This window comes from Candidatus Eisenbacteria bacterium (assembly GCA_035577985.1).
Taxonomy (GTDB): domain Bacteria; phylum Desulfobacterota; class Binatia; order DP-6; family DP-6; genus DATJZY01.
On sequence record DATJZY010000107.1, the window covers coordinates 1 to 56,539 of the forward strand.

Sequence of the window (56,539 nt, forward strand, 5' to 3'; positions counted from 1 at the left end):
GTCGTCACGGCCCCGACGTTTCGTCGCGCCGCTTCGCAGGCGCCTCCGCCCGGCCCCCGACCTCGCGACTCGACTTCGCGCGTGCCACTGTCGCCTCGCTCCGCGTCGGCGACGCGGGCCATCGCTACTTCGCCCGCTTGCGGCGTTCTTCTTCGTAGTATTGGCGGTAGCGGATTTCCCAGTCGCGGCCGCCGGGCATGACGTGCTTGGGCATGCGGGCGCGCGCGAGGCGATCGAGCTCGTCGTCAATCGAGAACTCCTCGGTGAGGGCCTTCTTCGCTTCGGAAAGGAAGCGGTGATCATTGCGCACCGTGCCGAGCTTGCCGTCGACGACGATCTTCAGCAGCTGTTGCGAGAGGTACGAGAGCCGGCCCTCCGAGAGATTCACAGCACGAACCCTCGCTCCTTCGCGATTCGTTGCTTCATGAGCTGCTCCACGCGCCGCAGATCGAGGTCTTCGCGCTTGATGCCCGGGGCACCCTGCCGCACGACCTTCTCGGCCTGGACCGTCGCCTCGCGCTCGATCGCGGCTTCCTCGTCGAAATTCTTGCTCAGGAGCTCGACGAACCGCGCCTTCACGGCCGCCTCGGGCGCGGTGAGGGTCACCACGTCCTTTTCGAGCAGACGACGTACGAGGATGCCGGCCACCCGGTCGATCTGCGCCGGCGACGTTCGCATGCATCGTTGCTTAGAGAGGCGTGCGCGCCTTTGCAAGGTGTGAACAGTTGCGGGATACAAAGAGCGTGGCTGGGGGCGCGGTGATTCGAAGGCCCCGGCGGATCGGGCCGGGTGACGTCGTGGGGGTGGTGGCACCGTCCAGCCCGATCGAAGAGGAGCGGCTGCGGTCCGGGCTCCGCGTCCTCGAGGGCTGGGGCCTCGTTCCGCGCCTCGGCGAATCGGTCCTCGCGCGCAAGGCCTTTCTCGCGGGCGCCGACTCGGCCCGGCGGCGGGACCTCGCCGCGATGCTGGTCGACCGGGACGTGCGTGCGATCTTCTGCGCGCGCGGCGGCTATGGAAGCCAGCGCATCGTGCCGTCGCTCGACCTGCGCGCGCTCCACGACGACCCGAAGCCCATCGTCGGCTGCAGCGACGTCACGGCGCTGCTGGCGGCCGTCGTGCAGGAGGGCGTCGCGGCGTTCCACGGCCCGATGGTGGCCACCGACGTGGCGCGCGGTCTCACGGCACGGTCGGCGGCGCACCTTTGGTCGACGCTCAGCGATCCCGGCTTCCAGTTCCAGGCGGAGGTGCCGACCCCGATCCGTCCCGGTCGTGCGACGGGTCGTCTCGTCGGCGGCTGCCTCTCGGTGATCGCGACGACGCTCGGCACGCCGTGGGCGCTCGACACCGACGGCGCCATCCTCTTCCTCGAGGACGTGCACGAGTGGCCGTATCGTATCGATCGGCTGCTGCTCCAGCTCCACCAGGCGGGCTTGCTCGATCGGGTGGCGGGGGTCGTCTTCGGCACCATGGCGGCGTGTCGCAGCACCGACGACGCGACGGCGCTGGACGTCGTGCGCGAGGCGTTCGCGGACGCGCCGTTCCCGGTGGGCTTCGGCATGCCGTCCGGCCACGACCCGGCCGAGACCGGCGTCGAGAACCTGACCCTGCCGCTCGGTCTCACGGTCGAGCTCGACGTCGACGCCGGCGCCCTCGTCGCGCTCGACCCCGCCGTCGTGTAGATCGTCGGCGTGGATTTCTCGCGCGCAGCCGCCGTGATCGAGCAGGCGGTCACGAACGGCGCGTTCCCGGGCGCGGTGCTCCTGGTCGGTCGGGGCGACGAGATCGTCTACCACGAGGCGTTCGGACACCGGAGCCTCGAGCCGGCGCGCACCCCGATGCGTCCCGACACGGTGTTCGACCTCTCGTCGCTGACCAAGGCGCTCGCGACCACCACCGCGATCATGCTGCTCGTGCGCGAGGGCAAGATCCGGCTCGACGATCGCGTCTCGCGCTTCGTCCCGAACTTCGGCGTCCACGGCAAGATCCACGTCTCGATCCATCACCTCCTCGGGCATTGCTCGGGGCTGCCGGCCTGGAAGCCGTTCTTCAAGGACGTGCAGCGCGCCGAGCGCCAGGGAAAGTTCAAGTTCTCGGGGCGCGGTGGCGCGCGCGCGATGGTGCTCGACGAGATCCATCGCATGCGGCCCGAGTACGAAACGGGCACCAAGGCCGTGTACAGCGACCTCGGGTTCATGCTGCTCGGCGAGCTGGTGGAGCTGGTGAGCCATCACCCGCTCGATCGCTTCTGCCAGGAGCGGATCTTCCGGCCGATGGAGCTGCGCTCGACGGCGTTCATCGACCTCGATCGCATGCACGCGCAGAAGCTGACGCCGGTGACCGACATGATTGCGCCCACCGATCGCTGCGCGTGGCGCCAGAAGATCCTGTGCGGCGAGGTCGAGGACGACAACGCCTGGGCGATCGGCGGCGTGGCCGGGCACGCGGGCCTCTTCGCGAGCGCCGAAGACGTTCACCGCATAGTGGCCCGGCTCCAGGCCTGCGCGAACGATCGCGCCGACTTCCTGCCGGGTGCGCTCGTGCGTGAGTTCTGGCGGAAGGAGGGCAGCGTGGCCGATTCGACGTGGGCGCTCGGTTGGGACACACCGTCGGCCCAGGGCTCGATGGCCGGCTCGCGCGCGTCGGCATCCACGGTCGGCCACCTGGGCTTCACCGGCACGTCGGTGTGGATCGATCGGGATCGCGGCGCGCACGTCGTGTTCCTCACCAACCGCGTCCACCCGCGCCGCGACAACGAACGCATCAAAGGTGTGCGGCCGCTGGTCCACGATGCCGTCTGGGAGGCGCTCGACGCGTGAGGATCCACCTGATCGCGGCCTGTGGCGTGGGGATGAGCGCGCTCGCGGCGCTCTTGAAGGAGGCGGGCCACGACGTCACCGGCTCGGACGAGGGTGTCTATCCGCCGGCCTCGACGCTGCTCGAGCAGCTCGGCGTCCGGGTGAACGAGGGGTGGGACGCGGGACGGCTCGACGGCGCGGACCTCGTCGTGTGCGGCAATGCCGTGCGCCGCACGAACGTCGAGGCCGCGGCGGCGCGCGAGCGGGGCCTTCGCACCATGTCGTTCCCCCAGGCGCTCGAGGAGCTCTTTCTCGTCACGCGCCGACCGCTCGTCGTCGCCGGAACGCACGGTAAGACGACCTCGTCGTCGATGCTGGCGTGGGTGTTGCACCGGGCGGGGGCGGGTCCCGGCTATCTCATCGGCGGTGCGCCGCGCGATCTCGGCTCGAACGCGGCGCTCGGCTCCGGGCCCTGGTTCGTCGTCGAGGGCGACGAATACGACTCGGCCTACTTCGACAAGGAGGCGAAGTTCCTCCACTACCGCCCGTGGGCGGTGCTGCTGAACGCGATCGAGTTCGATCACGCCGACATCTACCGCGACCTCGACCACGTGAAGAGCGCCTTCCGGAAGCTCCTCGCGCTGCTCGGGCCCGGCGCGCCGCTCGTCGTGTGCGGCGACTTCCCGCACGTGCTCGACGTGATCGACGGGACGCGGGCCAAGGTCGTGCGGTTCGGGATCGGCGCCGGGAACGCCTGGCGCGTCACGGACCTCGTCGACGACGGCCGCGTGCGCTTCACGGTGCGCGAGGGCGATCGGGCCGTGTGCGAGGTGACGCTCCGGGTGCCGGGCGACATCAACGCCCGCAACGCGCTCGGCGTCATGCTGGTCGCTCGCGAGTGCGGCGTGCGGTTGGAAGACGCGGCGGCGGCGCTGGCGGAGTTCCACGGCGTCGCGCGCCGCCAGGAGGTCGTCGGCGAAGCGCGCGGCGTCACGGTGATCGACGACTTCGCGCACCATCCGACCGCCGTGGCCGGAACGATCGCCGCGCTCCGCTTGCGCTACCCCGACCGCCGCCTGCGCGCCGTGTTCGAGCCGCGCTCGAACACGAGCCGGCGGCGCGTCTTCCAGCGCGAGTTCGCCGACGCCCTCGCGCGCGCCGATGAGACCATCCTGGCGGCCGTGTTCGCGAAGGCCGGCGACCCGATCCCGCCCGAGGAACGGCTCGACCCGGCCGAGATCGTGGCCGACGTCGCCGCGCGCGGCACGCCGGCGCGGCTCATCGACGGCGTGTCGGCGATCCGCGACTATCTGGTCGCCACGAGCGCACCGGGCGACGTTGTCGTCATCATGTCGAACGGCGCATTCGGCGGGTTGCCGCGGCTGGTAGCGGGCGGGCTCGCGCCGTAGAGCTGCCGGTAGATCTGCAGGTTCTGCAGCACGAGCTTCACGTAGTCGCGCGTCTCGCGGTAGCTGATCAGCTCGGTGAACTCGTCGTCGGGCCGCGCGCCGTAGCGCCGCTCCCACTTGGCGACCGCGTCCTCGCCAGCGTTGTAGGCCGCCAGCGCCTTCACGCGCGAGCCGTCGTAGCGATCGAGCAGGCGGCGAAGCAGCGTCGTGCCGAGGCGTACGTTCGTCGGCACGACGTCGAGCGCCTTGACCTCGGCCGGCGTGACGCCGGCCTCGTCGGCGACGACGCGTGCCGTGCGCGGCAGGAGCTGCATCAGCCCCTGCGCGTCGGCGGGTGAGATCGCCTCGGGAAGGAAGAGGCTCTCCTGGCGGATCAGCGCCGTCACGAGCAGCGGGTCGAGCCCGTGCGCCTGCGCCTCGTGCTCGACGACCGGCCAGAAGCCGAGCGGATAGAGGTAGCGCCGGGCGGAGTCGTCGACGTCCGAGCCGAGGCCGCGCGCCGTCATGATCGCGGCGCCCGGCGCGCCGACCGCGGTGTACGCCTGCGCGAGCACGAGCCGCGGCACGTCGTCGGGGACGGCGTCGAGCTCGCGCTCGGCGAGCCGGTAGAGCCCGAGCGACGCCAGCACGCGCGCGCGCTCGGCATGCGGACCCGGGAGATCCTCGGGTAGCACGGCGGACGGCGGCGCGATCACGCTCGTCGGCGCGTCGGTGGCGATGCCGAGGCGCTCGGCGGCGAGCCCCGCGTAGTACGACGTCGGATGCTCGGTGACGACCGCCGAGAGATCGGCGTCCGCCTCCGGGTCCTGGAGCATGGCGCGGATCCGCCCCTCCCAGTAGGCGGCGGCGGGACGGATGCTCGGTGGTCCGTCGACGACGACGGCGGCGAAGTATGCGGTCGCGCCCGGGAGATCGCCCGCGAGATACCGGACCCACCCCGCGCGGAAGCGGGCTTCGCTCGCGACCTGCGCGCGTGGCTCGTCGCGCGCGAGACGATCGTAGACGTCGAATGCCTCGTCGTAGCGTCCCGCCTCCTGATGGATGCGTCCCATGGCGTAGCGGGCTTCGGCGGCTTCGGGCGCAGCCGGGAAACGCGTCGTCAGCTGGCGGTAGAGACGCAGCGCGGCCGCATCGTCGTCGGTGTTCCAGCGCCACCGCGCGGCGGCGGCGATCGCCTTGGGGCCGAGCGCCGACGAGAGGTCGGCGACCTCGAGACACGTCGCTTCCGCCTGGCTTCGCTCGCCGAGCGCGTGCTCCGCGCGTGCGCGGATCCAGAGCGCCTGCGCGCGATCCTCGGACGTCGCGTGGCCGTCCAGGACCGACTGTGCCTCGACGGCGGCCGACGCCGCGTCGTCCTCGTCGAGCAGCAGCTCCGCGTCGGCCAGACGCGACGTGGGGCTCGACCACAGCTCCGGATGCGCGCGCCGGATGCGATCGGAGAGGCGCTTCGCGCGACGGGCCGCGATGCCGCTCGGCTTCGTCGCGCGCACGGCGCGGGCGAGCGCGAGCGCCGCGGCGTCGTCGCCGCGCAAATGCTCGACGTCGCCCAGGGCCAGCGTGCTCGTGACCCACCGCTCGCTGCCGGTCGGAAGGCCTTCGCGCGCCGCCTGGAACCACCCGCGTGCGCCGTCGAGATCGCCTGCCTTGCGCCGGAGCTGTCCGGCGATGATCCGCGCGCCCGGCAGCCAGATCGAGTCGGGGTGTTGCTCGGCGAGCGTGGTGACGGACTGGATCGCGCTCGCATCGTCGCCCGCGCGGGCGGCGTCGCGGGCCTGCAGATACAGCGTCAGGTCGGCCAGCTCGGGCCGCGGGCGCACCAGGGCGAGCAGCGGCGTCGTACGTCGGGGACGTGCCACCCACACGGACTCGCGGGTCCCCGCGCTTCCCGCGGCGATCTGGCCCCGACCGGTCGTCGAGCACGACGCCGCCACCATCGCGAGCGCCGCGATCCACCCCGCAAGTGCGCCCCGCATCGCTGCTCCGATTTCGGGCTACCACGCGTCTCCCTGACCGGCAACCTGCGGCGCGGCAATGGCCGTCGTGCTATGGTCACGGGAGAATGGGAATCGAGCTGCGGCGCCGGCTGGGCGCGCGCGACGACGACGCGTCGTGAACGGTGATGCGTGCGCACTCGCCGAGCGACTGGCCGACGTGCGAGCTGCAATCGCGGACGCAGCGCGACGCGCGGGACGGGATGCCGCGCGGGTCCGCATCGTCGCCGTGACGAAGACGTTTCCGCCGGCGGTGGCGGCTGCCGCACTCGCGGCCGGCCTCTCCGACATCGGCGAGAACTACGTTCAGGAGGCGAAGGCGAAGCGGACCCACGTCGCCGGCGGAACCTGGCATCTCATCGGCGGACTCCAGCGCAACAAGGTGCGCGCCGCGGTCGCGGTCTTCGATCGCGTGCACACGGTGGACTCCCCCGACCTCGCGTCGGCGCTCGCGACGGCCGCCGCGAGCGCGGGTCGGCGCCTCCCCGTGCTGGTGCAGGTGAACGTCGCCCATGAGGCGACGAAGCGCGGGGCCGACCCCGCGGCGACCGGGGCGCTCTGCGAAGCCATCCTGCGCCTGGCCCCCCTCGCCCTGGACGGCCTCATGACGATCGGTCCCCTGGCACCCGACCCCGAGGCGATGCGCCCGTGTTTTCGTGCCCTCCGGGAGCTGCGCGACGACCTCGCCGCGCGGCTGGGAGTTGAACTCCCCCAGCTCTCCATGGGAATGAGCGACGACTTCGCCGTCGCCGTAGAAGAAGGTGCGACGCTCGTGCGGCTCGGCCGAGCGCTCTTCGGGGCGCGGCAGGCCGGCGCATGGCGGGAGGGGTGATGAAGAAGATCGGTTTCATCGGCGCGGGAAACATGGCCGGGGCGCTCGTGAAGGGCCTCATCGTCGCCGGGCGGTACAAGGCCACCGACATCTGGGTGAGCGACGCCGCCGAGAGCCAGGTACGGCGCTTGAAACGCGCCTACAAGGTCGAGGGGACGCGCAACAACCGCGACCTGGTGCGCGGCTCGCAGACGATCGTGCTGGCGGTGAAGCCGCAGGTGATGGCGCAGGTCCTGGACGAGATTCGCCCGGAGGCGACGCCGAAGAAGCTCTTCGTGTCGATCGCGGCAGGGTTCCCGCTCCGCCGGATCGAGCTCGGCCTCGGCGGCGGCGCGCGCGCCGTCCGCGTCATGCCGAACACGCCCTGTCTGGTGGGAAAAGGAATGTCGGTGGCGGTCGCGGGCGCCCACGCGACGCCGGCCGATCTGAAGCAGACGCTGCGCCTGTTCAGCGCCTGCGGCGAGGCGGTGTCGATCACGGGCGAGGACCTGCTCGACGCGGTCACCGCGCTCTCCGGAAGCGGACCCGCCTTCATCTACGCCTTCGCCGAGGCGCTGATCGAGGGCGGCGTTCGCGGCGGGCTCTCGCAGCAGCTCGCGACCAAGCTCTGCTTCCAGACGATCGTCGGCGCGGCGGCGATGCTGGTCGAGAGCGGGATGTCGGCGAAGGAGCTGCGCGAGATGGTGACGTCGCCGGGCGGCACGACGCTCGCGGGGCTGAACGCGCTCGATCAGCATCAATTCCGCGACACGGTGATCGCGGCGGTCGACGCCGCGAATCGCCGCGCGCGCGAGCTGGCGTCGTCGTAGGGAGGGCGCGGAATGTTCGTCCTGCAGAACCTGGTCTTCTCGCTGGCGTGGCTGGTGAGCAACCTCCTGGGCCTGTACTGGTGGCTCGTCGTCGCCGCCGTGGTCCTCTCATGGGTGAGCCCGGATCCCTACAACCCGATCGTGCGCTTCATCCGCAGCGTCACCGAGCCCGTGCTCTCACGCGTCCGTCGCGCGCTGCCGTTCCTGTACGTGTCGGGGATCGACCTCTCGCCCATCGTCGTCCTGCTCGGTGTCGAGTTCCTTCGCCTGTTCCTCGCGGGGAGCCTCTACCAGCTCGCCGGGCGCCTGCCGGGGAGCGGCTACGGCTTCAACTGACGCGCCCCAGCGCGTCGGCTGGCTCGGTCCCTGCGCCGGCGGCATCGTGCTGCGGATCCACGCCCAGCCCGGTGCGTCGCGGTCCCGCATCGCGGGCGTGCACGGGGAGGCGCTCAAGGTGCAGGTGCGCGCGCGGCCGGTCGGCGGCGCCGCGAATCGCGAGCTGGTCGGAGTCCTCGCCGAGGCACTCGCCGTACGCCCTGCTGCGGTGTCCGTCGAGGCGGGCGCGACCGGCCGGGGGAAACGCGTCGTCGTCACGGGCATCGACGTCGCGACCGCGCTCGCGCGGCTCGGCCCGTTCATTGACAAGGGTGGGGGCCCTGATTAGAGCCCCCGCATGCCGATCTACGAGTACGAGTGCGGCAAATGCGGGGTTTTCGAGCACTCGCAACGCATCACCGACGCCGCCCTCACGAAGTGTCCGACCTGCCGCCGGAAGGTTCGCCGCATCATCTCGAACACGAGCTTTCAGCTGAAGGGCTCCGGCTGGTACGTGACCGACTACGCTCGTAGCGGTGACGCGAAGAAGGGCGACGGAGCGGCGGACGGCGGCGCGTCCAAGTCCGAGTCGAAGTCCGAGACGACATCGGAGTCGAAGTCCGAGTCCAAGCCCGAGGCCAAGTCCGATACGAAGCCCTCCTCGAAGGCGAAGTCGGGCTCCGGCACGACCGCCAAGGCTTCCTGAGCCGCGCCACGATGCTCGCCGGCGTCGACACCGGCGGTACGTTCACGGATCTGGTCGCGGTCGTCGGACGGCGGCTCGTCGTGCACAAGGTCCGCTCGACGCCGCGTGACCCGAGTCGCGCCGTCGGGCTCGCGCTCGCCGCCGTCGGCAGCGATCGCCGCACGCGCCTCCACTACGGCTCCACGGTGGCGACCAACGCGCTCCTCGAGCGACGGGGCGCGCGCGTCGTGCTGGTGACGACCCAGGGCTTCGAGGACGTGCTCGCGATCGGCCGGCAGACGCGGCCTCGGCTCTACGATCTCATGCCGAAGGTGCGGGCGCCGCTCGTTCCGGCGGCGCGCCGGCTCGGCGTCGCCGAGCGCGTGCTCGTCGACGGGCGCGTGGAGACGCCGCTCGATCCCCGCGCCGTACGGCGCCTGGTCGGGGCCGTACGCCGCTCGGGAGCCGAGGCCGTCGCAATCTGTTTCCTCCACAGCTACCTCGATCCGCGGCACGAAGAGCGGGTGCGCCGGGCCCTCGCTGCGACAGATCTCCACGTGACGGCATCCCACCGCCTTCTACGCGAGTATCGTGAATACGAGCGCGTCGCGACCACGGTCGTGAACGCATACGTGGGGCCGCTCATGAGCGAGCACCTGGGGAAGCTCGGCGCCGCCGTGCCCGGCGGCGTGCGCGTCATGCAGTCGAACGGCGGGCTCGTCGGCGCGGCGACGGCGGCCGGCGAGCCGGTGCGCACGGTGCTCTCGGGTCCGGCCGGCGGGCTCGTCGGCGCGTCGGATCGCGCGCGGCGGGCGGGCTTCGAGCGCATCCTCACGCTCGACATGGGCGGCACGTCGACCGACGTCAGCCTGCTCGAGAGTCGGCTCGCCTATCGGACCGAGACGACGATCGACGGCCTTCCGATCCGCGTGCCCGCCCTCGACATCCACACCGTCGGCGCCGGCGGCGGGTCGCTCGCGAGCGTCGACGCGGGCGGGGCGCTGCGCGTCGGCCCGGAGAGTGCCGGCGCCGACCCCGGCCCCGCGTGCTACGGCACGGGCACGCAGGCGACCGTCACGGACGCGAACCTGGTCTTGGGTCGTCTGGTCGAAACCGAGTTTCTGGGCGGCGCGATGACGCTCGACGCGAAGCGCGCGCGGCGGGCGGTGGACGAGGTCGCGCGGCGGCTCGGGCGCTCGCTCGAGCGCACCGCCGCAGGCATCGTGTCGGTCGCAGCCGCCGCGATGGAGCGCGCGTTGCGCGTGATCAGCGTGGAGCACGGCTACGACCCGCGCGAGTTCACGCTCGTCGCCTTCGGCGGTGCGGGCGGCCTGCACGCCGCGGATCTCGCCGACGCGCTCGGCATGCGGCGCGTCTACGTGCCGCGCCATCCGGGACTCCTCTCGGCCTGGGGCATGCTCGTCGCCGAGGTGGTGCGCGACTTCGGACGGACGCTGCGCGCGATCGCCCCGACCGACGACGTGCTCGCGCGCGGGTTTCGCGAGCTCGAGACGCGCGCGCGCCGGGAGCTCGCGCGCGAGGGTGTTCGCGGCGTCGCCGTGGAACGCGCGCTCGACGTCCGCTATGCGGGGCAGTCCTACGAGCTCACGGTGCCGATGTGGCGCGTCTGGCGGCGGGCATTCCACGCCCTCCATCGCGAGCGTTTCGGACATGCGGACGAGGCGCGGCCGATCGAGGTCGTGACGCTGCGTCTTCGGGCGCGCGGCGGGGGATCGCGCGTGCCGGACGATCCGCCGCCGCGCTCGGGACGTGGCGCACCGGTCGCCCGGCGGTCGGTGTGGTTCGACGGTCGTCCGGCGACCGTACCGGTCTTCCGTCGCGACGATCTCCGCGTGGGCTGGGCGCGCCGCGGCCCCGCGATCGTGTGCGAGTACAGCGCAACCACGGTCGTGCCGCCTGCCTGGCGCGTCCGCGTCGATCGCCTCGGCGGTCTGGTGCTCCAACGATGACGGTGCGCGACCCGATCGGGCTCGAGCTCGCGAACCATCGCCTGGCCGCGATCGCGGAAGAGATGGGTGTCGTGCTCGGGCGCACGGCGCTCTCGCCCAACATCAAGGAGCGACGCGACTATTCGTGCGCGGTCTTCGACGGTACCGGCCGCCTGGTCGCGCAGGCGGCGCACATCCCCGTCCATCTGGGCTCGACGCCGATGTCGGTGCGGGCGGCGATCGACGCCGTCGACATGAGGCCTGGCGACGTCGTCGTCCTGAACGATCCGTTCGCCGGCGGGACGCACCTGCCGGACGTCACGGTGGTGGCTCCGGTCTTCATGGCACGGGCACGGCGGCCGTTCGCATACGTCGCGAATCGTGCCCACCACGCCGACATCGGCGGCATGGAACCGGGCTCGATGCCGGTCGGGACCGACATCTTCCAGGAGGGCGTGCGCATCCCGCCCATCCGGCTCGTCTGCGCCGGGCGCATCGCGCGCGACGTCCTCGATCTGTTCCTCGCGAACACCCGTGTGCCGTACGAGCGGGAAGGCGACTTGCAGGCCCAATGGGCGGCGCTTCGCGTCGGCGCGGGACGGCTGATCGAGCTCGCGCGACGCACGGGCGGCGTCACCCGGCTCGCGCGCGACATGCGCGCGCTCGAGGACTATGCCGACGCGATGATGCGGGCAGTCCTGCGCGGGCTGCCGGCGGGTACCTACCGCGCGACCGACGTGCTCGACGACGACGGCCTCGGTGCGATGCGCATTGCGCTGCGCGTGGCCGTGACGCTCGGACGCGGCCGGGCCCGGATCGATTTCACCGGCAGCGCGGCGCAGGTACGCGGGCCCGTCAACGCAAACCTCGCCGTCACCCGATCGGCGGTGCTGTACGTCTTCGCCGCGTTGGCAGGCGATCGCCTCCCGACCAACGACGGGATCGCGCGACCGCTCGAGATCGTCGCGCCCGAGGGGACGATCGTGAACGCGCTCGCCCCGGCGGCGGTCGCGGGTGGAAACGTCGAGACCTCGCAACGGATCGTCGACGTGCTCCTGCGCGCGCTCGCGAAGGCCGCGCCCGACCGGATTCCGGCTGCGAGCTGCGGCTCGATGAACAACGTGGCGCTGGGCGGCGTCGTGGGTGGGCGGGCGTTCGCGTACTACGAAACGCTGGCCGGGGGAGCCGGCGGCGGCCCCGGCGTAGCGGGCGCGTCGGGCGTGCACACGCACATGACGAACACGATGAACACGCCCGTCGAAGCCCTCGAGGCGTACTATCCGATCCGCGTGCGGCGCTATGCGCAGCGGTCGCGATCGGGTGGACGCGGCGCGTATCCGGGCGGCGACGGCCTCGTGCGTGAGATCGAGTTCCTGTCGGATGCGCGCGTGACGCTCCTGACCGAGCGGCGAACGGTGCCGCCGTACGGGCTCGCCGGGGGATCGCCCGGAGCCTGCGGGCGCAACCTGCTTCGGCGCGCAGGGCGATCGAGGGTGCTGCCGGGAAAGACGACGCTCGACGTGGGGCCGGGCGATCGTCTGTGCATCGAGACGCCCGGGGGCGGCGGCTTCGGCCGCAGCCCCCGGAAGCGTTAGACGCCGAACGTCAGGCCGCTTGCTCTTTGGGGAGCGACGAGACGCGCTGCTCGAGGTTCGCGATGCGGGTTTCGAGCTTGGCGACGCGGTCGGCCGTGGCGAAGCCGAGCAGGTTGATCACCTGCGTGGCGAGCTTGGTCAGGAGTTCCGTGCGACGCGCGCGGAGATCCTGCACCGTCTTCACCGCCTCCTCGGCGCGCTTGCGGGCCTCGTCGATCGAGACCACCTTGGGCGCACGCGCGATCAGGTCCTTCGCGTCGCTGCGGAGGCGGTCGACGAGCTTCTCGCCCTCGCTGCGGATGCGCTCCACCTGGGCCCGGACGTCGTCCAACGACCTCGGGAACGTGATTGGGTCTGCCATAGAAAGATCCTCCCTCCTTGTTCTTCGCTCTTACGCGCTGCGTCAAGCTAGGGCAGGGGGAGGTTTCCGTCAAGGCCCTTCCCGCGGATTTTTTCCTACTCCGCGGGGTAGTGGACCTGACCGTCGGTCAGCACGACCATGTCGGCGATCTGGTCGGCCGGGATTCCGTGGACGAGCCGGAGGTGGGCGATGAACTCCTGCTGGCGGCTGAAGCGGCGGTCGTCGATGTCGCAGACGTAGCCGGCCTTGTTGATCGTGACGGTCCCGGGAAGCACGACCCGGCGCTCGGGGTGGGCGAACCAGTACACGCGCTCGTGCTCGTGCGGGTCGATCGGGACGAAGATCTCGAGATCGTTGTCGAAGCGGCGGCGGTCCCCGGCGTGCGCGACGGCGATCGCGAGACCCAAGAGCAGCGCGGCGAGAGCTCGCACCAACGTCGAGCGTACGGCGCGCGGTCGTGAGTCACAAGCCGTTGACGGCGCAGGGGGTGTCGGCTACGACCGGCCCTCCGCGCGGTCGCATAGCTCAGTTGGTTAGAGCGCCTGCTTCACACGCAGGAGGTCCAAGGTTCGAGTCCTTGTGCGACCACTCCGGACCCATGATCTCCCTGCGCCACGTCACCAAGACGTACCGGCAAGGCGACGTCGACGTGAAGGCGCTCGCGGGCGTTTCGCTCGATCTCGAAGCGGGGGCGTTCGTCACCATCGTGGGGCCGTCCGGGTCCGGCAAGAGCACCCTGCTGCACCTGATGGGCGGGCTCGATCTTCCGACCTCGGGCGAGGTCATCATCGAGGGGACCCCCATTTCGCGCATGACCGACGACGAGGTCACGATCTTTCGGCGGCGCTCGATCGGCTTCGTCTTCCAGTTCTTCAACCTGATGCCGACGCTGAGCGCGGAAGAGAACGTCTCGCTGCCCCTGCTGCTGGACGGCAAGCGCGCGCGCGACGTGCAGGCGCGCGTGGTCGCGGCGCTGGATGCCGTCGGGCTGTCGCACCGCCGTACGCATCGACCCGACGAGCTGTCCGGCGGCGAGATGCAGCGGGTGGCGATCGCCCGCGCCCTCGTGATCGAGCCCAAGCTGATCCTCGCCGACGAGCCGACCGGGAACCTCGATTCCGCCACCGGCGACGCGATCCTCGGCCTCATCCAGGCCGCCAACCGGGAGCGCGGCGCCACGGTGGTCATGGTGACCCACGACGCGAAGGCGGCGGCGTACGGGACGCGGATGGTGTCGATGCGCGATGGAGCGGTGGTGAGTGCCGGCTAGGCAGGTACGCCCGGCGACGAAGATCGGCCTTCTCGCGCTCGGCGTGCTGCTCGTCGCCATGCTGTTCCTGCTGTCGCCGAAGGGCGGCCGGCTCTGCACGACGGTGATCAGGATCGCGGGTCCGTTCACCTACGTCTTCCTGTGCGATTCGCCGGCGTTCATGCGCATGGCCCACGACCCCGGCCGTCTGTTCGATGCCACCCGGCTGCCGAACGGCCGCTACGTCAACAACTGGCAGACGCGCCCCCTGTTCGTGCTGACGGCGGCAATGATCGCGCGGCCGATCCTGTGGATCTTCGGGTTCGCGGGACATCCCTACTACGCCGCGTTCATCGCGATGAACTTCGTGATCGTCGTGCTCGCGGTCGTGCTCTTCGACCGCTTGTTCGCGCCGCACGATCGGCTCGTGTGGCCGCTGCTCGCGGTCGCGTTGCCGCTGGTTGCGAACGACGTGGTGAAGGAGCGCTTCTGGAGCCCGCACACGCAGATGCTGAACATCCTCGCGCCCGTCGTGAGCATGGTGCTCTGCCGCGGCGTGCTCACGACACGGCGGTCCCTCACGCGCCACGTTCTCGGCTCGGGGCTCCTCGCCGGCGCTCTGCCGCTCTTCTACGGAATCTTCTTCGCGGTGCTGCCGGCGATGCTGCTCGCGGTGATCTGGCGCACTCGCGACGCGCGTGCGCTCGCTCCGGCGCTGGCGCTCGTGCTCGCCTTCGCCGCGCCCACCGTGGCGTGGGCACTCGTGCTGCGATGGAACGGTGGCGTCTTCTACAGCGTCGAGATGACCGAGTTCCGCCAGTTCGTCTGGATCGTCGACGCCGCGACTGCCGGGTCGGCCATGCTGGCAGCCCGCGTTCGCACGTCCGTCACGCCGTTCCTGGCGTCCCTGGGCCCGGCGCTGTGGTTCCCCGTCACGTTGCTGCTGCTCGTCGCCGCCTGGACGGTCGCGCACCGACTCTCGCTGCGCGAGACGCTGCGCGCCGAGCGTGCGACCGTCGTCGCGGCGACGGTGACCTTCGCATCCTTCGCGGCGTTCCTGTGGGCGCTCGGCACCTACGTGCCGCGCCTGTCCTTCGCCCTCGTGCCCCCCGTGCTCGCGGTCACCGCAGTGCTGGTGACGGAAGCCGTGCGGCGAACGTCCATCCCGAGCGCGCGGCGTCTCGTGACGAGCGTCGGCCTCTCGTCGGTCGCGTACCTCGTGTTCGAGATCGCGACCCACGGCGTGTAGTCGCCGGCCTAGGGCATCGCGGCGGCTTTGGTCTGGACGAGCCGGATCAAATCGCCGAGCGCCCAGCTGTAGTCCAGGATGTGGGTGCCCAGGAGCGACGGCGAGAGCGCCGGGTGCGTGTACGAGATCGGATCGGTGCGCATGTCGCCCGGGTCGGGTCGCACGCGGATCTCGAGGTAGCTCCGCCCCGCGGCGTCCTTCACGCACTCGCCAGCGTAGAAGTCCTCGAAGAGCGTGAAGGGCGTGGGGAACGGCGGCGGAGGCGCGACCTGGAAGATCGGCTGATGGAGGACGTTCGGGAAGTACGTCTTCGCAAAGCGTCCCTCGCCGCCGCCGAGCGCCGCGGGATTCGTGCACGCGGTGTCCATGCCTGCGGGCCCGACGGTGTTCGAGCCGTTCGCCGGCGGGAAGCCCTCCGCGTACGACCGGTACGCGATCACGCAGCCCGTCTGCGCGTCGCTCGTGCACAGGGGGAGGTTCTGGAACGAGCCGCCGACCACCTGGCCGTCCGGCACCGTCACACTGCCGCCGATCAGCAGCGCGACGATCAGGCGCGAGCGCAGCTCCGGCGACGCGTCGACCAGGTTCTGCATGATCTGCGTCATCACGAACGTCCCCTGCGAGTGGCCCAGGAGAACGACGTTGCGACCGCCATTGTCCTTGGCGAGGTAACGGCGGAAGGCCGCCTCGGCGTCGGCGTAGGCGATGGCGGCGAACTTCACGGCATCGGGCGAGCCGAACGTGCCGAACGTCACCTGCCGGTAGAGCGGCGCGAAGATGCGGCACGAGTCGTTCAGGCGCGCCGCTTGCGTGAGCAGGGGATCCAGCTCGAGCGACGTGTCGCTGAAGTCGACGTGGTTGCCGGGCGTCGGGGAGAGGTCGACCGTCGGATAGATGTAGAAGCAGTCGTACGGCTGATCGGCGGCTCCCACGTGCGCTTCGACGGTGGTCGAGAGATCGGGATGCACCGACGTCGCGTCGAGATCCACCAGGCAGAGGTTCGCCGCCTTGTCGGGCCGGCAGAGCCACATCGAGTCGTCCGCGTAGGGAAGGGGACAGGAGATCGGGGCGGGCGAGTCGCCCGCGGTGAACTTCTTGCCCGCCTTGAACGACGCGGTGCCGCCGAAGCCGAGGCACAGCTGCTGCTCGCCGAGCGCGAGGATCACCTGCACGGGGTTCGGATCGCTGGCGAGCGAGTGCCCGAGCTTCGATCCCTTGGCGACCACCTGGACGAGCTTCCCGGCCTTCACGACCACGGATTTCACCGGCGCCGCGGAGCCGAGCTTGAAGCGGTATCCTTTGTTCTGGCCGGCCTTGCCGAGATAGTGCCAGCCGTCCTTCGGCAGCGGGTACGTCTGGTCGAAGACGTCGCCCATGACCGAAACGATGCGCAGGCTGCCGCCCTGCTGGGTGGGATCGTCCGGGCTGTCGTTGCCGCGGCCGAGCGTCAGCGCGGTATCTTCCGAGCGGATCGTCGCAGCGCGCTGCTTGGGGCTCTTCCCGTCCTTCAGGACGATCGCCTTGCCCTGGAGCAGCTCGTCGGTCGTGGCGGCGAGCAGGGCGCTCGTGCCGGCGAACAAGACGACGGCGAGCGCGAGCGCCCGCATCATCCGCTCCATCCCGCGAGCACGGCCGCCCGCTCGCGATGATACGCCGCCTCGCCGAGGAACGCGCGATCGAAGACGGCGCGGCGCCACCACAGGTGCAGGTCGAACTCCCACGTGAAGCCGATGCCGCCATGGAGCTCGATCGCGTAGCGCGTCACGCGGTCGTAGAGGTCCGTCAGGTGCGCCTTGGCGATCGCCGCGTGCCGCTCGCTCTTGTCGGTGATGTGGTCGAAGGCGTGTGCCGCGTACCACCACAGCGAGCGCGACGGCTCGAGGTCGCACGCGAGGTCGGCGAGCTGGTGCTTCACGCCCTGGAAGGCGCCGATCGGCTGCCCGAACTGCTCGCGCGTGAGCGAGTACTTGACGGTCATGTCGACGCAGCGCGCGGCGCCGCCGAACGCGTCGGCGGCGACGAGGACGAGGCCGGCGTCGCGTGCGCGGTCGATCGCATGACGACCTGACGCGATCTTCGCGGCCGGCGTCTCGTGGAACCCGATCATGCTCACGCGCCGGGTCATGTCGAAGACCCGCAGCGGCGTCGACGAGAGGCCCGGCGCGCCCCGCTCGACGACCCACAGCCCCGGTCCGTCGGCATCCTGCGACGCCACCACGATGGCGTCGGCGACCTCGCCATACGGCACGAGCGGCTTCTCGCCCGTGAGCTTCCCGTCGACCACCTTCGAGGTGAGCCGCGCCGCGTCCCACTCGCCGAGGCCCTCGCCGAGCGCGAACGTGACCAGCGCGTCACCCGACGCGATGCCCGGCAGCCAGCGCCGGCACGCCTCGGTCGAGGCGCTCTCGACGAGGGCGATCGTCGCCATCGCCGAGCCGAGGAACGGTCCGGGCGTACAGCACCAGCCGAGCACCTCGGCCGCGAGCGCGGCGTCGAGCAGCTCCATGCCCGACCCGCCGTAGGCCGGCGGGACGACGAGGCCGGGAATGCCCATCTCGGCGAGCCCACGCCACAGCGTCGGATCGTGGCCGGTCGCGCTCTCCATGATGGCGCGCACGCGCGTCGTCGGGCACTCGCCCTCGAGGTAACGACGAATCGAGTCCTGGAGGAGGGTCTGCTCCTCGGAAAGTCCGAAGTCCATGTGACGATGTCCCTACTTCCGCTGGTCGCGCGGCATGCCGAGGCCGCGCTCGGCGATCACGTTGCGCTGAATGTTCGGGGCACCGCCGCCGAGGGCCATGCCGAAGTACCACATGTAGGCGGTGCCGAACATGCCCATGGCCGGCGCGTTCGGCTCGCCGGGGGCGAGGCAGCCGCGATCGCTCATGAGATCCATGGCGAGCTTCGCGATGTCGTACGCGAGCGTCGTCGAGTGCAGCTTCGGCACCATTCCGGCGAGCCCCGGATCGAGGCCGCGCGCGCCCGCGGTGAGCAGGCGATGGCCGTTGTACTCGGCCGCGAGCAGGCGCGCCTCGAGCTCGACCAGCCGGCCCCGGAAGACCGGGTCGTCCATCGCGCGGCGGCCGCGGATCTCGACCGCCTGCGCCATCATGACGACGCCGTCGAAGGTGCGGCGTGCGAACGTCGCGTTGCCGATGAGCGCGCGCTCGTGCTTCAGCGTCGAGCGCGACACGTACCAGCCCTGGCCCCGCTCGCCGACGATCGAATCCTTCGGCACACGCACGTTCTCGAAGAAGACCTCGTTGAAGTCGGCCTCGCCGGTCATCTGCCGCAGCGGCCGCACCTCGATGCCCGGCGTCTTCATGTCGATCAGCATGTACGTGATGCCGTCGTGCTTGGGCGCCTCGGGCTCGGTGCGGACGAGCGCGAACATCCAGTCGGCCTCGGCCGCGTTGGATGTCCAGATCTTCTGGCCGTTCACGACCCAGTGGTCGCCTTCGAGCTCGCCCTTGGTGCGCAGCGAGGCGAGGTCGCTGCCCGCGCCCGGCTCGCTGTAGCCCTGACACCACTTGATCTTGCCGAGCAGGGTGTCGCGCACGAACTTCTGCTTCTGCTCCTCCGTGCCCTTGTCGATGAGGGTCGGCGCCAGCATCGACGGACCCTGACCCATGATCTCGAACGGGGCGTCGTGGCGGCGGAACTCCTCGGCGACGATCGTGGCCTTGAGTGGGTCGGCGGGCTGCTCGCTGCCGCCGTAGCGCTTCGGGATGTGGCGGTAGAGGTAGCCGCGCGCGATCGCCTTCTCGCGAAAGCGCGTGGCGCGCTCGTCGGTGCGCACCGTAGCGCCCATCGACGCCGCGACGGTGTTCGGCTCGGGCGCCGGCGCCGCGGCCTTGTCCTCGTCCGTCCAGTGCTCGCGCAGGAACCTGCGGACCTCTTCGCGGAACGTCTCGTATTCGGGGCTGAAGCTGAGATTCACCTTAACGGCTCCTTTGCGCAGCGGCCGTGGCACGCACGACCAGCCGAAATGCTTACCAGGCATGCACGGGGCGCCTCAAGCATTACCGCCATGGCTTGACGCCGCACGGCGCCGCGCGCTCTCCTCCCGCGCGCATGCGCAGGATCGGTCGCGTCCTCGGGATGGTCGCGCTGGTGCTTTTCGTCGCCGAGGGCGCGCTGCGGCTCGCGCCGCGCCGCCCGAAGATCTTCGTCGAGCTCGCGAAATACCTCGAGATCCTCACCTACACGGGAGCGCCGTATCCGATGCATCTCGCCGGGTTCCGCGGCGAGATCGACGGGGTGCGCTGGCGGACGAACGACATCGGGCTCCGGGATCGGACGTTCGCGCGCGCGAAGCCCGCAGGGACGCTGCGCGTGCTGGCGCTCGGCGACTCCATCACCCTCGGCTGGGGCGTCGAGCAAGACGAGATGTTCACGAAGGGGCTCGAGCGACTTCTGACGGAGCGGCGCGGGGCGCCGGTCGAGGTGATCACGGCGGCGGTCGGCGGCTGGAACACCGTGCACGAGCTCGCATTCGTGGAGCGCGAGGGCCTCGCGTTCGATCCCGACGTGCTGCTGCTGGTCTACGTCGTGAACGACAACGAGGTGGTGACGCCGTGGACGGAGGCCGAGCGCAAGACGTCGCAGCAGCGGCTCGTGACGATGCTCGTGACGAACAGCCGCGTGGGCGAGCTCGCCGTGGGCGCCTACCGCTGGCTCGTTCCCCCGCCCGCGCGGCAGCCGCGTCCGCGGGAGCTGGCGAAGGACCCCTTCTCCGAGGCCGATCGCGGCTGGATGGCGAGCCGCGCCGCCCTGGAGCGCATGCAGGCGATCGCCGACGCCCGGCGGATCGCGTTCGCGATCGTCGTCTGCGACGTCGACGACGGCCCGGCCGAGCGCGCCACGGTCGCCGCGCTCGAGCGCTTCGGCCGCGAGCACCACGTCCCGGTCGAGTCGACGTACCACTGGTTCGACGGCCGGAACCGCGTGCAGCTGAAGCTGGGGCTGCTCGATCCCCACCCGACGGCGGCCGCGCACGCGATCATGGCCGAGCGCCTGGCGGAGTTTCTCGGGCGGGTCGTGCCCGGGCTCGGAAATTCCGGCCAAGGTAGTTGACGCAGCGCCCTCCGAGTCACTATTGCCGTCGCCCATCGTGCATGGTGCGCCGGTCGCCGACCTGGGATCCCTCCTGCCCGTCTGGAGCGCTCTGCCGTTCGCGGGAATCCTCCTGTCGATCGCGCTCTTCCCGCTGCTCGCGCCGCACTTCTGGCACCATCACTTCCCGAAGGTGTCGGCGGGATGGGCGCTCCTCTTCGCGCTCCCATTCGTGCTGCGCTTCGGCGGCAACGCGGTGCACGAGCTGCTCCACGTCGCGATCGTCGACTACGTCCCGTTCCTGATCCTCATCTCGGCGCTGTTCACGATTGGCGGCGGTATCCATGTCGCGGGTTCGCTGCGCGGCACGCCGTCGACGAACGCCGTCCTCATGCTGATCGGGACGGCGATCGCCTCGCTGGTCGGGACGACGGGCGCGGCCATGATCATGATCCGGCCGCTTCTCAAGGCGAATCGTGCGCGCCACCATCGCTCGCACACGGTCGTCTTCTTCATCTTCCTGGTCGCCAACATCGGCGGTGGGCTGACGCCGCTCGGCGATCCGCCGCTCTTCCTAGGGTTCCTGCACGGCGTGCCCTTCTTCTGGACGCTCGGCCTCTGGAAGGGAGTTCTCTTCACCGCCGCGCTCGTGCTCGCCACCTACATGGCGCACGAGCTCTACTACTGGAGCCGCGAGCCCGAGGAGATCCGCGCACCGTCGGCGGCTGCGGCCGAGCCCATTCGCATGGAAGGTGCGACGAACCTCGTCTTTCTCGCCGGCGTGATCGGCGCGGTGGTCGCGTCCGGCCTGTGGCAGGGCAACGAGATCGCGATCCTCGGCGTGCACCAGACGACCGGGAATCTCCTGCGCGACGGCGTCCTGGTCGCGATGCTCGGCCTCTCATGGCTCGCGACACCGCAGACGGTTCGCGCCGCCAACGACTTCTCCTGGGGGCCGATCCGCGAGGTGGCGATCCTGTTCGCCGGCATCTTCGTGACGATCATCCCGGCCATGGCGATGCTGCGCGTGGGCGAGGAGGGCGGGATGGCCTTCGTGGTCCGCGCGGTGCGCGAACCCGCCCACTTCTTCTGGGCGAGCGGCATCCTGTCGTCGTTCCTCGACAACGCGCCCACCTACCTCGCGTTCCTCTCGACGGCCCTCGGGCGGCTCTTCCCGGGCGTCCCCGAGAGCGAGGCGGTCGCGCGGCTCATCCAGGAGCATCCGCTGTTCCTCGCCGCGGTGTCGAGCGGCTCGGTGTTCATGGGGGCGAACACGTACATCGGCAACGCGCCCAACTTCATGGTGAAGTCGATCGCCGAGGAAGCCGGGGTGCCCATGCCCTCGTTCTTCGGCTACATCTTCCGGTACAGCCTGCCCTTCCTGGTGACGACGTTCCTCGTCGTCACGTGGGTCTTCTTCGAGTGAGGCACAGATGAGCGACTGGCATGCGATCGTGGTCGACGGCGGCGAGAAGGCGACGCGAGGATTCGTCTCCGGCTTCATCGGCGACCGCGGGGTCCCGGCGACGAGCGTGCGGCTCGCCGAGGACGTCGGGGTCGAGCCCGAGTCGCTGGGCAAGCGCGTCGTCGAGCTCCTGACCGGCGGGCGCCACCAGATCGTGCTCGTCGTGGAAGGACTCGCGACCGCGTTCGTCGAGGCGCTCGAGCGCGGCGGCGTCGCCGCGCACCTGAAGCTCGCGGAGCATCATCGCCTGGCGGGTGCGCACTTCGGCTTCGAGGTCGAAACGTTCTCACGCGACGTCGCGAAGCAGGTGCGCGCGGCGATCGGGTCGCCGCCGGCGGGCGTGGTCATCGCGGACCTGGACGAGAGCGCCGAGCAGCATCCCGAGGAGAAGGGGATCGATCTCTACATGCCGGGGCACGAGTACACCTACCGCGCCCACGGGCGCGTCACGGGCGGCGTCGACGGGGTCCTCGAGGTGCGGCGGAAGCTCCAGGAGATCGAGTGCGTCGAGCTCGCGAGCGTCCACCTGAACACTGCCACCTGAGCGGCGTCGCTACGCGCCCAGCTCGATGATCCCGCGCCGCTCCTGCAGGAGCCAGCGACCGCCCTGTTTGCGCAGCCGATCCTCGTAGCGTCCGGTCGTCGGCGTGAGGCTGCCCTTCTGGCCCGTGAAGGCGAGCACGTAGGTCGTCGCTTCGGCTCGATCCCCGCCGCCGGTGATGATGCAGTTGGTGACGTAGTGGCGCATCGTGAGGCCGGCGCCCTTCAACATGTTCGCGAAGGCGCGCACGGCGTCTTTGCCCTGGTGCGTGCCCATGACCTTGCCGAAGTCGAGGGTGCAGTCGTCGGTGAAGAGGTCGGGGAGCTCTTCCCAGCGACCGAAATCGATCGCGCGGCTGTAGACGGCCATCAGCTCCTGGATGTCGAGACGGTCCTGCACGGTGAGCTGGCTCATGGGGCGCGACCCTAGCGCACGCCGCGGCGGCTTGAAAACCTGGAGCCCCGCCGCCTAGTGTCGGCCCGATGGACAGCCGTTGGTCCGACAAGGAAGCCGCCGAGTACGTGGATCGCCTCGCCCCCAGGTGGGGCGAGGAGATGGCGCTGCGAGTCTACACCTCGCGCCTGATCGGCCGCGACCCCGATCTCGTGATGCACGGGGGCGGCAACACGTCGCTCAAGGGGACGGTGAGGACGCTCGTCGGCGACCAGACCGAGGCGCTTTTCGTCAAGGGCAGCGGCTGGGACCTCGACGCCATCGAGCCGCCGGGGCTCCCCGGCGTCGACCTCGGGCACCTGCGCCGCCTGCGCGCGCTCGCGGAGCTCTCCGACGAGGAGATGGTGAACCAGCTCCGCACGCACCTCTTCGACGCCGGCGCCCCGAATCCGTCGGTCGAGACGCTGCTGCACGCCTTCCTCCCGCACAAGTTCATCGATCACACGCACGCCGACATCGCGCTCGTGGTGACGAACCAGCCGGCGGCCGAGAACGAGGCGCTCGCGCGCGAGGCGTTCGGTGCCGGCTGGGCGGTGGTGCCGTACATCATGCCGGGCTTCGCGCTCGCGAAGCTCGCGGCCGAGGTGTTCGAGAAGAACTCGAAGGTCGAAGGGCTCGTCCTGCTGAACCACGGCCTCTTCACGTTCGCGGACGACGCGCGCACCGCCTACGAGCGCATGATCGCCGGCGTCGACCGGGCCGAGAAGTTCGTCGGCAAGCGCCGCAAGGACGCGTCGCACGTGACCGTCCCCGTCGGCGTCGACCTCGCGAAGGCCGAGGGCGCGGCGGCGCGCCTCGCCCCCATCCTGCGCGCCGCGCTCGCGGAGCCGACGGGGAACGGCGATCAGCCGTGGCGCCGCTGGGTGCTCGAGTATCGCGTGACCGAAGGCACGCTCTGCACGCTCGCGCGCGAGGACGCCGCGGAGCTGTCGATCCGCGGCCCGCTCACGCCGGACCACGTGATCCGCACCAAGGGCCCGCACCTCTATCTGCGCGACCTCCCGCTGGGCGAGGACGACCGCTTGCGCGAGCGCGTCGCCGAGGCCGTCACGACCTATCGCGCCGCCTACGGGGCCTATTTCGACGCGCAGAAAGGTCGCGCGCGCACGAAGGTGACGAAGCTCGATGCGACGCCCCGCGTGATCCTCGTCCCGGGCATCGGCATCTTCTCCGTCGGTCGTACCAAGGCCGACGCCCGCATCGCCGCCGACATCGCCGACCACACGATCGTCGCCAAGGCGCTCGCGAACGACGTCGGCCGCTACACCGCCCTCTCCGACGGTGATCTCTTCGACATGGAGTACTGGGTCCTCGAGCAGGCGAAGCTCGGCAAGGCGAAGGATCCCGTGCTGGCGGGACAGGTGGCGCTCGTCACCGGCGCCGTCGGCGCGATCGGCTTCGGCATCTGCAAGCAGCTCGTCGCGGCGGGCGCGCACGTGGTGCTCTCGGATCTCGACCAGACGAAGCTCGACGCCGCCGTGAAGGAGCTCGACCCCAAGGGCAAGGGGCTCGCGGCCGCGGTCGTCATGGACGTGACCAGCGAGGCGTCGGTCGCAGCGGGCTTCGCGCAGGCGGCGCGGCTGTACGGCGGCGTCGACATCGTGGTCTTGAACGCCGGTGTCGCGCACGTGAGTAAGATCGAGGCGACCGATCCGGGCGCCTTCCGCCGCGTGATCGACGTGAATCTCGTCGGCTACTTCCTGTGCCTGCGCGAGGGCGCCCAGCTCCTGCGCCGGCAGGGGACGGGCGGGCACGTGATCGTGAACTCGTCGAAGAACGTGTTCGCGCCCGGCGCCGACTTCGGGACGTACAGCGCGTCCAAGGCCGGCGCCCACCAGCTCGGCAAGGTCGCCGCGCTCGAGCTCGCCGGCGCGGGCATCCGCGTCAACATGATCAACGCCGACGCCGTGTTCGGCGACGCGTCGCGGCCCTCGGGCCTGTGGCAGGAGGTGGGACCGGCGCGCGCGAAGTCACGCGGTCTCGATCCGGGCGAGCTGCAGGACTTCTACCGCCAGCGGAATCTCTTGAAGACCCTCATCCTGCCCGAGCACGTCGGCAACGCGGTCGTGTTCCTCGCCTCGAACCAGACGCCGACGACTGGCGCGACGATCCCAGTCGACGGCGGCGTGCTCGAAGCGTTCCCTCGATAGCCGACCCGAGCCGCGGCTCGGGTTAGCGTCCGTACCTCGTCTGGCGCGCCAGCTTCGCTGGCCGCGCCATGCCGGTCGCGCGTGTCACGAACGCCACACTCTCGCCCCCGACCCAAGACGGAGTCTTGGGTCGGTTCCTACCAGGTGTCGATGCAGGGGCGCTTCTTGCGCCGTCGCGGTCGCGGCGGCGGGACCGAGCGCAGCGCGGTCGTGATCCAGCGCCGCGAGTCGGCGGGATCGATCACGTCGTCGATCTCGAAGTAGGTCGCGTAGCTGACGGCCTTGCCGTGCTCGTACATGCGCGCGACCATCTCCTCGAAGAGCTTGGTGCGCGCGGCCGGATCCTCGATCGCGGCGAGCTCCTTGCGATAGCCGAGCTTCACGGCGCCCTCGAGGCCCATGCCGCCGAACTCGCCCGTCGGCCACGCGACCGTGAAGAGCGGCGCGTGGAAGCTGCCGCCCGCCATCGCCTGCGCGCCGAGGCCGTAGCCCTTGCGCAGCACGATCGTGAAGAACGGCACCGTGAGGCTCGCACCGGTGACGAAGAGCCGGCTCACGTGACGCACGAGCGCCGTCTTCTCCGCCTCGGGCCCGACCATCATGCCCGGCGTGTCGCACAGGAGCAGGATCGGGAGATCGAACGCGTCGCAGAGCTGCATGAAGCGCGCCGCCTTGTCCGCGCCGTCGCGGTCGATCGCGCCCGCGAGATGACTCGGGTCGTTCGCGATGATGCCGAGCGGACGGCCCTCGACGCGCGCGAGCGCCGTGACCATGCCGAGGCCGAAGTGGCGGCGGAGCTCGAGCACGCTGCCGGCGTCGGCGAGCGTCCGCACGACCTTGCGCACGTCGTAGATGCGCAGGCGGTTCTCCGGCACGATGCCGCGCAGCTCGCGCTGATCGGCGCACGTCCACTCGGCGAGCGGGCCCTGGAAGTAGGAGAGGTACTGCTTCGCCGCGCGCACGGCCTCGGCCTCGTCGGCGACCGCCACGTCGACCACGCCGTTCGGCACCTGCACGTGCATCGGTCCGACCTCGTCGGGGTGGAAGACGCCGAGCCCGCCGCCCTCGATCATGGCGGGGCCACCCATGCCGATCGACGAGTTCGCGGTGGCGATGACGACGTCGCAGCAGCCGAGCAGCGCCGCATTGCCCGCGAAGCAACGCCCCGAGTTGACGCCGACCAGCGGCACGAGGCCCGAGAGCCGCCCCCAGTAGTTGAAGGCCCAGCAGTCGAGCCCGGCGACGCCGGCGCCGTCGGTGTCGCCGGGCCGGCCGCCGCCGCCCTCGGTGCAGAAGACGACCGGCAGGCGCCACTGCGCGGCGAGCTCGAACAGGCGGTCCTTCTTGCGGTGGTTCTGCAGGCCCTGCGTGCCGGCGAGGACGCTGTAGTCGTACGACATCACGACGCAGCGCGAGCGGGTGTCGTCGAAGAGGGACCCGTTCACACGCCCGATGCCCGCGACGAGCCCGTCGGCGGGCGTGCGATCGATCAGCTCCTCGACCGGCCGGCGCCGCCGCTGCGCCGCGATCACGAGCGAGCCGTATTCGACGAAGCTGCCCGGATCGCAGAGGTCGTCGACGTTCTCGCGCGCCGTGCGCTGTCCGGTCGCGCGGCGCCGCGCGACGGCCTCGGGGCGCGCGGCGTCGAGCGTCTTCGCGTGTCGCGCGTCGACCTCGGCCAGGTCGGGACGAATGCGGTCGAGATCGACTTTCGCCGCTTCGCCGGTGGCCGACACGCCGACCTCGGCCTCCTCGAGGACGACGAGTGGATGGCCCTCGTAGACGGTGTCGCCGGCGCCCGCGTGCAGCGCGCGCACGACCCCGCTCGCGGGCGCGGTCACGACGTGCTCCATCTTCATGGCTTCCATCACGAGGAGCTGCGCGCCGGCGGGCACGGCGTCGCCCACGGCGACGTCGATCGCGACGATCGTCCCCTGCATCGGCGCGCGCACCACGATGCCGCCGTCGGGCGCCGTGACCGGTGCACCGGCGGCTGCCGGCGACGCGGCGCTCGCGGTCTTGCCGTGCACGAGGACGGCGAGGGGATCGCGCGCGTCGACCTTGGCGCCCGCGAGGCCCGCCGCGGGCTTCGGCGACGGCTCGTCCGGCGGGACGAGCGTGGCAAGGTGGTCGTCGACGAAGCGCGTGTCCACGTCGTACGTCGCGAGGGCCGGATCGCGGAGGAGGTACCGGAGGAACTGCAGGTTCGTCGCGACGCCCTCGACGCGGAACTCGGCGAGCGCGCGTGACGCCTTGGCGACGGCGCCCTCGAAGCCGGGCGCCGCGACGATGACCTTCGCCAGCAGCGAATCGAAGCTCGGGCTCGGCCGGTAGCCGGCGTAGCCGCACGTGTCGACCCGCACCCCGGGTCCCGTCGGCACCTCGAAGACGCCGAGCGCGCCCGCCGACGGCCGCACGGTGCCGTCGGCGGCGAGCGTCTCCATGTTGACGCGCGCCTGGATCGCGACGCCGCGGGGCGCTCCGACGCCCTCCTGCACGAGCCCGAGGTCCGCGAGCGAGCGCCCCGCCGCGAGCCCGAGCTGGATCGCGACCAGGTCCGTCCCCGTCACCAGCTCGGTCACCGTGTGCTCGACCTGCAGGCGCGGGTTCGCCTCGATGAAGACGAAGCGGCTCGGATGCGCGGCGTCGACCAGGAACTCGAACGTGCCGACGCCGGCGTACCTCGCCGCCGACGCGAGCCGGACCGCGGCGTCGGCGAGACGCGCGCGCACGTCGGTCGCGAGGCCCGGCGCGGGCGCAATCTCGACCAGCTTCTGGTGGCGGCGCTGGAGGCTGCAGTCGCGCTCGCCCAGCTGCACGACCGCGCCGGTGCCGTCGCCGACGATCTGCACCTCGACGTGCCGGGCGCGCGGCAGGAGCTCCTCGACGTAGAGGTCGCCGTTGCCGAACGCGGCTTCGGCCTCCGAGCGGCAGCGCGCCCACGCAGCGTCGAGCTCGACGGCGCTCCGCACGACGCGCATGCCGCGCCCGCCGCCGCCCGCCACCGCCTTCACCATGACGGCACCGCCCGAGCCGCGGGCAGCGAGGAACACGCGCGCGTCGTCGAGGCTCGTCGCGCGCCCGGTTCCCGCGAGCACCGGAACCCCGACGCGCTCGGCGAGCGCCCGCGCTGCCGCCTTGTCGCCGAGCAGCTCCAGCGTCTCGGGGCGCGGCCCGACGAAGACGAGGCCGGCGTCGGCGACGCTGCGCGCGAACGTCGCGCGCTCGGCGAGGAAGCCGTAGCCGGGGTGCACGGCGTCGCAGGACGCCTGGCGCGCGACCCAGAGGAGCTGCTCGACGTCGAGGTAGGCGCGCGGGCCGTGGCCGCGGAGGGCGTGCACCGCGTCCATGCGGCGCACGTGCAGGCACGCCTCGTCGTCCTCGGAGTAGACGCCGACCGTGGCGATGCCGAGCTCGGCCGCCGAGCGGGCGATGCGAATCGCGATCTCGCCGCGGTTGGCCACGAGCAGGCGGGTGATCCGCATCGCCGAGGCTCATACCCCGAACCGGGGCGCGCGCACGAGCGCCGGCGAGGGGCGATGGCAATAGCCCCCGCGTCGTGGTGAGTGGGCCCCTACACGTCATCCATGGAGGGTCGTTCCATGATCGATCTCTACACCGCGCCCACGCCGAACGGCTGGAAGGCTTCGATCACGCTCGAAGAGCTCGCGATCCCGTACGAGGTCCACGTCGTGAACCTGATGGCCGGCGACCAGAAGACGCCGGAGTACCTGAAGCTCAATCCGAACGGCCGGATCCCGACCATCGTCGATCGCGACGAGGGGAACTTCCCGGTCTTCGAGTCGGGCGCGATCATGATCTATCTGGCGGAGAAGGCGGGGCGGCTCCTCCCGACCGATCGCAAGGGACGCTCGCGCGTCATCCAGTGGGTGATGTTCCAGATGGGCGGCGTCGGCCCGATGATGGGACAGGCGAACGTCTTCTTCCGCTACTTCCCGGAGAAGATCCCCTCGGCCATCGCGCGCTACCAGAACGAGTCGCGCCGGCTCTTCGAGGTGCTCGACGGCCGGCTCGGCGAGAGCGAGTGGCTCGCCGGTGACTTCTCGATCGCCGACATCGCAAACTGGTCGTGGGTCCGGACGCACAAGTGGTCGGGCGTCTCGATCGACGGCCTCGCGCACCTGGAGCGCTGGATGGGGCAGATGGCGGCGCGGCCGGCGTGTCAGCGCGGTGTCGAGGTGCCGTTCAAGCTGCCCGATCTCGCCGAGGACACGAAGGGCGCCGAAGAGTTCGCGAAGGGCGCGCAGACGATCCTGCAGAAGTGATCGCTCAGGCGTCGCGGCTCGTCCGATACGGTTCCTCTTCCGGGATGAAGCGCTTCTCGGCGAGCGCGGCCTTTGTCCATTCGCGCATCGCCGACAGCGCCAGGACGGCCTTCATGTATTCGGCGCACGGGCGCGGCACCTCCACGTCGTAGGTGACGAACCGCGTGACGACCGGGGCGTAGAACGCGTCGGCTGCGCCGAACGCGCCGAAGAGGAACGGACCATCCGCCCTGTGCTCGGCGCGAAGGCCGCTCCACATGCTCGTGATGCGCTCGACGTCCCGCGCGACCTGCGCGCTCCACCCCACTCCCGGCAGCCGCGCCTCGAGGTTCATCGGTAGCCGATGGCGCAGGTCCGAGAATCCTGCGTGCATCTCGGCGCAGATCGAGCGGGCGCGCGCGCGGGCCTTCGCCTCGGCCGGCCAGACGCCCTTCTCGGGGCAGCGCTCGGCGATCCACTCCGCGATTGCGAGCGTGTCCCAGACCGCGAAGCCGTCGTCGACGAGGACCGGGACCAGGCCGGCGGGAGACACCTTGGCGACTTCGTGCCGGAAGCCGTCGGCGAAGAGCTCGACCTTCTTCTCTTCGAAGTCGACGCCGAGCTGGCGCAGCAGCAGCCAGGCGCGCAGTGACCACGACGAGTAGTTCTTGTTGCCGACGTACAGGGTGCGCATCCCCGACGATACGACGTCGGTGCGGCCGAGTCATCCGGATGACGCCGGCGCGCGACGGCACCGGCGTTGCTCTTCGTGGCCGGCCAGCCCACGAGCGTGCGTGTCGACGCCCCCACGGGCGGTGACGACCGGCAGGAAGCCATCCCGACCGGCAAATTCGTGGCGCCGCCGGTGCCGACCGAGGGCGAGGCTGCGTGGGGCGTGCGGCTGCTCGCACTGTTCGCGCTGCCGTTCTGCGGCGTCGGCATCGCGACCGCCGTCGGCGCCGTCCGCAAGGCGACTGCGGGCGACTGGTTCGCGGCCGGATTCCTCGCGATCTTCGCGCTCACGTTCGGCGGCGTGGGCGCGGGCCTCGTCGCCGCCCTCGCGTGGGGACGCGGGACGATCGCGCGCCAGCGGGAGCGGGCGCGCGAGCATCCCGACGAGCCATGGCTCTGGCGCGATGACTGGGCGGCGAAGGAGGTCCGCGGCAGCGCACGCGCCGGCATGTGGGGCATGCTCGCGTTCGCCGTGCTGTGGAACCTGATCTCGGGCCCGGGCGCGGTCATGGCGGTCCGAGAAGCCCTCGCGAAGGGCAACCGCATCGTCCTCGTCGCGCTCGTCTTCCCCGTGGTCGGAGTGGGCCTGCTGGTCGCCGCCGCGCGCCGCGCCCTCCAGTACCGCCGCTTCGGCGAGTCGGTGCTCGAGCTCGCGACGGTGCCGATCCCCGTGGGACGCCGCCTCGTCGCGACCGTGCGCGCGGGCGTGCCGACGCCGCCGGCGGACGGCTTCCGCGTCGTGCTGTCCTGCATCAACCGACAGACGACGGGATCGGGCGACGACCAGAGCACGTCGGAGCACGTCCGGTGGCAGGAGGAGCGCCGGGTCGCCGGCACCGCCGTGCGAGACTACCAGGGCGCCGGCACGATGATCCCGATCGACATCCCGATCGCGGCGGACGCGCCCGGCACGGACCAGAGCCGTCCCCGCGACGAGATCGCGTGGCGCCTCACGGTGTCGGCGCCGCTTCCCGGCGTCGACTTCGAGGCGACGTTCGACGTCCCCGTGTACTACACCGACGAGAGCCGCCGGCCGCTGCCGCCGGGAGAGGCCGCCCGATCCGAGGCGCCGGCGCTCGCGGCGACGAGCGACGTGCCCCCGTCGTCGATCACGGTGACCGAAGAGGCGGACGGCGTGACGATCGTCGTGCCCGCGTTCCGCAATCCGCGCCCGACGCTGTCGCTCGCGGGCTTCACGCTGCTGTGGACCGGCACGATCTGGGTCCAGCGCCACTTCGGCGCGCCGCTCGTCTTCCCGATCGTCACGGGCGCGATCGGGGCCCTCTTGTGGTGGGTGGTGCTCGCCCTGGCGTTCGTCTCGAAGCGTGTCGTCGTGCGGAAGAGCGGGCTGACGGTCACGACCCGGTTCCTCGGGGTCTCGCAAACGCGTCTCGTCGATACGGCCGACGTCGCCGACGTCGAGATGCCGATCCGCATGCAGGCCGGCGACACGCCGTACTACAGCGTCGCCGTGCGCCGCCGTGCGATCGAAGGGCGCCGGCTCGGCGGCTCCGTCACCGTCGCCGACGGCGTGCGCGACAAGCGCGAGGCGGAGCGTCTCGTGGCGGCGATCTGCGCGGCGCTCGGCCTCGCGCGACCATCGCGCTAGCCGCGCGGGTCGAGGACCGCGCGCAGGAAGCGCTCGGCCTCGCGCTGGATCCCGGGCTGCAGGCTCTCGCGCGGCCCGGCGACGTCGAGCGTTCCGATGCGGTGGGTCCGTATCCACTCGCGGACGGCGGCAGGATCGGGCGAGTCGCCGAGGTCGACGACGAGGTGGGGCTTTCGGTGGCGCACCGCGAGCTCACGCGTGAGCGCCGTGCCGCCGGTGAGCGGACCTCGACCGAGGATCAGCGTCGCGTCCGAATCGATCACGTTCTGCTCCGTGCGGGCCGCATAGTCCTCCGAGGCGTGCTCGCGCAGGTGGTAGCGCTCCGGAATGATGCCGTCCTCGGCCCGCCGCCCGCGCGGACACCAGCCGCCGTGCGCGACGCCGAGTGCGATCGCCGCGTCGAGCGCCGCGCGATCGACGCCCGTCTGTCCGCCGCTGACCACACGCTGGAGAAGAGTCACCCTCGATGCTCGCCGTCTCGCCGCCATCGCGCGACCGATGCGCCGTCGAGCGTGTCACATCGCGCTGCGTTGTTGTAGCCCGCCCCGATGCGAAGCTCGTGCATGCGTGGTAGCCATGGGGTTCCGTGCCCCTTCGGAACCTCGGCCGCTACCGGACCCCGGCGCTCGTCGTCCTCGCGATCGTCGCGGCGATCGTCCTGCTCCGCCTCACGCTGTTCGCGCCGACGCCCATCCCGGTGCAGGTCGCGCACGTCGGGCGCGGTCGCGTCGAGCAGACGGTCACGAACTCGCGCGCCGGCACGGTGAAGGCACGCCGGCGCGCGAAGCTCTCGCCGCAGGAGGGCGGGCGGGTCATCTCCCTCCCCAAGCGCAAGGGCGATCGCGTGCAGGCGGGTGAAGTGCTGCTCGAGCTCGACTCGAGCGTGGCGCGGGCGCGGCTCGACCTCGCGCGACGCGAGCAGGAGAGCGCGATCGCCGAGCGGACGCGCGCGTGTCTCGCGGCCGAGCGGGCGGCGCGCGAGCTCGAGCGGAACCGGGGTCTCGCGAAGCAGGGCATCGTGTCGACGGACCTGCTCGACCAGGTCGAGAGCGGTGCGCGCACCGCGGCCGCCGCGTGCGAGGCGGCGGAGGCGGGCGAGAGGCGGGCCCAGGCGCAGATCGACCTCTCCGAGCGCCAGCTCGAGTACATGGTGCTGCGTGCGCCGTTCGACGGCGTCATCGCCGACCTCTCGGTCGAGGTGGGCGAATGGTCGACGCCGTCGCCGCCGGTGATCCTCGTGCCGTCGATCATCGACGTCATCGATACGTCGTCGATCTACGTGAGCGCCCCGATGGACGAGGTCGACTCGGCGCGCCTGCGCCCGGGCGCGCCGGCGCGCGTCGCCGTCGATTCGTATCCCGGTAAACACTTCCCCGGGCACGTGGTCCGCGTCAGCGCCTACGTGCTCGATCGCGAGGAGCAGAACCGCACCGTCGAGATCGAAGTGGAGCTCGACGACCAGGCGTTCGCGGGGACGCTGCTCCCCGGCACCTCCGCCGACGTCGAGGTGATCCTCGAGACGCGGGACGACGTGCTGCGGATTCCCACGTCGGCGCTCCTCTCGGGCGACAAGACGCTCGTCGTCTCCGGCCGGCGGCTCGAGGAGCGCCCGGTCGGCGTCGGGCTGAAGAACTGGGACGTGACCGAGATCCGTTCGGGGCTCGCCGAAGGCGAGGCGGTCGTCACGTCGCTCGACCGCGCCGACGTCAAGGCGGGCGCGCGGGTCACGGTCGAGTCGGAATCGAAGCCGTGATCCGTCTCGAGCACGTCTCGCGCGTCTACCAGGTCGGCGAGACGAGCGTGCGCGCGCTCGACGATGTGAGCGAGCACGTCGGCGCCGGCGAGCACGTCGCGATCATGGGACCGTCCGGCTCCGGCAAGTCGACGCTGCTGAACGTCATCGGCTGCCTCGACCGGCCGACGTTGGGATCGTACGTGCTCGACGGCCGCGAGGTGAGCGGGCTCGACGACGCGGCGCTCACGATGGTGCGGCGCGACGTCATCGGCTTCATCTTCCAGTCCTTCCATCTGGTTCCCCGCTTGACGGCGGCCGAGAACGTCGAGCTGCCGATGGTGTTCGCCGGCGTCCCGCGTGCCGAGCGCCGCGATCGGGCGGCCGTCGGGCTCGGCGGCGTCGGGCTCACGACGCGCGCCGACCACCGGCCGGATCAGCTCTCGGGCGGCGAGCGCCAGCGCGTGGCGATCGCACGCGCCATGGTGATGCGCCCGCGCGTCCTGCTCGCCGACGAGCCGACCGGCAACCTCGACACCACGTCCGGGCGGCAGGTTCTGGAGCTCCTGGACCGCCTGCACGCCGAGGGGCTGACGCTCGTCGTCGTCACGCACGACCCGAACGTCGCGCGCCGCGCCGGGCGCGTCGTGGTCATGGTCGACGGCCGTATCGAGCGCCGCCTGGCGCCGGCCGAGGTCGCCACGGGGTTCGCGAGCACGTCATGACGTTCGGCGACCTGCTCGCGTTCGCGACCCGCTCGCTGCGCGGCCATCGCGTGCGGACGTGGCTGACGCTCCTCGGGGTCGCGATCGGCGTCGCGGCGGTCGTCGTGCTGACCGCGCTCGGCGACGGCGCCCGGCGCTACGTCGTCGCGCAGTTCGAGAGCCTCGGGTCGAACCTTCTCGCCGTCGTCCCCGGCAAGACCGAGACGACGGGCGCCGTCGCGTTCATGAGCGTCACGACCAGGGACCTGACGCTGGGCGACGCCGAGGCGATCCTGCGGCGCGTGCCCGAAGCGGCGCGGATCGCGCCCATCGCCATGGGCAGCGAGACGGTCGCGCACGAGGACCGGCGCCGGCAGGTGGCCGTCGTGGGCTCGACCTCCGATTTCCTGGGGGTGCGCCGTCTGCGGCTCGGACGCGGCAGCTTCCTTCCGCCCGGCGATCTCCGCCGGGGCGTCGCGGTGGCGGTGCTCGGCGCGACGGTCGCCGCCGAGCTATTCCCCGCCGCCGACCCGCTCGGCAAGGTCGTCCGGATCGGCGACGTCCGCGCGCGCGTCATCGGCGTTCTCGAAGCGCAGGGAACCCAGCTCGGCATGAACCTGAACGAGGTCGTCATCATCCCGGTCGCGCGCGCCATGCGGCTCTTCAACCGGCGCTCGCTCTTCCGCATCCTCATCGACGTGCACGCCCACGCCGACCTCGCGGTGGCGAAAGCGCACGTCACCCGGGTCCTGCGCGAGCGTCACGACGGCGAAGAGGACGTGACGGTGATCACGCAGGACGCGGTGCTGTCGTCGTTCTCGAAGATCCTGCGGACCCTCACGCTCGCCGTGGCGGCGATCGCCGCCGTGTCGCTCGCCGTCGCCGGGATCGGCATCATGAACGTCATGCTGGTCTCGGTCGCCGAGCGCACGGCCGAGGTGGGCCTCCTGCGCGCCGTCGGCGTCGGTCGCGCCCAGGTGACGCGCGTGTTCCTCACCGAAGCCGCGCTCCTCTCGCTCGCGGGGGGCGTGCTCGGGCTGGTCGCCGGTCTCGCCGGCGTCGCGGTGCTGGTCGCGATGTATCCGGCGCTGCCGGCACGCCCGCCGCTCTGGGCGGTCGCGAGCTCGCTCGCCGTCGCGGTGCTGGTCGGCGTCGTGTTCGGGCTCGTGCCGGCGCGCCGCGCCGCGAAGCTCGATCCGGTCGCGGCCCTGGGGCGACGTTGATGGGCGACCTCGTCCGCCTCGCGGCCGGCGCGATCGCGAGCCATCGCCTTCGCTCGGTGCTCTCGATGCTCGGCATCGCGATCGGCATCGCCGCCGTCATCCTGCTGACGTCGATCGGCGAGGGCACGCGCCGCTACATCGTCGCCCAGTTCTCGCAGTTCGGCACGAACCTCATCGCGATCCACCCCGGCAAGGCGAAGACGTCCGGCATGCCGGGCGTGTTCGGCGGCACGACGCAGCACTTGACGATCGACGACGCCGAAGCCCTCGGGCGCATCGCGGGCGTGGAGAAGGTCGTGCCGACCGCGTTCGGTACCGCGCGCGTCGAAGCGGGCGAGCGCGGACGCAACGTCGCGATCAACGGCGTCACGCCGGACATCCAGACCGCGTGGCGGTTCCGCACGCGACTCGGCGCCTTCTGGCCGGCGGGCGATCCGCGGCGCGGCACGCAGCTGACCGTGCTCGGACCGAAGCTCGCGCGCGAGCTCTTCGGCGACGCGAACCCGCTCGGCGAGTTCGTGCGCATCGGCGGGACCCGCTTCCGCATCGTCGGTGTCATGGAGCCCAAGGGCCAGATGCTCGGCTTCGACCTCGACGACACCGCCTACGTGCCGGTCGCGAGCGCGATGCGGATGTTCAACCTGACCGACCTGGGCGAGATCGACCTCACGTACACGCCTGCCGAGGCCACGCACCGGATCGAGGCCGAGGTGAAGCGCGTGCTCGCGGCCCGGCATTCGAGCGAGGAGGATTTCACCGTCACGACGCAGGAGGCGATGCTGTCCGTGTTCGGCAAGGTGATGAACATGATCACGATGGCGGTCGGCGCGATCGCCGGCATCTCGCTGCTGGTGGGCGCGATCGGGATCCTGACGATGATGTGGATCACCGTGCGCGAGCGCACCGCGGAGATCGGCCTCGTGCGCGCGATCGGCGCCAGCGGGCCGCAGGTCGCGGGCCTCTTTCTCGCCGAGGCGGCCGCGATCGCGGTGCTGGGCGGACTCGCCGGCGTCGCGATCGGATTCGGTCTCGGTGCGCTCCTGCGGTGGTTCGTGCCCGGGCTGCCGGTCGAGACGCCGCCGGGGCTCGTCGCGCTCGCGCTCGGGGTGAGCCTCGGGGTGGGGCTCCTCTCGGGGGTGCTACCCGCGCGCCGCGCAGCCGGCCTCGATCCGATCGAGGCGCTGCGCGCGGAATGACCGCTCGTGCTCCAGGAGCCAGCGCTTGGCATCGAGCCCGCCGGCGTAGCCCGTGAGCTCGCCGTCGCTCCCGATGACGCGATGGCATGGCAGCACGATCCAGATCGGGTTCGCGCCGTTCGCGGCACCGACCGCCCGCGCGGCGTTCGGCATGCCGAGGTGGCGCGCGAGCGCACCGTACGTCGTCGTCTCGCCGGCGGGGATCGCCCGCAGCGCCGCCCACACGCGGCGCTGGAACGGCGTGCCGTCCGGATCGACCTCGACGTCGTCGACCGCCCCGAGGTCGCCGCGGAAATAGGCGGCGACCGCGGAACGGATGCCGGCCCGGTCGAAGGCGCGCTGCGCGCGCGGAAGATCGAGCCGTGCCAGGAGCGACGACGGGCGCGGGGGCGTCGCGGCCAGCTGCAGCGCGCACAGCTTGCCGTCGCGGGCGACCGCGTGGGCGGGGCCGAGCGGCGTTTCGATCACTGCGAATTCGTAGGTCATCGTGTCCTCCTCATGCGAGGCTGTTCCAGAGGTACATCACGGCGTAGGCGCGCCACGGGCGCCACGCCTCCGCGAGCTCCGCGACTTTCTTCGCGGGCAACGGTCCGGCGCCGTTGCCGAGCGCCGCGCGCACGCCGAGATCGGCGGCCGGGAACGCGTCGGGCTCCCCGAGCGCGCGCATCGCGACGTACTCGGCCGTCCACGGTCCGATGCCGGGCAGCTCGCGGAGTCGCGCCGCGAGCTCCTCGGTGCCTTGCGCGCTCTCGAGCGCGAGCCGTCCCTCGGCGACCGCCGTCGCGAGCGAGCGGATCGTCTTCGCGCGGGCCGCGGGAAGCCCGATCTTCTCGAGCGGAGCATCGGCGAGGGCGGAAGGAAGCGGGAAGAGGCGCGTCAGGCCCGGCCCCAGGTCGACCGGCGTGCCGAACCGCAGGGCGAGCCGTCCCGCGAGCGTCGTCGCGCCGCGCACCGTCACCTGCTGGCCGAGGATCGCCCGGACGGTCAGCTCGAACGGATCCCACGCGCCCGGGACGCGCAGCCCGGGAAGGCGCTCGACCATCCGCCGCAGCCGGCGATCGCGCCGCAGATGGTCCGCGATGCGATCCGGATCGGCGGCGAGGTCGAGCACGCGCCGCACGCGCTCGACGACGTCGATGAGGCGCAGGTGGTCGGGCGCGTCGATGCGCAGGACGACGTGGTGGCGCTCCGCGTTTGGCTGCACCTCGATCGCGGCGGCCTCGTCGCCGACGCGGATCGTGCGGCGGTACGCGCCGTCCTCCACCGTCTCGATGCCGGGCGTGGCGCGCGCGGCGAGGAACCCGAGCAGCGCGTCCCACGGCAGCGGCGGGCGGTAGGGCAGCCGCACCGTCAACCCGCCGGCCGCGGGGCGCGCGCGCCGCTTCTCGCGCAGCTCGGTCGGCGAGGCGTGGAACGTCTCCCGTATCGCGTCGTTGAACTGCCGGATGCTGCCGAAACCCGACGCGAGTGCGATCTTCGTCACGGCGAGGTCCGTCTCGTCGAGGAGGCGCCGCGCGAAGTGCACGCGCCGCGCCCGCGCGACGCGCGCGGGCGCCGCGCCGAGATGTTTCACGAACAGGCGGCGGAGCTGGCGCTCGCCGACCCCGAGCCGCGCCGCGAGGCCGTCCGCGTTGTCGTCGTCGAGCGCGCCCGCGTCGATGAGGCGCAGCGCGCGCGCGACCACGGCCGACGTGCCGGCCCACGCCGGCGTCCCGGGCGCCGTCTCCGGCCGGCAGCGCAGGCACGGCCGGAAGCCCGCTTCCTCGGCCGCGGCCGCGCACTTGAAGAATGTGACGTTCTGCGCCTTCGGCGTGCGGGCCGGGCAGATGGGCCGGCAGTACACGCCGGTCGTGCGTACGCCGACGAAGAAGCGGCCGTCGAAGCGACGGTCGCGCGCCTCGAGCGCCCGGTAGCAGCGGTTGGGATCGAGGTTCACGGCTCCCGTATAGCCCGGGCCGCGAGCCGTGTCTGGCGGTTTTCGGACCTGGTCGTCAGGTCTTTCGAGAGGCGAAACGGATGGGGACGTTCGCGTAGCCGCGCACGTTGGCGGAGTGCACGCGCACCAGGCCCGCCTCGTCGACGACGTATTCGGGCAGGTGCGCCAGCACCTCTTCCAGCGCGACGCGGCCTTCGAGGCGCGCGAGCGACGCGCCGAGGCACACGTGGATGCCGTAGCCGAACGCGAGCGACGGCTTCGGCGGGCGGCGGATGTCGAACTCGCTCGCGCGCTCGAACACCCGCTCGTCGCGGTTCGCGGAGCCGACCAGCAGGACGACGCGCTTGCCCGCCTGCATCGTCCTGCCGTGCAGCGGCACGTCGCACGTGAGCACGCGCGCCAGCATCTGCGTCGAGTTGTCGAAGCGCAGCACCTCTTCGACGGCGTCGGGAATGCGTTCGGGATGCTGCACGAGGTACGCGCGCTGGTCGGGATGCCGCGCGAGGAGCACGATCGCGTTGCCGAGCATCTTCGTCGTCGTCTCGTTGCCGGCGATGACCATCAGGAAGCAGAAGCCGATGATCTCCGCGTCGGTCAGGCGCTCGCCGTCGACCTCGGCGTCGATGAGCGCGCTCACGAGGTCGTCGCCGGGGCGCTTGCGCCGGCGCGCGAGGTCCTCTGCGAAGTAGCGCACGAGGTTGCCCGCGCCCTCCATCCCCGCCCGCGTCGGGTCGGCCTTGCCTTCCTCGCGGTGGAGCAAGGCGTCCGACCAGTGGCGCAGCATGTCCTGGTCGCCGTCGGGCACGCCCATCATCGTGCTGATGACGTCCATGGGCAGCTTCGCCGAGAAGTCCTCGATGAAGTCGCACGCGCCGCGCGGCACGAGCGGATCCAGGTACTTCCGCGTGAGGGCGCGGATCTGCGGCTCCATGGTCGCCACCCGCCGCGGCGTGAACGCCTTCGAGACGAGCTTGCGGAGCTTCTGCTGGCGCGGCGGATCCATCGCGATGATCATGGGCGGCCGCTGCCCACTGCCCTGCTCGAGCGAGACGCCGAGCGACGACGAGAAGCGCTCGTAGTCCTGCATGGCGGCGTGCACGTCCTCGAAACGCGACAGCGCCCAGAAGTCGAGGTCGGGGTTGTAGTACGCGGGCGCCTCGTCACGCAGGCGCTCGTAGGTCGGGTAGGGATCCTCGTGGATCTCGTACGCGTACGGACTGTAGACGAGCGGCGCGGCCATGGACGTGGAATAGCCGCACGTCCCGCCGCGCCGCAAACGCCGCGGTCGCGTCGTTGACGGGCGCACCGGCCCTGGGGCACTGTCGCCCCATGGGCAACGTTCGTCTGGTCTGCCTCGACGCCGACGATCTCATGCACGAGAACACCGGCGAATCGAACTACAACGAGAGCGCGTACTACAACTTCTACGATCCGAAGGTGCGGCTCGGCGGCTTCTGTCGCATCGGCAATCGCCCGAACGAGGGCTACGCCGAGATGACGTGCTGCCTGTATCTGCCCGACGGCCGCGTGGGCTTCATGTACGGGCGCCCGAAGATCCCGGACAACTCGAAGCTCGACGCGGGCGGCATGCGCTTCACGGTGAAGACGCCGATGCGCGAGCACGCCGTGCGCTACGAGGGGAACGTGTGCCTCATGGCGCGCCCGCTGGACCTGATGGACCCGCGCGCGGCGTTCACGTCGAACCCGCACGTCCCCGCGCTCGTCGAGCTCGCGTACACGGGCGTCTCGCCGGTCTCCGGCGGCGAGCCGCGCGAGGAGAAGGACGGGGAATGGGTCGCCGTCAAGGTGGAGAAGTCCGGACAGGAGTTCGCGCGCGGCCACCTCGAGCAGCACATGCACGCGACCGGCCGCGTCGTCGTCGACGGGACCACGTGGACGATCGACGGCTACGGCCTGCGCGACCGCTCGTGGGGCCCGCGCTACTGGCAGGCACCCGACCACTATCGCTGGCTCACCATGAACTTCGGGCCGGGGCGGGGCATCGCCGCCGCGCGCACCGTGCAGCGCGACGGCCGCGCGGTCGAGGGCGGCTACATCTACGAAGAGGGCGCGCCGAACCGCTACATCGGCAAGGTCGAGGTCGAGAGCGAGTTCGCGGGCGACGAGAAGCTGCACGCGGCGCTGCGCGTGCGCGTCCATCCGGTCGACGGCGGCGCGCCCGAGGAGATCACCGGGCGCGTGCTCAACATGGTGCCGCTGCGCAATCGTCGCGACGGCACGACCACGCGCATCGCCGAGGGGCTCACGGAGTGGCGCTGGGGCGATCGCGTCGGCTACGGCTGGTCGGAGTACCTGGACCACGTCGGCTGAGCTCGCAGCGGCGCTCGCGACGTTCATCGAGCGGGAGGTCGCGGCGCCGGTCACGGTCGAGGGCTTGCGGCGTCTTCCCGGCGGGGCCTCGCGGGAGATCTGGCTCTTCACGCTCGGGCGTGCGGGCGCGCCGCCCGAGCGGCTCGTCCTGCGTCGCGACCCGCCCGGCCACGTGATCGAGTCGAGCCGGCGCCAGGAGTTCGAGCTGCTCCGCGCCGCGACCGTCGCCGGCGTGCCCGTGCCGCGCGTGCTGTGGTGCGGTGGGGACGACGCCGTGCTCGGCGCGTCGTTCTTCATCATGGACTTCGTCGAGGGCGAGACGATCGGCCGCAAGATCCTTCGCGACGCCGAGCTGGCGCGCGCGCGCGAGCGCCTTCCCGAGCAGCTCGCCGAGGCGGCGGCGCGCATCCACACCATGGCCCCCGAAGCGCTCGGCCTGCGCGCGCCGGACGGGAAGAGCCCCGGGGCGGCGGAGGTCGCGCGCTACGCGCAGATCCTGCAGGGCATCGCGCCCGATCCGCATCCCGCGCTGGAGCTCGCCATCCGCTGGCTCGGCGCCCGCCTGCCGGCACCGCGCCGCGCGACCGTCGTGCACGGCGACTATCGCATCGGCAACGTGATCGTCGGCTCCGACGGCCTGCGCGCCGTGATCGACTGGGAGCTCACCCACGCCGGCGATCCGATGGAGGACCTCGGCTGGCTCTGTGTGCGCTCGTGGCGCTTCGGCGCCGACGACAAGCCGGTCGGCGGCCTGTGCGAGCGCGAGCGCCTGTTCGCCGCCTACGAGCGCGCGAGCGGCGCGCCAGTCGATCCCGCCGCCGTGCGGTGGTGGGAGATCTTCGGCAACTACAAGTGGGCCGTCATCTGCATCATGCAGGCCCAGAGCTTTCTCGGCGGCGTGAAGAACGTCGAGCTCGCCGCCCTCGGCCGCCGCATCGTCGAAATGGAGATGGAGCTGCTCGATTTGATGGAGGCCGCATGAAACCCGGCCCCGAGGTGTCGGCACTGGAGGGAGGCCGCGTGCAACGCGGCCGACGCCCACCGGAGCACCGCGCCTCCGGCGCGGAGCGCACGGGGGCATCCTGCGCGGGTTCCGCCAGGAACCCGCTCTAAGACAATGCAGGACCGACCCACCGCCATCGAGCTCCTGACCGCCGTGCGCGAGTTCCTCGAGCAGGACGTGCTGCCCGGGCTCGAGGGGCGCAAGCGCTTCCACGCGCTCGTCGCCGCCAACGTCCTGTCGATCGTCACGCGGGAGCTGCAGGAGGAGGAGACGTTGCTGGTCGCCGAATGGCGACGGTTGCGCGATCTGCTCGGCGTCGACGAAACGGTGTCACCGGGGCGCCTCGACGGGCTGCGCGCGGCGGTGCGCGCGCTCACCGAGCGGCTGGTGAGGCGCATCCGTGCGGGCGACGCGGACGGCGGTGCGTTCGGCGACGCGGTCCGCGCGCACGTGCGCATGACGATCACGGAGAAGCTCCGCGTCGCGAATCCGAAGCTCCTCGGCGGTGCGTCGTAGCGCCCCGCGTCGCGCGGATCCCCCTCGTCCTAGGACGACGACTACTCTCGCCGTGCTGCGACAGTCTCGCATCGATGCAACCGCCACCCCCGTGACGCTCGCGAAAAGATTGAGAAAGCGGCTCGACGCGGGGGACCCGCGTTTGCTATTGAGGAGCAGCATGCGCAATGGGACCCTGGCTGTCGCCGCCATGCTCGTGCACCTGCTGTGCCGGACGGCAGCGGCGGACCTGCTGACGCCGCTCTCGTCGGACGCGCCCAAGGTGAAGAAGCCGCGTCACGGCATGCAGATGACCATCGGGCCGGTCGACGTGCCGCACGGCTCCGAGATCACGCAGTGCACGTACTTCAAGAACCCGAATCCGAAGGACATGGCGGTCGGCCGCGTCCGCATCCAGGTGCAGGGCGGCAGCCACCACGTCCACCTCTACCGGCCCGTCGATCCGAACATGAGCGTTCCCGACGGCCACGAGACCTGCAACTTCGCGCTCAACTTCGACCAGTGGCAGCTCATCTTCGCGAGCCAGAACGTGACGCTCGACTGGAAGCTCCCGCGCGGCGTCGCCATCATGCTCCGCGGCGGCGAGCAGTACGTGGCGCAGACGCACTTCGTGGACAACGGGCTGCTCGCGACGCCCGACCCCGGCTGGGCCACGTTCAACATCTACTCGATGAAGCGCAAGAAGGTGAAGTCGTTCGCCGGCGCGTTCTTCGGCCAGGATCGCGACGTGGTCGTCCCCCCGCACAGCGAGTCGTTCGCGACCACCCGGTGCGTCTTCCCGCGACCGGTGAAGCTTCTCGCGCTCACGGGCCACTACCACTTCCGCGGCAAGGAGTTCACCGTCAACACCTGGGACGGCACGACGACCGGCGAGCAGCTCTACAAGTTCGAGGGCTACACGGAGCCCGTCTTCGAGCGCTACTCGGGGAAGTTCCAGCCCGAGGTGCAGGGGCTCGAGTGGACGTGTCGCTACGAGAACGACACGGACACCCAGTTCACGTTCGGTCCGTTCACGGATCAGAACGAGCACTGCAACCTGTTCGGCTTCTACTACCCGACCCTGGGCGAAAACGAGTTCATGACGTGCGTCCAGAAGGACCACGTCGTGACCGTCAAGGTCACGCAGTAGCCCCGCCGCGCGGGTAGCGGAAAACGGACGTCATCACCGCAGGCGGTGGTGTGAGGGCCGTCGCCGGCATAGGGGTGTCGCATGGCGACACCACGAGAGCGCGCGGAGCGTTTCCACGACCTGCACCGCAGCGGGCCACCGCTCGTGCTGGCGAACGCGTGGGACGCCGCCAGCGCCCGCATCCTCGAGGAGGCCGGCGCGCCGGCGATCGCGACGTCGAGCGCCGCCATGGCGTGGGCGCTCGGCTACCCGGACGGGCAGCGCGCCCCGCGCGACGAGATCGTCGCCGCGATCGCACGCATCTGTCGCGCCGTGCGCGCCCCGGTCAGCGCCGACGTCGAGCGCGGATTCGGCGGCTCGCCGGCGGACGTCGGCGAGACCGTTCGCGCGATCGTTCGCGCCGGCGCGATCGGCGTGAACCTCGAGGACGGGAAGGCCGCGGACGGACGGACGCTGGTTGCGCCCGACGTCCTCGCCGACAGGATCCGCGCCGCCCGGCAGGCCGCCGGCGCGGAGGGCGTCCCGCTCTTCGTGAACGCGCGCATCGATACCTACTTCGTCCCGGCTCCCGATCCGGCCGCGCGGTTCAAGGACACGCTCGCGCGTGCCGCCCGCTACGTCGACGCCGGAGCCGACGGCATCTTCGTTCCCGGTCTCGCGGATCTCGCCGAGATCGGCGAGCTCGTTCGCGCCGTGCCGCGACCGGTGAACATCCTCGCCTGGCCCGGTGCCCCGACCGTCCCCGCCCTCGCCGCCGTCGGCGTCCGCCGCGTGAGCGTCGGCTGCAGCCCCATGCAGGCCGTTCTCGGCCTCACCCGAAGGATCGGCCGCGAGCTCTTGAGCGCCGGCACGTACGACGCGATGGCGGGCGACTCCATCTCCGTCGCGGACGCGAACGCGCTCTTCGCCAGCCGCTGAACGGCGGCGTCGATACCGCGAGGTCGGCGGGGGCCAGGGCGCAGGCGCCTGCGAAGCGGCGCGACGAAACGTCGGGGCCGTGACGAACCAAATGTGTTGTCGCGCGGCGTAGCCGAAGCCAGCGCCCTGGCCCCCGCCGACCTCGCGACGCGCGCCCCGCCGTCGTCACCGCTTCGCGACTGGCTCGCGCAGTACCGTCCGCACGTCGTTGAGGATGAGGTCGGGGTGCAGGAACCCCACGCTGTACACGTTCCGCACGCGGTGCTCGCCGTCGACCAGGAAGATCTTGAGCACGTGCCGGAAGAGTCCCGTCCACGAGCCGTCGGCGCGGCGGAGCTTGCCGACCGGCTGGCCGAAGTCGTCGAGCAGCGGTTGCAGGGCGGCGTCGTCCTGCGTCGTGACGAAGTACCAGTCGGCACCGGCCTCGTGCAGGCGGCGGGTCGCGGCCATGCGCGCGGGCGTGTCGCGTTCGGGGTCGAAGCTGACGCTCACGAGCGCGACCTTGCCGCGCAGCTCCGGGTCGTCGGCGACGGCACGGTCGATCCGGTGCAGGGCGGCGGTGCTGACCGGACACCCGGCGGCCTCGACGCACGTCGTGTAGACGAACGCGACGATCGCCACGCGATTTCCGGCCAGCGCGAAGAGCGTCGTCGCCGCGCCGTCGTCCGCGAGTACCGGGTGGTCCGAGACCGTCTTGATCGGCGGTAGCTCGTAGCTGCCGGGGGGCGGCGGCGCGTACTCCGGGACGAACGTGCCGACGCCGTAGGTGTACGCGTAGTCCGACGGATCGAGCGCCGCGGCCGCGGTCGCGACCGCGAGCGCCAGCGCCGCGATGCAGGCTCGGGTCATCTGCGCGCGACGGCGCGCGCGGGCTCGGCCTCGCTGTAGATCTGGTTCTTGTAGAACTGGTCCTGCCCGAAGTGCATGTGGTGCGGGCGGCCGAGCCCCTCTTTCGCGAAGTCGATCCGGAACAGCGGGTGGAGCTTCTTGCCGTCGAAGCGGTACGCCGCCAGGAACTGCTCGTCGTCCTTGCCCTTCTTGTCCCACTTCGCCAGCAGTGACGACGTGAAGTACAGGCGCTCGCCGTCCCACGTCTCCGACACCATGTTCAGCTGCGAGCCGACGTGCTCCTCGGTCACGAGCTTCGGATGGTGCGGGTCGGAGACGTCGTAGATGCGGCACATGCCGTCCATCATCGAGTCGACGAACAGGAAGCGATCGTCTGCCGAGATGCTGATGTCGACCGGCAGCGGGATCTTCTTCGGGTCGCCGATGTCGGCGACGGCGCTCGCCTTGAACGTGCCGTCCGGGAGCTGCTCGATGAGCCAGATCTTCGACGTGAGGGCGGTCGACGTGAACGCGTAGTTGTGGCGCGGCTGCAGCGCCCAACGGATCTCGAGCGGCGCACCCGGGACCTCGAGCGTCTGGATGGGCTTGCGGGCGTGGAAGTCCCACACGACCATCGTGTTGCCGAAGCTCTTCATGGCCTCGGCGTCGCCCATCACCGCCGACAGGTCGCGCATGTAGTTCTTCTTGCCCGTGAACGACGACGTCAGCATGCGGTTGAGCCGCGGCTGCACGCGCACGTCGTAGCCGTAGCTCGCGTCGTCCGGCAGCCACATGGTGCGGACGAACTGGCCGTCGTTGTTGTACTCGACGAGCGCCGTGCGGCCGCCCTCGTCCTTCGAGTTCGAGAGCCCGCTGATCAGCATGCGGCCGGGCAGGGCGAAGAACGTGTGCGGCCCGACGACGCCGCCGCTGTCGGCGACGAAGGTGTCGATCGTCTTCACGATCTTCGGGTGCGCGGGATCGCTCGCGATGTCGAAGACCCAGATCGTGCTCGAGTCGAGCCCGCCGGCCCACAGGTAGCGGCGATCGTCGCTGAAGCCGGCGTGGTGCGCTTCGTGTCGGCCGCCGACCGACGCGGTCGAGACGACCTTGCCGTAGGTCGGCGTGCCGGGGCGCGCGCCGATCGTGACGAGCTTGTCGGAGCCGTCGCCCACCCCCTCGATGCCGAGTGTCCAGGCGTAGACGTAGTCCTCCTGCCCGGTGATCTTCGGCATGTAGGGCGACATGCACGTCTCGTCGGCGTGCGCGAGCGTGGCGGCGAGCACGATGAGGGTCGACGCGATTCGCATCATGATCCCGACGCATATTAGGTTCGCGTCGCCGATGACAAGACCCGACGTCCGGGTGGGGACGGCGTCCTGGACGGAGAAGACGCTGCTCGAGAGCGGTGCCTTCTATCCGCCCACCGCGCGCACGGCCGAGCAGCGCCTGCGGTTCTACGCGCAGCGATTCGGCGTCGTCGAGGTGGACGCGACGTACTACGCGCTGCCGTCGGCGCGGAACGCCGCGGCATGGGTCGAACGCACGCCCGCCGGGTTCCTCTTCGGCGTGAAGGCGTTCGCCGCCATGACGGGACACCCGGTCGAGCCGACGCGTCTCGATCGCGATCTGCAGGCGGCGCTCCCGGCGGCGATGCGCCGAGCCCGCCAGCTCCACGCCCGCGCGCTGCCCGCCGACGTCGTCGCCGAGATCTGGCAGCGCTTCCGCGCGAACCTGGAGCCGCTGGTCGTCGCCGGCAAGCTCGCGTACGTCCTGCTGCAGATGCCGCCGTGGTTCCGACCCGGAGCCGAGAGCTGGCAGCAGCTCGACGACGCGGCGGCGCGCCTGCCGGGCTTGCCGTGTGCGGTCGAGTTCCGGGAAGCCGGCTGGCTCTCGGAGGGGCGCGCCGACGACACGCTCGAGCGCCTGCGCGAGCGGGGGCTCGCCTACGTCTGCGTCGACGAGCCGCAGGGCACCGCGGCGAGCGTCCCGCCGGTGGCTGCGTCCACGTCCGACGCGCTCGCGGTCGTGCGGTTCCACGGCCGGCGGCGGGAGACGTGGACGCGCGCCGGCGCGCCCACGACCGAGCGCTTCCGCTACCTCTACCAGACCGGCGAGCTCGCCGAGTGGGTGCCCCGCATCCGGACCCTGGCGAAGGCGAGCCGGCGCGTGCTCGTCCTCATGAACAACTGCTACCGCGACTACGCGGTGCAGAACGCGCAGGACCTGGCGGCCCTGCTCGCCTAGGGCTCGACGCCGAAGAGGCGCGCGAAGTTCTCGCTCATGCGCGTTGCGACCTCGGCCTCGGGAACGCCCCACAGCTCCGCCGCGTAGGCCGCGGTGCCCGCGATCGTGGCGGGCTCGTTGCGCTCCTCGCGGTTGGGCGACAGATATGGGCAGTCGGTCTCGAGCAGCAGCCGCTCGCGCGGCAACGTCTGCAGCATGCGCGTGAAGCTCTCCGAACGCCGCGCGTTGGCGGGGATCGAGAAGTAGTGGCCGCGCTCTGCGATCTGTCGCGCCAGGTTCACCTTGCCGCCGAAGCAGTGCCAGTTGACCCGCGTCGCGCCCAGCTCCTCCAACACCTCGAGCGCGCGGCGCTCGCGCTTGCGCGTGTGGATGATGATCGGCTTTCCGGCATCGAGGGCGATGCGGACGAGGGCGCGGAAGGCTGCCTCCTGCTTCTCCCAGAGCGACTCCGGAACCCAGTAGCCGTCGAGTCCGATCTCGCCGACCGCGATCGCTTCGCCCGCGTGCTCGCGCACCCAGGCGATCCCCTCGTCGGCGGCGACGGGCTCCTCGTCGCGCGGGTACTCGACGCCCATCGTCACCATGTCCGCGAGCACCGTGTCGACCGGATAGAAGCCGAAGGCGGGCTTCACGACCGGGTGGCGCGCGGCGAGCGTGCGCGTCGCCTCGTTGTCGCGCGGGTTGAGGCCGTTCGACACGATCGTCGTCAGCCCCGCGGCGGTCGCGCGCGCGACGATCGCGTCGATGTCCGGCAGCAGCTTGCGGTGCGTGAGATGCGCGTGGACGTCGGCGAGGCCCATCGCGAGACTCTCTCACCCGCTCGCGGCGACGGACGGCATCGGAGAGACGACGGGCGTCGATTCGTGGCCGAAGATGAAGCGCGGCCGGGTGCGCAGCACGAGCACGGGCATGAGCGAGAGCGCCGCGAAGCACGAGAGCAGCATCGCGAGCGGCATGAGGGTGCCGAAGAGGCGCATGCCGAGGTACGGCGAGATGGCTTCGACCGAGAACCCGGCGCCGATCGACGCGGCGACGAAGAGCACGGCGCGGCCGGACGTCCTGAGTGCGATGCCGAACGCTTCGGCGTCGGTCGCCGAGCGCTTCCGCTCCTCGCGGAGCCGATACAGGAAGTAGATGGCGTAGTCGGCGCCGATGCCGGCCGCCATGGAGATGACGGACGACGACCCCATGTCGAACCGCACGCCCGTCCAGCCGAGGATGCCGAAGAGCTCGATCACGGTCACGACGATCGGACAGACGACGTACAGCCCACCCGTCGCCGAGCGCATGATGGTCGAAGAGATGGCGTAGATCGCGAGCAGCACGACGACCATGTTCACGAGCTTCCCGTAGGTCGTGTGCTCGTTCACGGCGAGGATCGTCGGTCCCGCGCCGCCGGCGACCAGCACCTTCACGCCGTCGGGCGGCGGATGGTCGCGGAGCCACGCCTCGGTGTGACGGACGAGCGGACCCACCAGCGCCGAGTCGTCGTCGGTGAGGTACGCCATGACGATCGCCTTCGTCTGCGCGCGATCCACGAACCGCTCGAAGGCCGGCGAGTCGCCGAGGAACATGAGCTGCGAGACCAGCTCCTGGTCGTCGGGAACGCGATACGGGTTCGGCGCATCCGCCGCGAACGTCTTGTGGAGCGTCTTCACGAGATCGGCGAGCGACGCCGTGCGCAGCACGAGCGGGTCCTTCTCGAGCTCGGCCTGCATGGCCGCCATGTGCTGCAGGAAGGGAACCGTCTTCGCGCTGCCCTCGGCTCCCTCGTAGAGGATCGTCATCGTGACCGTGCCGGGGAAGTGCTTCTGGATCTCGTCCAGATGCACGCGCGGGAGGCTCCCCTTCGGCATGTACTCGCGCGTCGGGCCGAACGTCCGGATGCGCGCGATGCCGACCAGCGAGAGCACGAGCGCGATCGCCGTGCCGATCAGGACGGGGCGCCCGTTGCCGCGCAGGATCGCGCGCTCGAGCGTCGCGAGGACCGCGGTCGTGACGCCGCCTTCGGGCGGAACGTGCTTCGGGGCGGGCAGCACCGCCCGCAACGCCGGGATCAGCGTGAGCTCGAGGAAGACGGCACTGCCGATGCCGTAGGCGCACGAGAGCCCGAAGTTCGCGATGGACCGGACGCCGAAGAGCGCGAGCGACGCGAAGCCGAGCGCGGCGGTGGCGCCGGCCGCGACCATGACCGGACCGATCTTCACGGTCGACTCGATGACGGCGGCGCGGTTGTCCCGCGTCCGCACGACCTCTTCCACGTACCGCTTCAACATCTGGGCCGAATGCGCGGCCGCGACCGCGATGAGGAGGATCGGCACCGCCGCGTTCCAGCCGTCGATGGGAATGCCCGTATGTCCCTGCAGGCCGAGCCCCCACACGGTGGAGAGCGTCGCCGTGAGCATGGGGATGAACATGCCCTGGAAGCTCCGGAACGAGACGAGCAGCATCACCGCGATCACGAGGAACGTGACGGGGATCCGGCGCATGAGCATGGCAGACTGGTCGAGGTCGGTCAGGGCGAAGGTGGGCTCGCCGGCGATCCAGACGTCGACGCCGCGGTCGTGATACGGCTCGGCCAGTGCGAGGACGGCATTCGCGACCTCCCACGACTGTTGCTTGCCCTCGAAGAAGTCGAGGACGACGATCGCGGCCTTCTGGTCGGGCGTGACGAGCATGCCCCGGAGCTGCGGATCACTCTCGACCTTCGCCCGCAGACGCGCGATCTCCTCGGGCGTCTTCGGGGCGTCGCGCATGAGGTAGTCGACCTTGATCGAGCCGCCGGACTCCTCGACGTAGCGGACCGCCGGGGCGGCGAGGCTCACCACGTTCTGCGCCATGATGTCGGGGAGGCGGAGCGCCGCCAGCGTGAAGTCGCGCACGATCTCGAGCACCGGCGTCTGCCAGACCTCGCCCTCGCGCGGCACGATCGCGACGATGAGGGTGCGCCGGCCGCCGAACTCGGCCCGGATCTCCTTGTCGATCTGCACGAAGGGATGATTCGCGGGGAGACTCGCCTCGACGCTGAACTCGCTGCGGAGCTTGGTCATGCCGCTGCCGACCAGCACGGTCAGGGCGGCGACGACGGCGAGCACGAGCCAGCGGAATCGGACCAGGAGGCGGACGTAGCGTTCGAAGGCGGTGGCCATGTGAAGCGAGAATCCTTGTCGGGTTCGCCGCCGCAATGCAAACCGCCACGGCGTTCGCTAGGCTTCGCCCGTGCCGTCGCTCGCGCCGTACTTCGTCTACCAGGCGACCGCGGGCGCCGTTTTCTCGCAGGCCGTCTTCGTGGTGTTCTACCAGGAGCGCGTCGGCCTCTCGCTCTCGGCGGTGCTCTGGCTCCAATCGTACTTCGTGCTGGTGCGGGCACTCCTCGACGTGCCGTTCGGCGCGCTCGCCGATCGCGTGTCGCGGCGACTGTGCCTCGTCGCCAGCGGCGTCGTGCTCGCGGTGGGCTCGGCCGGGATCCTGTGGTGGCCGAGCCTCGGCATGGCGGTCGTGCTCGAGACGATGCTCGCGATGGTCTCGGCGCTGCGCTCCGGCGCCGACTCGGCGCTGCTCTACGACACGCTCGACACCGCCGGCGCGCTCGACCGCTATCCGCGCGCGGAGAGCCTCTCCCAGGCGATCTCGTCGCTCGGCTCGGGGGCGGTGGCGATCGCGGGGTCGATCCTCGCCGCCCACGACCTCGCCTGGCCGTACGTCGCGAACATCGCCGCGGGGAGCGCGACGGTGGTGGCCGCGGCGTGTCTCCGCGAGCCGCCGCGTCACCACCGCGCGCGCGGCATCCTGCGCGACGCCGCGCGCGTCGTCGCCCGCACGCCCGCCGTCCGCTGGACGATCGCGCTCGCCGCGCTCGTCGTCTCCGCCTCGCACGTCTACTTCTTCCTGCAGCAGCCGTACCTGCGCGCGATCGGGGTGCCGCTGGCCCTGTTCGGCGCGGTCGTCGCCGCGACGAAGGTCGTGACCGCGCTGGTCGCGACCGGCGCGCACCGCATCGAGTCGCGCCTCGGCGTACGCGGCAGCGCGGCGCTCATGGCCGCCGTGCCCGCCGTCGGCCTGGGCGCGATGGCCGCCGTCGCGAGCCCCGTCGGCGCGCTCGTCATCCTCACGCGCGGCGTGCTGGACGGGCTCTGGATGCCGCTGCTGAACGTCCTCATGAACCGGCTCGTCGACTCCCGGCTGCGCGCGACGATCCTCTCCGTGCAGAGCCTCGTGTCGCGGCTCGCGCTCGCGAGCGTCGTCGGCCTGTGCGGGGTCGCGACCGCTCACGTCGGTCTCGATGCAACGCTCGCCGTCGCGGCGGCGACGTCGCTCGTGCTGGGAGCCGCGCTCGTCGTCACGGCGCCGCGGTTGCCGGAGCGTTCGCGTGTGATAGCAGAGCGGGCATGAAGACCTACGGGGTCGCGCTCGTGCTGGGTCTCGCGCTCGCAGGCGGCAACTACGCGGTGCTGGGCCAGCGCCCGGAGGTCGCGGGGTGCGCGCCGTGCCTCGCGCTGCTCCTCGCGGGCCCGCTCGTTCTCGCGCTCGCCGTCGCGGCGGTCGCGGGAACCGGCGCGTCGGCGTCCGGGACGGCGAGCGCAGTGGCCGTACCGTCGACCAAGCCCGCCGAGCCGGCGGAGAACGCGGCGCTCCGCCTGCTCGCGACGCTGCAAGAGGAAGGGCGGCTCGTCGACTTCTTCAGCGAGGACATCGCGCCGTACACGGACGAGCAGATCGGCGCGGCCACGCGCGGCATCCACGCGAGCTGCCGCAAGGCGCTCGAAGGCGCCGTCGCGATCGAGCCCATCATGCCGGGCGACGAAGGCGCGACGGTGACGGTTCCCGCGGGCTTCGATCCGGCGGCCATCCGGCTGGTCGGGAACGTCAGCGGCACCCCGCCGTTCACGGGCGTCCTCCGCCACGCGGGCTGGCGCGTGAAGTCGGTGAACCTCCCGCCGCGCACCGGTCAGGATCCGAAGGTCGTCGCGCCGGCGGAGGTCGAGATCGGGTGAGCGCGCGATACGTCGTCGGCATCGACCTCGGGACGACGAACTCGGTCGTCGCGTACGTCGACACGAGCGCCCTCGCACCGGACGCCGAGGCGCACGCGGCGGCGGTGCTCCCGATCCCGCAGGTCGTGAAGGCGGGCCTCGTCGAGGCGCACGACCGGCTGCCGTCCTTCCTCTATCTGCCCGCGGCAGGCGAGCTGCCGAAGGGCAGCCTGGCGCTCCCGTGGGGCGAAGCCGACCTGGCGGTGGGCGCGCTCGCGCGCTCGCGCGGCGCCGAGGTGCCCGGGCGCGTCGTGTCGTCGGCGAAGTCGTGGCTCTGCTCGGTCGGCGTCGATCCGCGCGGTCCGATCCTGCCGTGGAACGCGCCGGCGGACGTCGCGAAGGTTTCGGCCGTCGACGCGCAGGCGGCCTACCTCGCGCATCTGCGCGCGGCGTGGGATGCCGCGATGCCGGCGCCGCTCGCGAAGCAGGAGCTCTATCTCGCCGTGCCGGCGTCGTTCGACGCCGCGGCGCGCGAGCTCACCGTCCGCGCGGCGACGCAGGCCGGCCTTCCGACCGTGCACCTCGTCGAGGAGCCGCAGGCGGCGTTCTACGCCTGGCTCGCCGCCACGCGCGGCGGCTGGCGCACGGAGGTGCACGTTGGCGACGTGATCCTCGTCTGCGACGTCGGCGGCGGAACGACCGATCTCACGCTCGTCGCGGTCGGCGACGAGAGCGGATCGCTCGGCCTCGAGCGCAAGGCGGTCGGCGACCACATCCTGCTCGGCGGCGACAACATGGACCTCGCGCTCGCACACGCGGTGTGCGAGCGTCTCGCGGCGCAGGGGACGTCGCTCGACGAGTGGCAGCTCCGCGGCCTCGTGCACGCCTGCCGGGAGGCGAAGGAGAAGCTCCTCGCCGATCCGACACGCGACAAGGAGCCGGTCGTCGTGCTCGGGCGCTCGCGCAAGGTGATCGGCGGTGCCGTGCGCACCGACCTCGGCCGCGTCGAGGTCGAAGCGACGCTCATCGACGGGTTCTTCCCGAAGGTGGGTCCCGAGGCGCGGCCGCACGCGACACGGCGCGTGGGCCTCCAGGAGATCGGCCTGCCGTACGCGAGCGACGCGGCGATCACGCGGCACATCGCGGCGTTCGTCGCGCGCCACCACGACGTCGCGCCGGAGGGAGTCTCCGCCGTGCTGTTCAACGGCGGCGTCATGCACGCGCCGCGCTTCCGCGAGCGGCTCGCGTCGGTCCTGCGCTCGTGGCGCGGCGGCGACGTCCGCGTGCTCGCCGGCGCGCATCCCGACCTCGCGGTCGCCGAGGGCGCAGCGGCCTACGGCCTCGCACGGCGCGGCCGCGGCGTGCGCATCCGCGGCGGCACTGCGCGCGCGTACTACGTCGGCATCGAGGTGGCGGCGCCGGCGGTGCCGGGCATGGCGGCGCCCGTGAAGGCGCTCTGCGTGGCGCCGTTCGGCATGGAGGAAGGCACCGAGATCGCGGTGCCGGACGCGGAGTTCGGGCTCGTCGTCGGTGAGCCGGCTGAGTTCCGGTTCTTCGGCTCCTCGGTCCGCCGCGACGACGTCGCCGGGACCATCGTCGAGCGCTGGCAGCCCGGCGAGCTGGAAGAGCTGGCGCCGATCGAGGCCGCGCTCACGGCGAAGGATCAGGACGGGCGCACGGTGCCGGTGCACCTGCGGGCACACGCGACCGGGATCGGCACCCTCGAGCTCTACTGCGTCGCCCGCGACGGCAAGGGGCGCTGGAAGCTCGAGCTCAACGTGCGGCAGGCCGCGCCCTGATGGCGGCGCGCTACCTCGTCGGCATCGACCTCGGCACGACCAACACCGCCTGCGCGTACGTCGACACGCAGGCGGGTCGTACGATCCGGGTCTTCCCGGTGCCGCAGCTGGTGGCGCCCGGGAAGGTCGACGCGCGCGAGACGCTGCCGTCGTTCTGCTACCTCGCCGGCGCGCACGATCTGCCGCCGGGGAGTCTCGATCTGCCGTGGGCGGCGGGACGCAGCTACTGCGTCGGCGTGCTCGCCCGCGACCAGGGCGCGCGTGTGTCGGGCCGGCTCGTGGGCTCGGCCAAGTCCTGGCTCTGTCACGGCGGCGTCGATCGCACCGCGGCGATCCTGCCGTGGGGCGCCGCCGACGACGTGCCGAAGCTGTCGCCCGTCGAAGCGTCGGCGCGCACGCTCAGGCACCTCCGCGAGGCGTGGGACGCGCGCTTTCCCGAGCCGCTCGCGGAGCAGGACATCGTGCTCACCGTGCCGGCGTCGTTCGACGAGGTCGCGCGCGAGCTGACCCTCGAGGCCGCGGCCGCGGCCGGCATCCCGCGCCTCGTGCTGCTCGAGGAGCCGCAGGCGGCGTTCTACGCCTGGCTGGTCGCGCACGAGCGCGACTGGAAGGCGCGCATCGCCGCGACGCCGCTCGTGCTGGTCGTCGACGTGGGCGGCGGCACGACCGACTTCTCGCTCGTCGCCGCGCGCGGCAGCCGTGGCGAGCTCGGGCTCGAGCGCGTCGCGGTGGGCGAGCACCTGCTGCTCGGCGGCGACAACATGGACCTGGCGCTGGCGCGGACGGCCGAAGCGCGCCTCGTCCCCGGCGGGCAGCTCGACCCGCCGCGCTTCCATCTCCTCGTGAGCCAGTGCCGGGCGGCCAAGGAGGCCATGCTCTCGAACGATGCGGTCCGCGACGTGCGCGTCACGGTCGCCGGGCGCGGCAGCGGCGTCGTCGGCGGCACACTCGCGACCTCGGTCACGCGCGACGAGCTCGACCGCCTGGTGCTCGACGGGTTCTTTCCGCGCGTCGACGCCGACGCGCGGCCGCAGCGCGGCGCGAGCGGGCTTCGCGAGTGGGGGTTGCCGTTCGCCGCCGACGCCGCGATCACGCGTCACCTGGCGGAGTTCCTGGCCCGCCAGCGCGACGCCGCCGGAGAAGGCGCGCATGCGCTCGTCCGGCCCGACGCGCTCCTCTTCAACGGCGGCGCGCTCGAGCCCGCCGCCGTGCGCGAGCGCATCGCCGCCATCGTCGGTGCGTGGCACGAGCCCGGCGGCGACTGGCGCCCGGCGGTGCTCGATGCCGACTCGCTCCAGCTCGCCGTCGCGCGGGGCGCGGCGTACTACGGCCTGGTCCGGCGCGGACAAGGCGTGCGCATCGGCAGCGGCGCGGCGCGCACGTACTATCTGGGCCTCCAGGACGAGCAGCTCCTCTGCGTCGTGCCACGCGGCATGGAAGAGGGCGAGACGGCCGACCTCTCGGGTCGCGAGCTCGAGCTCACGACGAACCGTCCCGTCGCCTTCCCGCTCTTCACCGCGACCGATCGCACGGGGGAGCACGCCGGCGACCTCGTCGACGCGCGCCCCGACGCGCTGACCGCGCTGCCGCCGCTGCGCACCGTCGTCCGCTTCGGGAAGAAGCTCGAGGAGCGATCGCTGCCGGTGCACGTGGAGGTTCGCCTCTCCGAGATCGGCACGCTCGAGCTCTCGCTCAAGTCGCGCTCGACCGAGCATCGCTGGCGGCTCGAGCTGCGGCTGCGCGATACGGTCGCGGACGAGGCCGTACCCGCCGAGCAGGCCGCGATCGTCGTCGATCCGGCGCGGGTCGCCGAAGCCGAACGCCTGCTCCGCGAGACCTTCGAAGGTGCCGACGATCCCGTCTCGCTGATGCGCCGGCTCGAGACCGCGCTCGACGCCGGCCGCGACGCCTGGCCGCTCGCTACGATCCGCGCGTCGTGGGACGTCCTGTGGACCCTCGAGCCGCGCCGCGCGCGGAGCCCGGCGCACGAGGCGCGGTGGCTGAACCTGGCGGGGTTCCTCCTCCGCCCCGGCTTCGGCGATCCCGGCGACGAGATCCGCATCGACAAGCTCTGGCGCGTGCTCGGCACCGAGCTGCGCCACCCGCGCTCCGTGCAGTGCCGCGCCGAGATGTGGAACCTCTGGAAGCGCGTCGCGGGCGGGCTCGGCGCGCGCCAGCAGCAGCACGTGCTCGAGCTCGTGCGGCCGCAGCTCACGGGACGCGGCAGGACGAAGGGCCCCAAGGCCGCGCCGCAGGAGCTGCGCGAGATGTGGCAGGCGGTCGGCGGGTGCGAGCGGCTGGCGGCGTCGGCGCGCGCCGAGCTGGCGCTGGTGCTCGCGCAGACGGTCGCGAAGGGCAAGGCGACCGACCAGGAGGCGTGGGCGCTCGCGCGCGTCGCTGCGCGCGCGCCGATCGCAGGCCCGGCGAACTGCGTCGTGCCGCCTCGCGCGGCGGCGGACGTGGTCGAGCAGCTGCTCGGCGCGGCCTGGACGCGC

General features: G+C 71.6%; 51 protein-coding genes and 1 tRNA gene (1 of these 52 cut by a window edge). 33 read left to right on the top strand and 19 right to left on the bottom strand.

The window, feature by feature from the left end:
* Positions 1-124 precede the first annotated feature (124 nt).
* On the bottom strand, positions 125-388 hold the full coding sequence (locus tag VMS22_14985) for a DUF507 family protein (protein ID HXJ35336.1): 264 nt from the start codon (positions 386-388) through the stop codon (positions 125-127).
* Positions 385-678, bottom strand: a complete 294-nt coding sequence (locus tag VMS22_14990) for a DUF507 family protein (GenBank protein HXJ35337.1) — start codon at positions 676-678, stop codon at positions 385-387. The genes VMS22_14985 and VMS22_14990 overlap by 4 nt, the downstream gene beginning before the upstream one ends.
* 128 nt (positions 679-806) lie before the next feature.
* Between VMS22_14990 and VMS22_14995 the strand changes: the two genes are divergently transcribed.
* From VMS22_14995 to VMS22_15005, 3 genes are read left to right on the top strand one after another with little or no spacing between them, the layout of a single operon-like run.
* Positions 807-1,679 (top strand): LD-carboxypeptidase, encoded by an 873-nt coding sequence (locus VMS22_14995; GenBank protein HXJ35338.1) that lies wholly within the window; start codon positions 807-809, stop codon positions 1,677-1,679.
* Between the two features lie 9 nt (positions 1,680-1,688).
* A complete protein-coding gene (locus VMS22_15000) occupies positions 1,689-2,816 on the top strand; it encodes a serine hydrolase domain-containing protein (GenBank protein HXJ35339.1) in 1,128 nt (375 codons plus the stop codon).
* Entirely contained in the window at positions 2,813-4,204 is a 1,392-nt protein-coding gene (locus tag VMS22_15005; protein HXJ35340.1) for a Mur ligase family protein, read from the top strand. The genes VMS22_15000 and VMS22_15005 overlap by 4 nt, the downstream gene beginning before the upstream one ends.
* Here VMS22_15005 and VMS22_15010 read toward each other — a convergent pair.
* Complete coding sequence (locus tag VMS22_15010; GenBank protein HXJ35341.1) at positions 4,102-6,177, bottom strand: transglycosylase SLT domain-containing protein; 2,076 nt, start codon at positions 6,175-6,177, stop codon at positions 4,102-4,104. The genes VMS22_15005 and VMS22_15010 overlap by 103 nt on opposite strands.
* A 136-nt stretch (positions 6,178-6,313) precedes the next feature.
* Between VMS22_15010 and VMS22_15015 the strand changes: the two genes are divergently transcribed.
* The 7 genes from VMS22_15015 to VMS22_15045 are packed head-to-tail and all read left to right on the top strand — an operon-like array spanning position 6,314 to position 12,380.
* Complete coding sequence (locus tag VMS22_15015; protein ID HXJ35342.1) at positions 6,314-7,027, top strand: YggS family pyridoxal phosphate-dependent enzyme; 714 nt, start codon at positions 6,314-6,316, stop codon at positions 7,025-7,027.
* A complete protein-coding gene (proC, locus tag VMS22_15020) occupies positions 7,012-7,836 on the top strand; it encodes a pyrroline-5-carboxylate reductase (protein ID HXJ35343.1) in 825 nt (274 codons plus the stop codon). The genes VMS22_15015 and proC overlap by 16 nt, the downstream gene beginning before the upstream one ends.
* Before the next feature lie 12 nt (positions 7,837-7,848).
* Positions 7,849-8,172 (top strand): YggT family protein, encoded by a 324-nt coding sequence (locus VMS22_15025; GenBank protein HXJ35344.1) that lies wholly within the window; start codon positions 7,849-7,851, stop codon positions 8,170-8,172.
* 46 nt (positions 8,173-8,218) lie between these two features.
* Entirely contained in the window at positions 8,219-8,500 is a 282-nt protein-coding gene (locus VMS22_15030) for a DUF167 domain-containing protein (protein HXJ35345.1), read from the top strand.
* 9 nt (positions 8,501-8,509) lie between these two features.
* Positions 8,510-8,857 carry a zinc ribbon domain-containing protein gene (locus VMS22_15035; protein HXJ35346.1) on the top strand — a complete coding sequence of 116 codons (348 nt, stop codon included), beginning with the start codon at positions 8,510-8,512 and terminating at the stop codon, positions 8,855-8,857.
* A gap of 11 nt (positions 8,858-8,868) precedes the next feature.
* Complete coding sequence (locus VMS22_15040; protein HXJ35347.1) at positions 8,869-10,806, top strand: hydantoinase/oxoprolinase family protein; 1,938 nt, start codon at positions 8,869-8,871, stop codon at positions 10,804-10,806.
* A complete protein-coding gene (locus tag VMS22_15045; protein HXJ35348.1) occupies positions 10,803-12,380 on the top strand; it encodes a hydantoinase B/oxoprolinase family protein in 1,578 nt (525 codons plus the stop codon). Before VMS22_15040 ends, VMS22_15045 begins: the two co-directional genes overlap by 4 nt.
* Before the next feature lie 10 nt (positions 12,381-12,390).
* Here VMS22_15045 and VMS22_15050 read toward each other — a convergent pair whose 3' ends face one another.
* The gene (locus tag VMS22_15050) at positions 12,391-12,741 is read right to left on the bottom strand and encodes a hypothetical protein (GenBank protein HXJ35349.1); all 351 of its coding nucleotides are present in this window, start codon (positions 12,739-12,741) and stop codon (positions 12,391-12,393) included.
* A gap of 95 nt (positions 12,742-12,836) precedes the next feature.
* Positions 12,837-13,172 carry a hypothetical protein gene (locus VMS22_15055; GenBank protein ID HXJ35350.1) on the bottom strand — a complete coding sequence of 112 codons (336 nt, stop codon included), beginning with the start codon at positions 13,170-13,172 and terminating at the stop codon, positions 12,837-12,839.
* Between the two features lie 83 nt (positions 13,173-13,255).
* Between VMS22_15055 and VMS22_15060 the strand changes: the two genes are divergently transcribed.
* The 3 genes from VMS22_15060 (at position 13,256) to VMS22_15070 (ending at position 15,239) form a co-directional block, all read left to right on the top strand.
* Positions 13,256-13,329, top strand: a tRNA-Val gene (locus tag VMS22_15060).
* 10 nt (positions 13,330-13,339) lie between these two features.
* Positions 13,340-14,011, top strand: a complete 672-nt coding sequence (locus VMS22_15065; GenBank protein ID HXJ35351.1) for an ABC transporter ATP-binding protein — start codon at positions 13,340-13,342, stop codon at positions 14,009-14,011.
* On the top strand, positions 14,001-15,239 hold the full coding sequence (locus VMS22_15070) for a hypothetical protein (protein ID HXJ35352.1): 1,239 nt from the start codon (positions 14,001-14,003) through the stop codon (positions 15,237-15,239). Before VMS22_15065 ends, VMS22_15070 begins: the two co-directional genes overlap by 11 nt.
* An 8-nt stretch (positions 15,240-15,247) precedes the next feature.
* On the opposite strand, the gene VMS22_15075 is transcribed toward VMS22_15070, so the two are convergent.
* From VMS22_15075 to VMS22_15085, 3 genes are read right to left on the bottom strand one after another with little or no spacing between them, the layout of a single operon-like run.
* Positions 15,248-16,849 carry a DUF3089 domain-containing protein gene (locus tag VMS22_15075; protein ID HXJ35353.1) on the bottom strand — a complete coding sequence of 534 codons (1,602 nt, stop codon included), beginning with the start codon at positions 16,847-16,849 and terminating at the stop codon, positions 15,248-15,250.
* Complete coding sequence (locus VMS22_15080) at positions 16,846-17,940, bottom strand: acyl-CoA dehydrogenase family protein (protein ID HXJ35354.1); 1,095 nt, start codon at positions 17,938-17,940, stop codon at positions 16,846-16,848. Before VMS22_15080 ends, VMS22_15075 begins: the two co-directional genes overlap by 4 nt.
* A gap of 12 nt (positions 17,941-17,952) precedes the next feature.
* Positions 17,953-19,179, bottom strand: a complete 1,227-nt coding sequence (locus VMS22_15085; GenBank protein HXJ35355.1) for an acyl-CoA dehydrogenase family protein — start codon at positions 19,177-19,179, stop codon at positions 17,953-17,955.
* Between the two features lie 134 nt (positions 19,180-19,313).
* Between VMS22_15085 and VMS22_15090 the strand changes: the two genes are divergently transcribed.
* From VMS22_15090 to VMS22_15100, 3 genes are read left to right on the top strand one after another with little or no spacing between them, the layout of a single operon-like run.
* On the top strand, positions 19,314-20,315 hold the full coding sequence (locus VMS22_15090; protein ID HXJ35356.1) for an SGNH/GDSL hydrolase family protein: 1,002 nt from the start codon (positions 19,314-19,316) through the stop codon (positions 20,313-20,315).
* Positions 20,316-20,337: 22 nt separating this feature from the next.
* The gene (locus VMS22_15095) at positions 20,338-21,720 is read left to right on the top strand and encodes a sodium:proton antiporter (protein HXJ35357.1); all 1,383 of its coding nucleotides are present in this window, start codon (positions 20,338-20,340) and stop codon (positions 21,718-21,720) included.
* A gap of 7 nt (positions 21,721-21,727) precedes the next feature.
* On the top strand, positions 21,728-22,303 hold the full coding sequence (locus VMS22_15100) for a hypothetical protein (GenBank protein HXJ35358.1): 576 nt from the start codon (positions 21,728-21,730) through the stop codon (positions 22,301-22,303).
* A 9-nt stretch (positions 22,304-22,312) separates the two neighbouring features.
* Here VMS22_15100 and VMS22_15105 read toward each other — a convergent pair whose 3' ends face one another.
* Positions 22,313-22,714, bottom strand: a complete 402-nt coding sequence (locus tag VMS22_15105) for a nuclear transport factor 2 family protein (protein HXJ35359.1) — start codon at positions 22,712-22,714, stop codon at positions 22,313-22,315.
* A gap of 68 nt (positions 22,715-22,782) precedes the next feature.
* On the opposite strand from VMS22_15105, the gene VMS22_15110 reads away from it, so the two are divergent.
* Positions 22,783-24,903, top strand: coding sequence for a bifunctional aldolase/short-chain dehydrogenase (locus VMS22_15110; GenBank protein HXJ35360.1), 2,121 nt, complete (start codon positions 22,783-22,785; stop codon positions 24,901-24,903).
* Between the two features lie 137 nt (positions 24,904-25,040).
* On the opposite strand, the gene VMS22_15115 is transcribed toward VMS22_15110, so the two are convergent.
* The gene (locus tag VMS22_15115; protein HXJ35361.1) at positions 25,041-28,388 is read right to left on the bottom strand and encodes a carboxyl transferase domain-containing protein; all 3,348 of its coding nucleotides are present in this window, start codon (positions 28,386-28,388) and stop codon (positions 25,041-25,043) included.
* A gap of 117 nt (positions 28,389-28,505) precedes the next feature.
* On the opposite strand from VMS22_15115, the gene VMS22_15120 reads away from it, so the two are divergent.
* Complete coding sequence (locus VMS22_15120) at positions 28,506-29,189, top strand: glutathione S-transferase N-terminal domain-containing protein (GenBank protein HXJ35362.1); 684 nt, start codon at positions 28,506-28,508, stop codon at positions 29,187-29,189.
* Positions 29,190-29,193: 4 nt separating this feature from the next.
* Here VMS22_15120 and VMS22_15125 read toward each other — a convergent pair whose 3' ends face one another.
* Complete coding sequence (locus VMS22_15125) at positions 29,194-29,862, bottom strand: glutathione S-transferase family protein (GenBank protein ID HXJ35363.1); 669 nt, start codon at positions 29,860-29,862, stop codon at positions 29,194-29,196.
* A gap of 75 nt (positions 29,863-29,937) precedes the next feature.
* Between VMS22_15125 and VMS22_15130 the strand changes: the two genes are divergently transcribed.
* Complete coding sequence (locus VMS22_15130) at positions 29,938-31,509, top strand: hypothetical protein (GenBank protein HXJ35364.1); 1,572 nt, start codon at positions 29,938-29,940, stop codon at positions 31,507-31,509.
* Here VMS22_15130 and VMS22_15135 read toward each other — a convergent pair.
* Positions 31,506-31,997 carry a putative molybdenum carrier protein gene (locus VMS22_15135; GenBank protein ID HXJ35365.1) on the bottom strand — a complete coding sequence of 164 codons (492 nt, stop codon included), beginning with the start codon at positions 31,995-31,997 and terminating at the stop codon, positions 31,506-31,508. The two genes, VMS22_15130 and VMS22_15135, sit on opposite strands and share 4 nt — an antisense overlap.
* 98 nt (positions 31,998-32,095) lie before the next feature.
* Here VMS22_15135 and VMS22_15140 point away from each other — a divergent pair, with 98 nt between their 5' ends.
* The 4 genes from VMS22_15140 to VMS22_15155 are packed head-to-tail and all read left to right on the top strand — an operon-like array spanning position 32,096 to position 36,364.
* Positions 32,096-33,262, top strand: a complete 1,167-nt coding sequence (locus VMS22_15140) for an efflux RND transporter periplasmic adaptor subunit (protein ID HXJ35366.1) — start codon at positions 32,096-32,098, stop codon at positions 33,260-33,262.
* Positions 33,259-33,966 (top strand): ABC transporter ATP-binding protein, encoded by a 708-nt coding sequence (locus VMS22_15145; GenBank protein ID HXJ35367.1) that lies wholly within the window; start codon positions 33,259-33,261, stop codon positions 33,964-33,966. Before VMS22_15140 ends, VMS22_15145 begins: the two co-directional genes overlap by 4 nt.
* Complete coding sequence (locus VMS22_15150) at positions 33,963-35,168, top strand: ABC transporter permease (protein ID HXJ35368.1); 1,206 nt, start codon at positions 33,963-33,965, stop codon at positions 35,166-35,168. The genes VMS22_15145 and VMS22_15150 overlap by 4 nt, the downstream gene beginning before the upstream one ends.
* Positions 35,168-36,364 (top strand): ABC transporter permease, encoded by a 1,197-nt coding sequence (locus VMS22_15155; GenBank protein ID HXJ35369.1) that lies wholly within the window; start codon positions 35,168-35,170, stop codon positions 36,362-36,364. The genes VMS22_15150 and VMS22_15155 overlap by 1 nt, the downstream gene beginning before the upstream one ends.
* Here the strand turns inward: VMS22_15155 and VMS22_15160 are convergent.
* From VMS22_15160 to VMS22_15170, 3 genes are read right to left on the bottom strand one after another with little or no spacing between them, the layout of a single operon-like run.
* Complete coding sequence (locus VMS22_15160) at positions 36,308-36,850, bottom strand: methylated-DNA--[protein]-cysteine S-methyltransferase (GenBank protein ID HXJ35370.1); 543 nt, start codon at positions 36,848-36,850, stop codon at positions 36,308-36,310. The two genes, VMS22_15155 and VMS22_15160, sit on opposite strands and share 57 nt — an antisense overlap.
* Before the next feature lie 10 nt (positions 36,851-36,860).
* Positions 36,861-38,300 carry an AlkA N-terminal domain-containing protein gene (locus VMS22_15165; GenBank protein ID HXJ35371.1) on the bottom strand — a complete coding sequence of 480 codons (1,440 nt, stop codon included), beginning with the start codon at positions 38,298-38,300 and terminating at the stop codon, positions 36,861-36,863.
* Positions 38,301-38,355: 55 nt separating this feature from the next.
* The gene (locus VMS22_15170; protein HXJ35372.1) at positions 38,356-39,540 is read right to left on the bottom strand and encodes a cytochrome P450; all 1,185 of its coding nucleotides are present in this window, start codon (positions 39,538-39,540) and stop codon (positions 38,356-38,358) included.
* Positions 39,541-39,629: 89 nt separating this feature from the next.
* Here VMS22_15170 and VMS22_15175 point away from each other — a divergent pair, with 89 nt between their 5' ends.
* The 5 genes from VMS22_15175 (at position 39,630) to VMS22_15195 (ending at position 44,197) form a co-directional block, all read left to right on the top strand.
* Positions 39,630-40,631: a hypothetical protein gene (locus tag VMS22_15175; protein ID HXJ35373.1), complete on the top strand. Its 1,002-nt coding sequence runs from the start codon at positions 39,630-39,632 to the stop codon at positions 40,629-40,631.
* 64 nt (positions 40,632-40,695) lie between these two features.
* Positions 40,696-41,613: a phosphotransferase family protein gene (locus VMS22_15180; GenBank protein HXJ35374.1), complete on the top strand. Its 918-nt coding sequence runs from the start codon at positions 40,696-40,698 to the stop codon at positions 41,611-41,613.
* 135 nt (positions 41,614-41,748) lie between these two features.
* Positions 41,749-42,150 (top strand): DUF6285 domain-containing protein, encoded by a 402-nt coding sequence (locus VMS22_15185; protein ID HXJ35375.1) that lies wholly within the window; start codon positions 41,749-41,751, stop codon positions 42,148-42,150.
* Between the two features lie 160 nt (positions 42,151-42,310).
* Positions 42,311-43,279 carry a hypothetical protein gene (locus VMS22_15190; GenBank protein HXJ35376.1) on the top strand — a complete coding sequence of 323 codons (969 nt, stop codon included), beginning with the start codon at positions 42,311-42,313 and terminating at the stop codon, positions 43,277-43,279.
* An 81-nt stretch (positions 43,280-43,360) separates the two neighbouring features.
* A complete protein-coding gene (locus tag VMS22_15195) occupies positions 43,361-44,197 on the top strand; it encodes an isocitrate lyase/phosphoenolpyruvate mutase family protein (GenBank protein HXJ35377.1) in 837 nt (278 codons plus the stop codon).
* 165 nt (positions 44,198-44,362) lie between these two features.
* Here the strand turns inward: VMS22_15195 and VMS22_15200 are convergent, their stop codons facing one another.
* Complete coding sequence (locus VMS22_15200) at positions 44,363-45,046, bottom strand: SCO family protein (protein HXJ35378.1); 684 nt, start codon at positions 45,044-45,046, stop codon at positions 44,363-44,365.
* Positions 45,043-46,338, bottom strand: a complete 1,296-nt coding sequence (locus tag VMS22_15205) for a selenium-binding protein SBP56-related protein (GenBank protein ID HXJ35379.1) — start codon at positions 46,336-46,338, stop codon at positions 45,043-45,045. Before VMS22_15205 ends, VMS22_15200 begins: the two co-directional genes overlap by 4 nt.
* 31 nt (positions 46,339-46,369) lie before the next feature.
* Here VMS22_15205 and VMS22_15210 point away from each other — a divergent pair, with 31 nt between their 5' ends.
* On the top strand, positions 46,370-47,272 hold the full coding sequence (locus VMS22_15210; GenBank protein ID HXJ35380.1) for a DUF72 domain-containing protein: 903 nt from the start codon (positions 46,370-46,372) through the stop codon (positions 47,270-47,272).
* On the opposite strand, the gene VMS22_15215 is transcribed toward VMS22_15210, so the two are convergent.
* Together VMS22_15215 and VMS22_15220 are read right to left on the bottom strand one after the other, a co-directional pair.
* On the bottom strand, positions 47,269-48,072 hold the full coding sequence (locus VMS22_15215; protein ID HXJ35381.1) for a TatD family hydrolase: 804 nt from the start codon (positions 48,070-48,072) through the stop codon (positions 47,269-47,271). The two genes, VMS22_15210 and VMS22_15215, sit on opposite strands and share 4 nt — an antisense overlap.
* Before the next feature lie 12 nt (positions 48,073-48,084).
* Positions 48,085-50,421 (bottom strand): MMPL family transporter, encoded by a 2,337-nt coding sequence (locus VMS22_15220; GenBank protein ID HXJ35382.1) that lies wholly within the window; start codon positions 50,419-50,421, stop codon positions 48,085-48,087.
* A 70-nt stretch (positions 50,422-50,491) separates the two neighbouring features.
* Here VMS22_15220 and VMS22_15225 point away from each other — a divergent pair, with 70 nt between their 5' ends.
* The 4 genes in view from VMS22_15225 to VMS22_15240 are tightly spaced (each overlapping or abutting the next) and all read left to right on the top strand, a layout consistent with a single transcriptional unit that may run on beyond the window.
* Positions 50,492-51,664: an MFS transporter gene (locus VMS22_15225; GenBank protein ID HXJ35383.1), complete on the top strand. Its 1,173-nt coding sequence runs from the start codon at positions 50,492-50,494 to the stop codon at positions 51,662-51,664.
* Positions 51,661-52,266 carry a DUF2760 domain-containing protein gene (locus tag VMS22_15230; GenBank protein ID HXJ35384.1) on the top strand — a complete coding sequence of 202 codons (606 nt, stop codon included), beginning with the start codon at positions 51,661-51,663 and terminating at the stop codon, positions 52,264-52,266. Before VMS22_15225 ends, VMS22_15230 begins: the two co-directional genes overlap by 4 nt.
* A complete protein-coding gene (locus tag VMS22_15235; GenBank protein HXJ35385.1) occupies positions 52,263-54,044 on the top strand; it encodes an Hsp70 family protein in 1,782 nt (593 codons plus the stop codon). The genes VMS22_15230 and VMS22_15235 overlap by 4 nt, the downstream gene beginning before the upstream one ends.
* Positions 54,044-56,539, top strand: the 5' portion of a protein-coding gene (locus VMS22_15240) for an Hsp70 family protein (GenBank protein HXJ35386.1). 225 nt of this gene lie beyond the right edge of the window; the window shows 2,496 of its 2,721 coding nt (coding positions 1-2,496); its start codon is at positions 54,044-54,046; its stop codon lies off the right edge, out of view. The genes VMS22_15235 and VMS22_15240 overlap by 1 nt, the downstream gene beginning before the upstream one ends.

What these genes read in the sequence shown, in the direction of transcription:
- VMS22_15025 (HXJ35344.1), top strand. Translation starts at nt 7,849, where the DNA reads ATGTTCGTCCTGCAGAACCTGGTCTTCTCGCTGGCGTGGCTGGTGAGC.
- VMS22_15190 (HXJ35376.1), top strand. Translation starts at nt 42,311, where the DNA reads ATGCGCAATGGGACCCTGGCTGTCGCCGCCATGCTCGTGCACCTGCTG.
- VMS22_15045 (HXJ35348.1), top strand. Translation starts at nt 10,803, where the DNA reads ATGACGGTGCGCGACCCGATCGGGCTCGAGCTCGCGAACCATCGCCTG.
- VMS22_15135 (HXJ35365.1), bottom strand. Translation starts at nt 31,997, where the DNA reads ATGGCGGCGAGACGGCGAGCATCGAGGGTGACTCTTCTCCAGCGTGTG.
- VMS22_15220 (HXJ35382.1), bottom strand. Translation starts at nt 50,421, where the DNA reads ATGGCCACCGCCTTCGAACGCTACGTCCGCCTCCTGGTCCGATTCCGC.
- VMS22_15210 (HXJ35380.1), top strand. Translation starts at nt 46,370, where the DNA reads ATGACAAGACCCGACGTCCGGGTGGGGACGGCGTCCTGGACGGAGAAG.
- VMS22_15090 (HXJ35356.1), top strand. Translation starts at nt 19,314, where the DNA reads ATGCGCAGGATCGGTCGCGTCCTCGGGATGGTCGCGCTGGTGCTTTTC.
- VMS22_15065 (HXJ35351.1), top strand. Translation starts at nt 13,340, where the DNA reads ATGATCTCCCTGCGCCACGTCACCAAGACGTACCGGCAAGGCGACGTC.
- VMS22_15050 (HXJ35349.1), bottom strand. Translation starts at nt 12,741, where the DNA reads ATGGCAGACCCAATCACGTTCCCGAGGTCGTTGGACGACGTCCGGGCC.
- VMS22_15125 (HXJ35363.1), bottom strand. Translation starts at nt 29,862, where the DNA reads ATGCGCACCCTGTACGTCGGCAACAAGAACTACTCGTCGTGGTCACTG.
- VMS22_15115 (HXJ35361.1), bottom strand. Translation starts at nt 28,388, where the DNA reads ATGCGGATCACCCGCCTGCTCGTGGCCAACCGCGGCGAGATCGCGATT.
- VMS22_15175 (HXJ35373.1), top strand. Translation starts at nt 39,630, where the DNA reads ATGGGCAACGTTCGTCTGGTCTGCCTCGACGCCGACGATCTCATGCAC.
- VMS22_15170 (HXJ35372.1), bottom strand. Translation starts at nt 39,540, where the DNA reads ATGGCCGCGCCGCTCGTCTACAGTCCGTACGCGTACGAGATCCACGAG.
- VMS22_15215 (HXJ35381.1), bottom strand. Translation starts at nt 48,072, where the DNA reads ATGGGCCTCGCCGACGTCCACGCGCATCTCACGCACCGCAAGCTGCTG.
- VMS22_15155 (HXJ35369.1), top strand. Translation starts at nt 35,168, where the DNA reads ATGGGCGACCTCGTCCGCCTCGCGGCCGGCGCGATCGCGAGCCATCGC.
- VMS22_15075 (HXJ35353.1), bottom strand. Translation starts at nt 16,849, where the DNA reads ATGATGCGGGCGCTCGCGCTCGCCGTCGTCTTGTTCGCCGGCACGAGC.
- VMS22_14990 (HXJ35337.1), bottom strand. Translation starts at nt 678, where the DNA reads ATGCGAACGTCGCCGGCGCAGATCGACCGGGTGGCCGGCATCCTCGTA.
- VMS22_15230 (HXJ35384.1), top strand. Translation starts at nt 51,661, where the DNA reads ATGAAGACCTACGGGGTCGCGCTCGTGCTGGGTCTCGCGCTCGCAGGC.
- VMS22_15205 (HXJ35379.1), bottom strand. Translation starts at nt 46,338, where the DNA reads ATGATGCGAATCGCGTCGACCCTCATCGTGCTCGCCGCCACGCTCGCG.
- VMS22_15100 (HXJ35358.1), top strand. Translation starts at nt 21,728, where the DNA reads ATGAGCGACTGGCATGCGATCGTGGTCGACGGCGGCGAGAAGGCGACG.
- VMS22_15035 (HXJ35346.1), top strand. Translation starts at nt 8,510, where the DNA reads ATGCCGATCTACGAGTACGAGTGCGGCAAATGCGGGGTTTTCGAGCAC.
- VMS22_15080 (HXJ35354.1), bottom strand. Translation starts at nt 17,940, where the DNA reads ATGGACTTCGGACTTTCCGAGGAGCAGACCCTCCTCCAGGACTCGATT.
- VMS22_15185 (HXJ35375.1), top strand. Translation starts at nt 41,749, where the DNA reads ATGCAGGACCGACCCACCGCCATCGAGCTCCTGACCGCCGTGCGCGAG.
- VMS22_15040 (HXJ35347.1), top strand. Translation starts at nt 8,869, where the DNA reads ATGCTCGCCGGCGTCGACACCGGCGGTACGTTCACGGATCTGGTCGCG.
- VMS22_15010 (HXJ35341.1), bottom strand. Translation starts at nt 6,177, where the DNA reads ATGCGGGGCGCACTTGCGGGGTGGATCGCGGCGCTCGCGATGGTGGCG.
- VMS22_15200 (HXJ35378.1), bottom strand. Translation starts at nt 45,046, where the DNA reads ATGACCCGAGCCTGCATCGCGGCGCTGGCGCTCGCGGTCGCGACCGCG.
- proC (HXJ35343.1), top strand. Translation starts at nt 7,012, where the DNA reads ATGGCGGGAGGGGTGATGAAGAAGATCGGTTTCATCGGCGCGGGAAAC.
- VMS22_15120 (HXJ35362.1), top strand. Translation starts at nt 28,506, where the DNA reads ATGATCGATCTCTACACCGCGCCCACGCCGAACGGCTGGAAGGCTTCG.
- VMS22_15160 (HXJ35370.1), bottom strand. Translation starts at nt 36,850, where the DNA reads ATGACCTACGAATTCGCAGTGATCGAAACGCCGCTCGGCCCCGCCCAC.
- VMS22_15195 (HXJ35377.1), top strand. Translation starts at nt 43,361, where the DNA reads ATGGCGACACCACGAGAGCGCGCGGAGCGTTTCCACGACCTGCACCGC.
- VMS22_15150 (HXJ35368.1), top strand. Translation starts at nt 33,963, where the DNA reads ATGACGTTCGGCGACCTGCTCGCGTTCGCGACCCGCTCGCTGCGCGGC.
- VMS22_15105 (HXJ35359.1), bottom strand. Translation starts at nt 22,714, where the DNA reads ATGAGCCAGCTCACCGTGCAGGACCGTCTCGACATCCAGGAGCTGATG.
- VMS22_15110 (HXJ35360.1), top strand. Translation starts at nt 22,783, where the DNA reads ATGGACAGCCGTTGGTCCGACAAGGAAGCCGCCGAGTACGTGGATCGC.